Source organism: Streptomyces sp. NPDC050147 (assembly GCF_040660195.1).
Taxonomy (GTDB): domain Bacteria; phylum Actinomycetota; class Actinomycetes; order Streptomycetales; family Streptomycetaceae; genus Streptomyces.
The window spans coordinates 62,829-119,219 of the sequence record NZ_JBFALJ010000026.1 but is presented as its reverse complement, the minus strand read 5'-3'; the positions used below and the strand labels follow the sequence as shown (position 1 = coordinate 119,219).

At 69.2% G+C, this 56,391-nt stretch carries 47 protein-coding genes and 10 pseudogenes (1 of these 57 cut by a window edge); 23 read left to right on the top strand and 34 right to left on the bottom strand.

The genetic code is table 11. The features are described from left to right. From AB0I94_RS32700 to AB0I94_RS32675, 6 genes are all read right to left on the bottom strand, one after another. Window positions 1-814 carry the 5' portion of an AfsR/SARP family transcriptional regulator gene (locus tag AB0I94_RS32700; protein WP_363313327.1) on the bottom strand. It extends 20 nt beyond the left edge of the window, so the window shows 814 of its 834 coding nt (coding positions 1-814); its start codon is at window positions 812-814; the stop codon falls past the left edge of the window. A 285-nt stretch (window positions 815-1,099) separates the two neighbouring features. After that, window positions 1,100-1,741, bottom strand: coding sequence for a ScbR family autoregulator-binding transcription factor (locus tag AB0I94_RS32695; RefSeq protein WP_363313326.1), 642 nt, complete (start codon window positions 1,739-1,741; stop codon window positions 1,100-1,102). Between the two features lie 64 nt (window positions 1,742-1,805). After that, window positions 1,806-3,401, bottom strand: coding sequence for an acyl-CoA carboxylase subunit beta (locus AB0I94_RS32690; protein ID WP_363313369.1), 1,596 nt, complete (start codon window positions 3,399-3,401; stop codon window positions 1,806-1,808). A 124-nt stretch (window positions 3,402-3,525) separates the two neighbouring features. Continuing rightward, on the bottom strand, window positions 3,526-3,726 hold the full coding sequence (locus AB0I94_RS32685) for an acyl-CoA carboxylase subunit epsilon (RefSeq protein WP_363313325.1): 201 nt from the start codon (window positions 3,724-3,726) through the stop codon (window positions 3,526-3,528). 141 nt (window positions 3,727-3,867) lie between these two features. After that, a complete protein-coding gene (locus tag AB0I94_RS32680) occupies window positions 3,868-5,100 on the bottom strand; it encodes a cytochrome P450 (protein ID WP_363313324.1) in 1,233 nt (410 codons plus the stop codon). A 145-nt stretch (window positions 5,101-5,245) separates the two neighbouring features. Further along, window positions 5,246-5,929, bottom strand: coding sequence for a ScbR family autoregulator-binding transcription factor (locus tag AB0I94_RS32675; RefSeq protein ID WP_363313323.1), 684 nt, complete (start codon window positions 5,927-5,929; stop codon window positions 5,246-5,248). Window positions 5,930-6,329: 400 nt separating this feature from the next. Between AB0I94_RS32675 and AB0I94_RS32670 the strand changes: the two genes are divergently transcribed. After that, on the top strand, window positions 6,330-8,279 hold the full coding sequence (locus AB0I94_RS32670) for an acyl-CoA dehydrogenase (RefSeq protein WP_363313322.1): 1,950 nt from the start codon (window positions 6,330-6,332) through the stop codon (window positions 8,277-8,279). Window positions 8,280-8,294: 15 nt separating this feature from the next. Here the strand turns inward: AB0I94_RS32670 and AB0I94_RS32665 are convergent, their stop codons facing one another. The 3 genes from AB0I94_RS32665 to AB0I94_RS32655 form a co-directional block, all read right to left on the bottom strand. Further along, window positions 8,295-8,741, bottom strand: a complete 447-nt coding sequence (locus AB0I94_RS32665; RefSeq protein WP_363313321.1) for a hypothetical protein — start codon at window positions 8,739-8,741, stop codon at window positions 8,295-8,297. A gap of 1,182 nt (window positions 8,742-9,923) precedes the next feature. After that, entirely contained in the window at window positions 9,924-10,256 is a 333-nt protein-coding gene (locus tag AB0I94_RS32660) for a hypothetical protein (RefSeq protein WP_363313320.1), read from the bottom strand. Further along, entirely contained in the window at window positions 10,234-10,968 is a 735-nt protein-coding gene (locus AB0I94_RS32655; RefSeq protein WP_363313319.1) for a hypothetical protein, read from the bottom strand. The genes AB0I94_RS32660 and AB0I94_RS32655 overlap by 23 nt, the downstream gene beginning before the upstream one ends. Window positions 10,969-11,704: 736 nt before the next feature. Here AB0I94_RS32655 and AB0I94_RS32650 point away from each other — a divergent pair. The 3 genes from AB0I94_RS32650 (at window position 11,705) to AB0I94_RS32640 (ending at window position 16,721) form a co-directional block, all read left to right on the top strand. Further along, window positions 11,705-13,183, top strand: coding sequence for a bifunctional glycosyltransferase family 2/GtrA family protein (locus tag AB0I94_RS32650; protein WP_363313318.1), 1,479 nt, complete (start codon window positions 11,705-11,707; stop codon window positions 13,181-13,183). 20 nt (window positions 13,184-13,203) lie between these two features. Further along, entirely contained in the window at window positions 13,204-15,453 is a 2,250-nt protein-coding gene (locus tag AB0I94_RS32645) for a glycosyltransferase family 39 protein (RefSeq protein ID WP_363313368.1), read from the top strand. Between the two features lie 548 nt (window positions 15,454-16,001). Next, complete coding sequence (locus AB0I94_RS32640; RefSeq protein WP_363313367.1) at window positions 16,002-16,721, top strand: hypothetical protein; 720 nt, start codon at window positions 16,002-16,004, stop codon at window positions 16,719-16,721. 655 nt (window positions 16,722-17,376) lie between these two features. Here AB0I94_RS32640 and AB0I94_RS32635 read toward each other — a convergent pair. Next, a complete protein-coding gene (locus AB0I94_RS32635; RefSeq protein ID WP_363313316.1) occupies window positions 17,377-17,940 on the bottom strand; it encodes a TetR family transcriptional regulator in 564 nt (187 codons plus the stop codon). Window positions 17,941-18,092: 152 nt separating this feature from the next. Between AB0I94_RS32635 and AB0I94_RS32630 the strand changes: the two genes are divergently transcribed. Beyond that, window positions 18,093-19,721 (top strand): carboxylesterase family protein, encoded by a 1,629-nt coding sequence (locus tag AB0I94_RS32630; RefSeq protein ID WP_363313315.1) that lies wholly within the window; start codon window positions 18,093-18,095, stop codon window positions 19,719-19,721. A gap of 453 nt (window positions 19,722-20,174) precedes the next feature. Here the strand turns inward: AB0I94_RS32630 and AB0I94_RS32625 are convergent, their stop codons facing one another. Further along, entirely contained in the window at window positions 20,175-20,552 is a 378-nt protein-coding gene (locus AB0I94_RS32625) for a VOC family protein (protein WP_363313314.1), read from the bottom strand. A 150-nt stretch (window positions 20,553-20,702) separates the two neighbouring features. On the opposite strand from AB0I94_RS32625, the gene AB0I94_RS32620 reads away from it, so the two are divergent. After that, entirely contained in the window at window positions 20,703-20,858 is a 156-nt protein-coding gene (locus AB0I94_RS32620; protein WP_363313313.1) for a hypothetical protein, read from the top strand. A 510-nt stretch (window positions 20,859-21,368) separates the two neighbouring features. On the opposite strand, the gene AB0I94_RS32615 is transcribed toward AB0I94_RS32620, so the two are convergent. After that, complete coding sequence (locus AB0I94_RS32615; RefSeq protein WP_363313312.1) at window positions 21,369-22,049, bottom strand: dihydrofolate reductase family protein; 681 nt, start codon at window positions 22,047-22,049, stop codon at window positions 21,369-21,371. A gap of 80 nt (window positions 22,050-22,129) precedes the next feature. On the opposite strand from AB0I94_RS32615, the gene AB0I94_RS32610 reads away from it, so the two are divergent. After that, window positions 22,130-22,429, top strand: coding sequence for a PHP domain-containing protein (locus AB0I94_RS32610; RefSeq protein ID WP_363313311.1), 300 nt, complete (start codon window positions 22,130-22,132; stop codon window positions 22,427-22,429). 417 nt (window positions 22,430-22,846) lie between these two features. On the opposite strand, the pseudogene AB0I94_RS32605 reads toward AB0I94_RS32610, so the two are convergent. Then, window positions 22,847-22,988 (bottom strand): annotated as a pseudogene (locus tag AB0I94_RS32605) (GNAT family N-acetyltransferase); the annotation flags it as partial. A 93-nt stretch (window positions 22,989-23,081) separates the two neighbouring features. Here AB0I94_RS32605 and AB0I94_RS32600 point away from each other — a divergent pair. Next, window positions 23,082-23,365, top strand: a pseudogene (locus AB0I94_RS32600) (DUF1524 domain-containing protein); the annotation flags it as partial. Window positions 23,366-23,509: 144 nt separating this feature from the next. Here the strand turns inward: AB0I94_RS32600 and AB0I94_RS32595 are convergent. From AB0I94_RS32595 to AB0I94_RS32575, 5 genes are all read right to left on the bottom strand, one after another. Next, window positions 23,510-23,932, bottom strand: a complete 423-nt coding sequence (locus AB0I94_RS32595) for a hypothetical protein (RefSeq protein ID WP_363313310.1) — start codon at window positions 23,930-23,932, stop codon at window positions 23,510-23,512. Further along, the gene (locus AB0I94_RS32590) at window positions 23,910-24,947 is read right to left on the bottom strand and encodes a hypothetical protein (RefSeq protein ID WP_363313309.1); all 1,038 of its coding nucleotides are present in this window, start codon (window positions 24,945-24,947) and stop codon (window positions 23,910-23,912) included. The genes AB0I94_RS32595 and AB0I94_RS32590 overlap by 23 nt, the downstream gene beginning before the upstream one ends. Next, complete coding sequence (locus AB0I94_RS32585) at window positions 24,944-26,023, bottom strand: polyprenyl synthetase family protein (RefSeq protein WP_363313308.1); 1,080 nt, start codon at window positions 26,021-26,023, stop codon at window positions 24,944-24,946. Before AB0I94_RS32585 ends, AB0I94_RS32590 begins: the two co-directional genes overlap by 4 nt. A 292-nt stretch (window positions 26,024-26,315) precedes the next feature. After that, window positions 26,316-26,861, bottom strand: coding sequence for a hypothetical protein (locus tag AB0I94_RS32580; protein ID WP_363313307.1), 546 nt, complete (start codon window positions 26,859-26,861; stop codon window positions 26,316-26,318). 1,083 nt (window positions 26,862-27,944) lie between these two features. Then, window positions 27,945-28,211, bottom strand: a complete 267-nt coding sequence (locus tag AB0I94_RS32575) for a hypothetical protein (RefSeq protein ID WP_363313306.1) — start codon at window positions 28,209-28,211, stop codon at window positions 27,945-27,947. Between the two features lie 517 nt (window positions 28,212-28,728). Between AB0I94_RS32575 and AB0I94_RS32570 the strand changes: the two are divergent. Further along, window positions 28,729-28,851 (top strand): annotated as a pseudogene (locus AB0I94_RS32570) (IS3 family transposase); the annotation flags it as partial. Window positions 28,852-29,075: 224 nt separating this feature from the next. On the opposite strand, the gene AB0I94_RS32565 reads toward AB0I94_RS32570, so the two are convergent. The 4 genes and pseudogenes from AB0I94_RS32565 to AB0I94_RS32550 all read right to left on the bottom strand — a co-directional run bounded on the left by AB0I94_RS32565 (window position 29,076) and on the right by AB0I94_RS32550 (window position 31,145). Next, window positions 29,076-29,204, bottom strand: a complete 129-nt coding sequence (locus tag AB0I94_RS32565) for a hypothetical protein (RefSeq protein WP_363313376.1) — start codon at window positions 29,202-29,204, stop codon at window positions 29,076-29,078. A gap of 131 nt (window positions 29,205-29,335) precedes the next feature. After that, a pseudogene (locus AB0I94_RS32560) lies at window positions 29,336-30,105 on the bottom strand (transposase family protein). Beyond that, window positions 30,090-30,743 carry a maleylpyruvate isomerase N-terminal domain-containing protein gene (locus AB0I94_RS32555; RefSeq protein WP_363313305.1) on the bottom strand — a complete coding sequence of 218 codons (654 nt, stop codon included), beginning with the start codon at window positions 30,741-30,743 and terminating at the stop codon, window positions 30,090-30,092. The pseudogene AB0I94_RS32560 and the gene AB0I94_RS32555 overlap by 16 nt, the downstream one beginning before the upstream one ends. Window positions 30,744-30,794: 51 nt before the next feature. Next, window positions 30,795-31,145: a DoxX family protein gene (locus tag AB0I94_RS32550; protein ID WP_030788460.1), complete on the bottom strand. Its 351-nt coding sequence runs from the start codon at window positions 31,143-31,145 to the stop codon at window positions 30,795-30,797. Between the two features lie 150 nt (window positions 31,146-31,295). Between AB0I94_RS32550 and AB0I94_RS32545 the strand changes: the two are divergent. Then, window positions 31,296-32,399, top strand: a pseudogene (locus AB0I94_RS32545) (IS110 family transposase); the annotation flags it as partial. Between the two features lie 73 nt (window positions 32,400-32,472). On the opposite strand, the gene AB0I94_RS32540 reads toward AB0I94_RS32545, so the two are convergent. From AB0I94_RS32540 to AB0I94_RS32530, 3 genes are all read right to left on the bottom strand, one after another. Next, a complete protein-coding gene (locus tag AB0I94_RS32540) occupies window positions 32,473-32,667 on the bottom strand; it encodes a hypothetical protein (RefSeq protein WP_363313304.1) in 195 nt (64 codons plus the stop codon). Between the two features lie 137 nt (window positions 32,668-32,804). Beyond that, the gene (locus AB0I94_RS32535) at window positions 32,805-35,204 is read right to left on the bottom strand and encodes an FtsX-like permease family protein (protein ID WP_363313303.1); all 2,400 of its coding nucleotides are present in this window, start codon (window positions 35,202-35,204) and stop codon (window positions 32,805-32,807) included. Continuing rightward, a complete protein-coding gene (locus tag AB0I94_RS32530) occupies window positions 35,201-35,881 on the bottom strand; it encodes an ABC transporter ATP-binding protein (RefSeq protein ID WP_363313302.1) in 681 nt (226 codons plus the stop codon). The genes AB0I94_RS32535 and AB0I94_RS32530 overlap by 4 nt, the downstream gene beginning before the upstream one ends. A gap of 1,077 nt (window positions 35,882-36,958) precedes the next feature. Between AB0I94_RS32530 and AB0I94_RS32525 the strand changes: the two genes are divergently transcribed. Then, on the top strand, window positions 36,959-37,318 hold the full coding sequence (locus tag AB0I94_RS32525) for a hypothetical protein (protein ID WP_363313301.1): 360 nt from the start codon (window positions 36,959-36,961) through the stop codon (window positions 37,316-37,318). Continuing rightward, the gene (locus tag AB0I94_RS32520; protein WP_363313300.1) at window positions 37,315-39,264 is read left to right on the top strand and encodes an esterase-like activity of phytase family protein; all 1,950 of its coding nucleotides are present in this window, start codon (window positions 37,315-37,317) and stop codon (window positions 39,262-39,264) included. The genes AB0I94_RS32525 and AB0I94_RS32520 overlap by 4 nt, the downstream gene beginning before the upstream one ends. A 252-nt stretch (window positions 39,265-39,516) precedes the next feature. On the opposite strand, the gene AB0I94_RS32515 is transcribed toward AB0I94_RS32520, so the two are convergent. Next, complete coding sequence (locus tag AB0I94_RS32515; RefSeq protein ID WP_363313299.1) at window positions 39,517-40,239, bottom strand: hypothetical protein; 723 nt, start codon at window positions 40,237-40,239, stop codon at window positions 39,517-39,519. A gap of 159 nt (window positions 40,240-40,398) precedes the next feature. Between AB0I94_RS32515 and AB0I94_RS32510 the strand changes: the two genes are divergently transcribed. Both AB0I94_RS32510 and AB0I94_RS32505 read left to right on the top strand, forming a co-directional pair. Further along, complete coding sequence (locus AB0I94_RS32510) at window positions 40,399-40,782, top strand: transposase (RefSeq protein WP_363313298.1); 384 nt, start codon at window positions 40,399-40,401, stop codon at window positions 40,780-40,782. Window positions 40,783-40,893: 111 nt separating this feature from the next. Continuing rightward, window positions 40,894-41,082, top strand: coding sequence for a hypothetical protein (locus AB0I94_RS32505; protein WP_363313297.1), 189 nt, complete (start codon window positions 40,894-40,896; stop codon window positions 41,080-41,082). Between the two features lie 85 nt (window positions 41,083-41,167). On the opposite strand, the gene AB0I94_RS32500 is transcribed toward AB0I94_RS32505, so the two are convergent. After that, window positions 41,168-41,539, bottom strand: a complete 372-nt coding sequence (locus AB0I94_RS32500) for a hypothetical protein (protein WP_363313296.1) — start codon at window positions 41,537-41,539, stop codon at window positions 41,168-41,170. A gap of 89 nt (window positions 41,540-41,628) precedes the next feature. On the opposite strand from AB0I94_RS32500, the gene AB0I94_RS32495 reads away from it, so the two are divergent. Continuing rightward, a complete protein-coding gene (locus AB0I94_RS32495) occupies window positions 41,629-41,925 on the top strand; it encodes a helix-turn-helix domain-containing protein (RefSeq protein WP_363313295.1) in 297 nt (98 codons plus the stop codon). Here the strand turns inward: AB0I94_RS32495 and AB0I94_RS32490 are convergent. After that, a complete protein-coding gene (locus tag AB0I94_RS32490; RefSeq protein ID WP_363313375.1) occupies window positions 41,813-42,271 on the bottom strand; it encodes a hypothetical protein in 459 nt (152 codons plus the stop codon). The two genes, AB0I94_RS32495 and AB0I94_RS32490, sit on opposite strands and share 113 nt — an antisense overlap. 312 nt (window positions 42,272-42,583) lie before the next feature. On the opposite strand from AB0I94_RS32490, the pseudogene AB0I94_RS32485 reads away from it, so the two are divergent. Continuing rightward, a pseudogene (locus AB0I94_RS32485) lies at window positions 42,584-43,125 on the top strand (transposase); the annotation flags it as partial. 42 nt (window positions 43,126-43,167) lie between these two features. Here the strand turns inward: AB0I94_RS32485 and AB0I94_RS32480 are convergent. After that, window positions 43,168-43,367 (bottom strand): annotated as a pseudogene (locus tag AB0I94_RS32480) (hypothetical protein); the annotation flags it as partial. Between the two features lie 153 nt (window positions 43,368-43,520). Between AB0I94_RS32480 and AB0I94_RS32475 the strand changes: the two are divergent. From AB0I94_RS32475 to AB0I94_RS32465, 3 genes are all read left to right on the top strand, one after another. Further along, window positions 43,521-44,705: a pyridoxal-phosphate dependent enzyme gene (locus AB0I94_RS32475; RefSeq protein ID WP_363313294.1), complete on the top strand. Its 1,185-nt coding sequence runs from the start codon at window positions 43,521-43,523 to the stop codon at window positions 44,703-44,705. Further along, window positions 44,702-45,430, top strand: a complete 729-nt coding sequence (locus AB0I94_RS32470) for a PAS domain-containing protein (protein ID WP_363313293.1) — start codon at window positions 44,702-44,704, stop codon at window positions 45,428-45,430. The genes AB0I94_RS32475 and AB0I94_RS32470 overlap by 4 nt, the downstream gene beginning before the upstream one ends. Before the next feature lie 771 nt (window positions 45,431-46,201). After that, window positions 46,202-46,432 carry a hypothetical protein gene (locus AB0I94_RS32465; RefSeq protein ID WP_363313292.1) on the top strand — a complete coding sequence of 77 codons (231 nt, stop codon included), beginning with the start codon at window positions 46,202-46,204 and terminating at the stop codon, window positions 46,430-46,432. 103 nt (window positions 46,433-46,535) lie between these two features. Here AB0I94_RS32465 and AB0I94_RS32460 read toward each other — a convergent pair whose 3' ends face one another. Continuing rightward, window positions 46,536-48,077 (bottom strand): alpha/beta hydrolase, encoded by a 1,542-nt coding sequence (locus AB0I94_RS32460; RefSeq protein WP_363313291.1) that lies wholly within the window; start codon window positions 48,075-48,077, stop codon window positions 46,536-46,538. Between the two features lie 404 nt (window positions 48,078-48,481). On the opposite strand from AB0I94_RS32460, the gene AB0I94_RS32455 reads away from it, so the two are divergent. Together AB0I94_RS32455 and AB0I94_RS32450 are read left to right on the top strand one after the other, a co-directional pair. Further along, window positions 48,482-48,973: a GNAT family N-acetyltransferase gene (locus AB0I94_RS32455; RefSeq protein ID WP_363313290.1), complete on the top strand. Its 492-nt coding sequence runs from the start codon at window positions 48,482-48,484 to the stop codon at window positions 48,971-48,973. A gap of 16 nt (window positions 48,974-48,989) precedes the next feature. Then, the gene (locus AB0I94_RS32450) at window positions 48,990-49,277 is read left to right on the top strand and encodes a hypothetical protein (protein WP_363313289.1); all 288 of its coding nucleotides are present in this window, start codon (window positions 48,990-48,992) and stop codon (window positions 49,275-49,277) included. Window positions 49,278-49,283: 6 nt separating this feature from the next. Here AB0I94_RS32450 and AB0I94_RS32445 read toward each other — a convergent pair. The 4 genes and pseudogenes from AB0I94_RS32445 to AB0I94_RS32430 form a co-directional block, all read right to left on the bottom strand. Beyond that, a pseudogene (locus tag AB0I94_RS32445) lies at window positions 49,284-49,658 on the bottom strand (DUF6069 family protein); the annotation flags it as partial. A gap of 92 nt (window positions 49,659-49,750) precedes the next feature. Then, window positions 49,751-50,002, bottom strand: a complete 252-nt coding sequence (locus AB0I94_RS32440) for a hypothetical protein (protein ID WP_363313287.1) — start codon at window positions 50,000-50,002, stop codon at window positions 49,751-49,753. A 5-nt stretch (window positions 50,003-50,007) separates the two neighbouring features. Then, the gene (locus tag AB0I94_RS32435) at window positions 50,008-51,021 is read right to left on the bottom strand and encodes an RNA polymerase subunit sigma-70 (RefSeq protein ID WP_363313286.1); all 1,014 of its coding nucleotides are present in this window, start codon (window positions 51,019-51,021) and stop codon (window positions 50,008-50,010) included. Window positions 51,022-51,350: 329 nt separating this feature from the next. Next, a pseudogene (locus tag AB0I94_RS32430) lies at window positions 51,351-51,737 on the bottom strand (coagulation factor 5/8 type domain protein); the annotation flags it as partial. Between AB0I94_RS32430 and AB0I94_RS32425 the strand changes: the two are divergent. Both AB0I94_RS32425 and AB0I94_RS32420 read left to right on the top strand, forming a co-directional pair. Continuing rightward, window positions 51,723-52,275: pseudogene (locus AB0I94_RS32425) on the top strand (LysR substrate-binding domain-containing protein); the annotation flags it as partial. The pseudogenes AB0I94_RS32430 and AB0I94_RS32425 sit on opposite strands and share 15 nt — an antisense overlap. Window positions 52,276-52,915: 640 nt before the next feature. After that, entirely contained in the window at window positions 52,916-56,170 is a 3,255-nt protein-coding gene (locus AB0I94_RS32420; RefSeq protein WP_363313285.1) for an AAA family ATPase, read from the top strand. The last annotated feature ends 221 nt before the right edge of the window (window positions 56,171-56,391 follow it).

Here is a 56,391-nt window from a genome sequence, read left to right as displayed (position 1 = left end):
GCTCGCCGCCGGCCTTGTGCGGCTGCGCCGGGGCCTCGGGGCCGGTCATCAGGATCGAGCGCTGCACCCTGCGCAGGCGGGCCGAGGGCTCGATGCCCAGGTCCCGTACGAGCGTGCCGCGCAGGCGCTGGTAGACCTCGAGCGCCTCGCCGCGGCGCCCCGCCCCGTGCAGCGCCAGCATGAACTGGGCGTGCAGGTTCTCGTGTGTGCGGTAGCGGCTGACCAGGACGGTGAGTTCGCCGAGCAGCTCACGGTGGCGGCCCAGGCGCAGATCGGCCTCGATACGCTGGTCCAGGGCGCACAGCCGGCTCTCCTCGAGCCGCCTGGCCTCCATCTCCAGCTGCGTGCCGGTCTGGACGTCGGCGAAGGCGGATCCCGACCACAGGCCCAGCGCCTCGCGCAGCTGCCGTGCGGCGTCCTGGAAGTCCTCGCAGTCCATGGCCCGGTAGCCGGTGCCCGCGAGCCGTTCGAACTCCCGGACGTCACTGGTGGCGCCGCCCCGCAGCAGATACCCGCCGGGAAGGGTCACCAGCACGTCCTTGGCGCTGCGCCGCGGCTGCCCTTCGACCGGTTCGTCCTTCTTCAGGGCGACGGCGATGAGCTCACGCAGCTGCAGCACATAGGTCTGCAGCGTGGTGCGCGCACTGCGCGGCGGGGTGGCGGCCCACAGCTCCTCGATGAGCGCGCCGACGGGCACCACCTGATCGGCATGGAGCGCCAGGAGGGCCAGCACCTGCCGCGGTTTCGGTGCGGTCGGGGTGATGGACACCCCGTTCTCCCGCACGGCCAATGGACCCAGTACGTCGATCTCCACGCCGTCTCCCCCGTCCCTGTGCGGTTCTAGGCACCCCCGATTACAAAACAGGACGGACGGTTTGTCAATACTAAACCGTTCAGGCTGTTTTTATGGGAGGAGCACGGCGGTCGCCTGCGCCTTTTTATGCTGATATTCTGCTTCAATCAGCCCCAACAAGCGTGGCAAATACAGTAGTTGACGGTTCGAGCAAGGGGGCTTGTCCTCCCCGCGCGTCCCGGGCGGCGCGGGGAACGGCGCCCGTGCGGGCGCCGAAACGGCCTCAAAGCAGACCGGGCGGGCTGTTTAGGTGGGGGGCTGGGGCGGTGCGGTGCGGGGGGTGCCCGCGGGCTCGACCTGCTTCAGCAGCCCGGGCGCCGCGAGCCGGGGCAGCATCAGCTGCCAGAACGGCAGGAGCCTGCTGGTGGAGGTGCGGTGGCGGTCCCTGGCCCCGAGCATCTCAAAGCCCACCATGGCCGCGGCCACCACGGTCGCGGCATCGGCCGCGGGCACGCCTGCGGCCAGTTCCCCCTGATGCTCGGCTTCCTGCAGCACCTGCTCGATCCAGTGCTGCCACTGCCCGCGCAGATCGATGCTGCGGTCCCGGAGCGCGGCGCAGTTGCTCAGCTCGAAGCCGGCCCTGACCACCACGTCCTGGTCCAGCCTGCGCATGAGGTGGTACGTGGCGTCGACCAGCCGCTGCAGCGCGCCCGCGCGCGGGTCGCCGCCGCGGGCGAGCCGGCAAAGGACGGCGGCCGCCTCGTCCTCCACCGCACGGGCCAGCGTGCTCTTGCTCTCGAAGTGAAAGTGCAGGGCGCCGTTGCTCACCCCCGCCCGCTTGCTGATGGTGGTGAGCGAAGCCGCGATGAACCCCTCCCGGGCAAACGCCTCGGCGGCAGCCCGCACCAGCAACTCGCGCGTGCGTGCCGCACGCTCCTGTTTCACCATCGAGGATCTCCTGATCGCGGGGAAGCCGGCGCAGCGGCCGCCGGCTTCTCCCGTGGGCCTACGGTTATTGCGGTGGGTTGCCGTGCTTGCGCGAGGGCAGGTCGGCGTGCTTGTTGTGGAGCATCGCGAGGGACTTGATGAGGACTTCGCGGGTCTGCGCGGGATCGATGACGTCGTCGACCAGGCCCCGCTCGGCGGCGTAGTAGGGGTGCATGAGCTCGGCCCTGTACTCCTTGACCATGCGCGCACGCATCGCCTGGGGGTCCTGGGCGGCCGCGATCTGCCGGCGGAAGATGACGTTGGCGGCGCCCTCGGCGCCCATCACCGCGATCTCGTTGGTCGGCCAGGCGTAGGTGAGGTCCGCGCCGATGGACTGGCTGTCCATCACGATGTACGCACCTCCGTACGCCTTGCGCAGGATCAGCGAGATCCGCGGCACCGTCGCGTTGCAGTACGCGTAGAGCAGCTTGGCTCCGTGCCGGATGATCCCGCCGTGCTCCTGGTCCACCCCCGGCAGGAAGCCGGGCACATCCAGCAGGGTCACGATCGGAATATTGAACGCATCACACATCTGAACAAACCGAGCCGCCTTCTCCGAGGCCTCGATGTCCAGAACGCCGGCCAGCGACTGCGGCTGGTTGGCGACGATGCCCACCACCTTGCCGTCCAGACGGGCCAGCGCGCACAGGATGTTGCGCGCCCACCGCTCGTGAACCTCCAGGTAGTCGCCCTCGTCGACGAGCTCCTCGATCACCTTGTGCATGTCATAGGGACGGTTGCCGTCCGCCGGGACCAGGTCGAGCAGGGCCGGTGAGCGGCGGTCGGCCGCATCGCCGCTCACATAAGATGGCGGATTTTCGCGGTTGTTGGAGGGGAGCATCGAGATCAGGTACCTGACCTCGGCGATGCAGGTCTCCTCGTCGTCGTAGGCGAAGTGCGCGACCCCGGAGGTCTGGGCATGGACGTCCGCGCCCCCCAGACCGTTCTGGGAGATCTCCTCGCCGGTGACGGCCTTGACGACATCGGGTCCGGTGATGAACATCTGGGAGGTCTCGCGGACCATGAAGACGAAGTCGGTCAGGGCGGGGCTGTAGGCCGCTCCCCCGGCGCACGGGCCCAGCATCACCGAGATCTGCGGGATGACGCCCGAGGCCTTGGTGTTGCGCTGGAAGATGCCGCCGTAGCCGGCCAGCGCCGAGACGCCCTCCTGGATCCGGGCGCCCGCGCCGTCGTTCAGCGAGATCAGCGGGGCGCCGGCCGCGATGGCCATGTCCATGATCTTGTGGATCTTCGTGGCGTGCGCCTCGCCGAGCGCGCCGCCGAAGATGCGGAAGTCGTGGGCGTAGACGAAGACGGTGCGGCCCTCCACCGTGCCCCAGCCGGTGATCACGCCGTCGGTGTAGGGCCTCTTGGCCTCCAGGCCGAAGCCGGTGGCCCGGTGCCGGCGCAGCTGCTCGACCTCCTGGAAGGAGCCCGCGTCCAGCAGCAGACCGATCCGCTCGCGCGCGGTCAGCTTGCCCTTGGCGTGCTGGGCCGCGGTCGCACGCTCGCTCGGCCCCGCCTGGGCCTGCACCCGGACCGCGTGCAGCTCCGCCACCCGCCCGCGGATGTCGGTGGCCTCCGCCTCCGCCTCCGCCTCGGCCGGGGCGGGGGAAATCATCGTCTCCATGACAGATCCCTTCCTGGGGCCAGGCCGAGCAGGTCCGGTCCCGGGGTCCATACGGACAGTCTAACAAACCGTCCATGCGGTTTATAGGTGGGGGTGGCACCCGGCGGGTGCCGCATCACTGCCAGCTGCGCGGGGCGCTGTAGTCAGGCCTCTTCCACCAGCGCGAGCCATTGAGGGGGCGCCCGCGCCCCTGCCCCGGCCCGGCGTCCTCGCGGCACCGGGAGAGCAGCACGACGGTGAGTGCGGCCAGTTCCTCGTCACTGGCCTGCCCGCGCTCGAGGCGCAGCACGGCCTGACCACTGTCCGGATTGCCCATTTTTTGCCTCCTTTGCTGTGCGGTCACGGTCGGGCACCCCTCTCAAGGACGGCTCTCGGCTCGCTGGAAGGCGCACACAAGAAGAACTCCGTATCCCGGAGGGGATACGGAGTTCTCTGGATCAGCTGGGGCGCGGCCGGGTCAGCCCGGGGCTCCGTGCAGCTGCACGGGCAGGGATGCGTAGCCGTTCATCATGAACGTCTTCATGGGTTCGAGCTCTTCCTCGGGCACCCCCAGCGTCATGTCCGGGAACCTGTCGAAGAGCCCGGCCAGGGCGGTGGTCGTCTCCAGCCGGGCCAGCGGGACTCCCATGCAGTAGTGGGCGCCGTGCCCGAAGCCGATGGTGTCGCGGCGCCCGGTGCGCAGGACGTCGAACACCGCGGTGTCCGGCCCGTGGTAGTCGGGGTCGAGACCGGCGGCGAAGTTGACCAGGATCGGGTCCCCCTTCTTGATCAGGGCGCCGTCCAGCTCGATGTCCTGCACGGCGAACCGCATGGGCGAGAAGGCTCCCGGGCTGTGCATCCGCATCGTCTCGGCGATCACGTCGTCCCAGTCGGCGCGTCCCTGGCGTACGTGGGCCAGCTGCTCGGGGTGGCGCAGGAGCTGGCCGATCGCGTTGGTGATCAGGGTGCAGGTGGTGTCCTGCCCGCCGGCCAGCAGGAGATTCAAGGTGCCCAGCAGCTCCTGTTCGGACAGTCCCTCGCCCTTGTCTCTGACCTCGAGCAGTCCGGAGGTGAGGTCGTCCCCGGGCTCGATGCGCTTGAGCGCCACCAGTTCGCCCAGCAGCCCGAAGACCAGCCCCTGTGCGGCGGCCATCTCCTGGCCCGTCGCCGAGCTGTTGAAGACGGTGTGCATCGCACCGGCGAGGCTGTCCCTGAGGTGCGCGGGCACCCCGAACAGCTCGCTGATCACCCGCATGGGCAGCAGCGCGGCGAACGAGGCCCGCAGATCGGGCCGTGCCGTGCGCGGCAGAGCGGCCAGCTCGTCCAGAAGGTCCCCGGTGAGCCTTTCGACCCAGGGCTGCAGCTCCTTGGTGCGCCGCGCCGTGAAGGCCGCCGCGACCAGCCGGCGCAGCCTTGCGTGCTCATCGCCGTAGGAGAACAGCATGTTCTCGTTGGACACCCACGGGTAGAGCGGCCAGTCCTGCGTGATGCGCCCCTCGATGAAGGCCGGCCAGTGCTGCCGGGCGCTCTTGGAGACGCGCGGGTCCACCAGCAGCTGCTTGATGTCCGCCTGGCGGGTGATGGCCCAGGCGATGACCCCGCCGGGCAGCTCCACCTCAACTGCTCCCCCCTGTGCCCGCAGCATCGCCGCCTCACCGGCGTGATCCCGCCCCAGAACATCCAGGGTGTACGGGCATGCAGTTGCTTTCATCAATGCACTCCGTTCGTTTCGTTGGTCGTGACGTTCTGACGCTTCGACACACACGCACACCAGGAGGGCACAGCCCGCCCCCGGCGGACCACGACGGGAGAACCCGCTCAGACCGGCTCGGACCGGCTCGGACCGGCTCACAGACTCAGGCCGGCCCGGCCTGGGAGGCCAGCGCCTTCTCCTGGGCGTTCATCGCTTCCTCGTACACCTCTTGGCCCCGCTCCGGCCTGAAGTCCAGCTGTACGAGCACCCCCGGCACCGCGACGGACGTCATCAGGTACTGCTGGAGCTCTGACACCCGCGCCGGCATGTCCGCATGCCCGGTCATGATCTTCGACATGATCTGGACGCCGGTGAAGCAGCTGGCGAACAGCCGCGCGGCGGCGGCCACATCGATGTGCGGAAGCAGTTCCCCGCCCGCCTTGGCCTTGCCCAGTACAGCCTGGTTGACATCGAGCCAGGCCTGGATCGGCACCTGCCGGTTCAGGCCGTCGCGCACCCCCTGCTCGACGGTGAGGCGGACACTGCCCCGCACCAGGGAGTCCCCGCGGCTGAGCAGGTAGGCCATCACCAGGGCCGAGTCCAGCCCCTCCTGCAAGGTCAGCTCCCGCCGGGGGATCGGGGGCACCGAACCGACCTGGGCGCTCAGCACCGCCTGTGCGAGCTCGTCCTTGGACGTGAAGTGAAAGTAGAGCGCGCCCTTGGTCACGCCGGACCGCTTGAGGATCTCGGAGATGGTCGCGGCCTCGTACCCGACCTCGTCGAACACAGCGGATGCTGCCATGAGGATCGCCTGCCGTGTCCTGATGGCCCGCTCTTGCTGCGCCACAACATCCTCCTACCAGTCCAGCGCCGGCGGATCAACGGAACACGGAAAAAGAAACCGGCACGTACGTATCTTAGTGCGTTCCGCCTTTCTGGACTAGAGCATTCCGCTGCCATGTCGCACTCCGGCGGCACTCCGGCTGAACACGGCCGCCCTCCGCGGCCCACCGGGAGGGGCCGTGGAGGGAAGAATAAAACCTGGCGACCGGTTTTCCAATGGCTTCGGCAGAATCCGTTGGGACGGCCGAGTTCCGTTTGTCCGGGCGCATTGGTAACCGGAATTCCCATTTCCATCTTTGACACCACAATGAAGGTCAAGCGTCAGTAAAGAGTCTTGTAAAAAACCGGTAGGTCAGTATCTTATTGGCGACCTCGACCCATTCATTCGAAGCTGAGGCAGTGATATGACCTTGCTGACGATGCAGAAGATCGCGCTCCCCGCCGCAGACGGCACCCAGGACAGACCCGCGGTGGCCGATGCGCCCGCAGGCCCCGGCCTGCTGCACCTCATCCCCGAGCAGGCCTCGCCCCCCAACGGCGCGGGCCCCGCGACGGCGCCCGTGGTCACCGGGCTGATGCACCAGCTGTTCGACCCGGTCGACCGGGCCCGAATACACGGGCGGTGGCGCGACCTCATCGCCCGCGAGGAATTCCGTCACGCCCCGGGCCTGACCAGCGCCGAGCGCACCGAACTCTCCTACCGCCGCCTGCGCCTGGTGAACGACACGGTCGTCTGCGCCGAGCAGCTGGCACGCGACCCGCGCCAGCTGGCCAGTCTGCACGAGTGGACCGCGGCCTCGGACGGAGCGCTGTGCGCGCTGGCGAGCATCCACTACAACCTGTTCCTGGGCAGCCTGTACGACCACGACGAGCGCGAGGGTCTGTCCCCCTACACCTCCATGCAGCGCACAGGAACGTTTCTGTGCTCGGAGCTCGAGCACGGCAACGACGCCCCCGCCCTGCAGACCACCGCCGAGTTCGACCGCGCCACCGGGGGCTTCGTCCTGAACACCCCCGGCCCCGGCGCGCAGAAGTTCATGCCCAACACCAGCTCCACCGGCGGCCCCAAGAGCGCCGTGGTCGCCGCGCGGCTCCTGATCGACGGTGAGGACCACGGGGTCTTTCTGTTCCTGGCACAGCTGAGCAACGAGGCGGGAGCGCTGCCCGGGATACGCGTGCGCCGGCTTCCCGACCGGATCGGCAACCCGGTCGATCACTGCCTCACCTCCTTCGACCACGTCCGGCTGCCCCGCGAGGCCCTGCTGGAGGCCGACCACGGGCGGCTGAACGAGCAGGGGGTGCTCACCAGCAGCATGGGCAACCGCCGCAAACGGTTCCTGCAGTCGATCGCACGCGTCACCACGGGCAAGCTGTGCATGAGCGCCGCCAGCGTCGGCGCCTCCCGGGCGGCCCTGAGCATCGCCGTGCGCTACGCACACCACCGCCACATCAGCGGCCCCAAGAGTGGTGAGCGGGTGCCGCTGACCGCGCACCGCAGCCACTACGGCAGGCTGCTCAAGAGCCTGGCCACCGCCTACGCCATGACCTTCCTGCACCGCAGCGTGACCGACCGGTGGGCCGCGCACACGAGCGAGAACCGGGTGGAGACAGAGCGGCTGGTGGCCATCGCCAAGGCCTGGATCACCTGGCAGGGCCGCACCATCATGATCGAATGCCGTGAACGGTGCGGAGCCCAGGGGCTCTTCCCCCTCAACGGCCTGGCCGACCTGCAACTGGACGCCGAGGGTTCGGTCACCGCCGAGGGCGACAACCTCCCCCTGTGGATCAAGGCAGCCGCCGAGATGGTCTTCGGCCACCCCGCCCAGCGCCTGAACGCCCGCCCGGCGTCCCCGCAGGACCAGGACCTGACCGATCTTGTCTTCCTGCGCGACCTGCTCGCCGAAGTCGAGGCCCTGTGGCAGACCCGAGCGCGCACCGCACTGCGCCAGGGACGCCGGGGCGATCCGCTCGGCCGCTGGAACGCCGCCTCCTCCTCGGGCCTGGAAATGGTCTCGGCCCACGCCCGCCTGCAGGCCGCCGACGCGTTCATCGCCGCCGCCGGCCGCAGCGCCGAGCCCGCCGCCCGCACGCTGCTCCACGACCTGTGCCGGCTGTTCCTGCTCCAGGAGATCAGCCACCACACCGGAGACCTGCTGGCCGCCGGCCACCTGTCCAGCGCCCACATACAAACCTGGCCCTCGGCGATCGACACACTGACCCACGCCCTGGCCGAGCACCTGAGCCCCCTGGTCGAGGCCTTCGACCTGCCCCAGGAGTACCTGGCCGCCATCCCCATCGCCAACAGCTCCTACGCCATGAGGGTCAGCGACTTCCTGGAGACCTCACCCAACTGACACCCCCGGGCCGCCTCACCCCCGCCCGGTGCGCTGCAGGCCCCGGCGCGTCTCATGGGCCCAGGCCCCCAGCGGCAGAAGCAAAAACGGCTCCTCACCGGCCAGCAGCCCCTGAACGACCGACGCATGCCCGCTCGGCTTCACCACCAGGACGGCCCCGGCCCGATGGACATACAGCCCGGCCCGCCGGTCCACCGCCTCGATGTCCAGACGGGACTGCTCGATCGCCCCCGACTCCCACCGCCGCAGGCGCCGGGGCACATTGCGCGCGCAGCTGGTACCGGGCCAGCTGAACCTGCGCAGCGCATCGAACGTACGCAACGGCAAGGCATCACTGGCCCCCAGGACACAGGGATCAAGCACCCCCCTGTCACGCGCCGCATAGGCAGTCTTCGCGCTGACCCCGGCAAGCTGCGCGACTTTCAGCAGGCTGAAGGGCTTGGTCCGTATCACCTGACTCATCCCGCAGCACTCTCCCTCTCCTTGAGCCCGGGCCCGAGCCTACGGCTCAAGACCGGCTCCCAGGAGCCGAGAACACCGCAGTCCACCGCCGAAACAGTGCCTGCGCACTGCACTTCAAGCACACGTCGAGCACACATCGAGCACGCGTCGAGTGAGTGTCGAGTGAGTGTGCACAGCGCCACGAGCACCACGGCCAGCAGCCCCTGCCCCCTCAGGTGACGGGACAGGGGCCGCTGGCCGGTGACGGCAGCGGGGCCGCTTGTTGATGACGGCAGCGGGGGGCGCTGGCCGGTGACGGCAGCGGGGCCGCTGGACGGTGACGGCAGCGGGGGCGGGGCCGCGAAGGGCTGATCGCGGCAGGGCCTGGGCGCGCCCTGCGACAGGGCCGCCCAAGGCCGCGGGCCCCTGCGGGCATCCTCACGGATCCGGCCGTGCCCGACGGGTTTCTCGATTCCCGATTCCCGGTACTTGTTGGGTCCCTGCCCCCACCTTGGCGGCAGGCCGGTCGTGAGGCGACGGCGGGCAAGAAGCTGCCGGCCGCGGCCTTGGGAGAGGCCCACGCCCGGGCACCCGATATCCCCCCTCTGGCCGGCCGCGTACGGGCCAAAGAGCCCGCCCCCGCAGGCCAGGCCGGGCAGCACGCCACGTCCTTGCCGTGGCATGTGCCGGGCAGCGGGAAGGCACACGGCACGGGCACGAGCGATCCGCCCCAGTGGTGCCAGCGGGGGCCTTGAGGAAAATTGAGCAACTGCTGCTCAGGCACCGCGTGTTGGAGGCTCCGGCACGGCGCTTCTGTCCCGCGGCAACGGCTGGGGCATCACCCGATGGCGCCCGGTCTCCTGCGAGCCTCTACAAGGCCGCCTCTCTCCCATGGCACCCGGACATGTCCACTGGCGACAAGCGAGTGTTCCAACTCCTATCAAGAGACCTACAGGCTGTCCAAGTTCTTGGACTCGTGAGGTCACCACCAGGGCAAGCGTTAATCCTCCGGGTTTTGGCCACGTGTCACGCAAGGCCCCCGTGGCGGGCCTCAGGGCGCTGACCGCCGGGATAGTCGCCTGGCTCATCGCTGAGAGCCGGCCCAGGGACAAGTCAGCATAAGACGAGCACCCCGCGGACAGTGCCCGAACCTCAACAAGGTCCGGGCACTTCACAGTGAGGACGGCAGGGGCTCATGCCGCTTCAGGCAACGTTCAAGCGGCATGAGGGTGCGGGCCAAAGTTGCAGGTCGGCGCAGTCGTGCCGCTCGGCCGCACGCTGGGCGCATGCGGCCGACGCGGCTCGCGCGAAGGACGGATTACCGGACGTCGCGCTCTGCGGGCTGATCTGGAACAGGGCGCGGGGCCCGTCCCCCGGACAGCCGGCACTCGCCCAGAAGAACTCCTCGGTTTCCTCACCGCTGCCGGCCGGCTTCGCGTTCAGTCTGCTGTGCAGGCTGTCATTGCGCTCGCGCAGGGCGTAAGGGCCGAACGAGGCTTCCAGACGATAGCCGTCATCGGTGCCCTCGTCGTCCAACACGCACACCGCAAAGGGCGCGAACTGGTCTGCGGGAGTCTGGCGTGACTGTGCCGATCCGCTTGCCGCGCACCCAGCGCAGCCCAGCGCAAGCGCCATCGGCCTCCTGCGGAGTTGAGGAGTCTGACACTGGGCCGGCGACCTGCACGCGGGCGCCCGGCTTCCTCTCGCAGCCCCAGCGATCAGCGGCGTTGACGGCGGTCGCGGCGACCAGCTCGGCCACCCGGCAGCTCACGCTCTTGCCGGGCTCCTCCTCGGTGAGCTGCGCGGCGGCAGTGATCGCCCTGTCCTGGTTGGTGCACGGAAGAACGACCGCGGTGTTCACGCCGTCGGTGAAGCCCCGCCAGCCCCCGCCCATCGGTGTGGCAAGTGCCTCTGCGCGCAGCCGCGGGAGGTAGAACTTCAGGTCGATGGGGGCGCTGTCAGGGATGCGTGCGGCGGTGACGACGATGTCCATGCTTGCAACCCAGCAGAAGTCGTACCCCTGCCTGGGCGTGCCCTCTCCAACATCGTGGGGCAGTCCTGTGGCCGGGCCGGACGGGAGGCCCGTGAGGGCCACAGTCTCCTCGTACGGCAGCACGCCGCCGCAGTACGACTCGAGCCTGTCTTCGCAGCGCCAGCGTTTCCCGGTGCCGCTCAGGCGATACCAGCCGTAGCCGCCGAGCAGCGCCAGCACCACCGCCAGAGCGCCGACCCATGCCCAACGACGCATTCCCCGCACCCTCTCCCCCGTGACCGACCAGTCGCCGCACCCCACTCCCCGTCTGCCATGCACCCGTCCGCAGGAACCTTGACCGCAGCAGACACCCCAGCCGTTCCCGCGGGAAGCACCGTTCCGGAGCCCTCCCACACGCGGTACCCGAGCAGCAGTTACCCAATTTCCCTCAAGGCCCCTGCCAGCGCCCCCCGCGCACCCCGCCGCTGACCGGCAAGAGCGTCACAGGCAGCGAGGAAATCCCTTCGATCGCCGGTCTTTCCACCCTGCCGATCCCCTCCAGCGGTGCACGCGCACGGGGCTGGAATCCGACACCGGCCGTCGCACACTGCCCCATTGCGCGGGAGCCATGGTGAAAACCGGTCGGATGCGCGAGCCGCGGGCTGCTGCGGGCCCGCCGCGGGCCGCCCTCCGGCAGACAGCCAAGCAGCCAAGCAGCGACGGCAGGGGGGTGAGGCCCTCGCACCGCCTCCAGCTGACGGGGTGATGGCCGCCGGCCGCTCCACCGGGGGCGGCAGCGGCAGCCTCCTGCCCGGCTCCCGGCGCCTGCATCTCAGTGGAAGAGGGGGGCGGCGCCCCGCAACGGCCACCGCACTTCATGCCGGCACCTCGCGCGTGCACCGGCGGCGCCTCGTACGCGAGCGGCGCTGCGCACCTTGAGCCTTCCTCGATCGGGCTACGACCCGCGCCTCACACCCTGAGCCGCAAGCTCCGACCAGCAGGGAGGACTGGTGTGTCCAGCGAACAAGAGCACACGCCCGTAGTGGAGCGCCACCACGGCATGAGCCCCCACCCCCGGGCGAGCGACCAGATCAGCCAGATCAGCGCCACCCCTCGGGCCCTGGCCGGCCACCAGCAGCGGCCCGGCGGGGAGCACCTGCCCGTGCGGGAGCATCTGCCCGCCTGGGGCGGCGGCCTGCCGGTCCTTGACGTCGTCATTCCCGTCTACAACGAGGAGGCGGACCTGGAAAGCTGTGTGCGGCGGCTGCACGCCCACCTGGCCCGCACCTTCCCCTACGGGCCATCCGGGTTCCGCATCACCGTCGCCGACAACGCGAGCAGCGACCGCACACCCCAGATCGCCGCCCAACTCGCGGCCGAGCTGGACCAGGTACGGGTCCACCGCCTGGAGCAAAAGGGGCGCGGGCGGGCGCTGCGCGCCGTGTGGTCGGGCTCCGAAGCCCCGGTCCTGGCCTACATGGACGTGGATCTGTCCACGGACCTCAACGCGCTGCTTCCGCTGGTCGCGCCGCTCATCTCCGGGCACTCGGACCTGGCGATCGGCTCGCGGCTCTCACGCGGTGCACGGGTGGTGCGCGGCACCAAGCGGGAATTCATCTCACGGACCTACAACCTGATCCTGCGCGGCTCGCTGGCCGCCCGGTTCTCCGACGCGCAGTGCGGGTTCAAGGCGATCAGGCGCGATGTCGCAAAGCGGCTGCTGCCGATGGTCGAGGACACCGGATGGTTCTTCGACACCGAACTGCTCGTACTCGCCGAACGGGCCGGACTGCGCATCCACGAGGTGCCGGTGGACTGGGTCGATGACCCCCACTCCACCGTGCACATCCTGCGCACCGCCACCGACGACCTCAAGGGCGTGTGGCGGGTGGGGCGGGCCCTGGCGGCCGGCGCCCTGTCACTGGACCGGCTCGCACGGCCCTTCGGCGACGACCCGCGCGATCGCCAACTGCCCGGAGTACCCAGAGGGCTGGCGCGACAACTGCTCGGATTTTGTGTGGTGGGAGCACTGTCCACCTGCTTCTACCTGCTGCTGTACTCGCTCTCCCGGCTCGGGCTGGGCGCCCAGCTCGCCAACGCCGCCGCCCTGTTCGTCTCCGCACTGGCCAATACCGCCGCCAACCGGCGCTGGACCTTCCAGGTCCGCGGCCGCCAGCGGGCCGTGCGCCACCAGGCCCAGGGGCTCGTGGTGTTCGCCATCGGCCTCCTGCTGACCAGCGGTTCCCTCGCCGCGCTCAACACGGCCGTCCATGAACCCGGACACGGCAGCGAACTCACCGTGCTGATCGCCGCCAACCTCGCGGCCACCGTACTGCGCTTCCTGCTGCTGCGGATCTGGGTCTTCCCCGACCACCGCACCACCCACCAGGACCACACCCCCCACCACACCCACCCCCACAGCCACAGCCACGGCCACGTCCACGGCCACGTCCACGTAAAGCGCCGCCACGACTTGGGAGCAGCCCAGTGACCGCCACCGCACCTTCACCCGTGCCCGCGCCGGCATCCGCGCCCCCTTCCCCGCCCGCCGCCCCCGACGCCCGCTGGGTGCGCCCGGCGCTGATCGGGCTCCTTGCCGCCGTGGCACTGGCCTACCTGTGGAACCTGAGCGCCTCCCATTACGCCAACCCCTTCTACTCCGCGGCCGCGCAGGCGGGCAGCGAAAACTGGAAGGCCTTCCTCTTCGGCTCATCCGACGCCGCCAACGCCATCACCGTGGACAAACCGCCGGCCGCGCTGTGGCCGATGGCCCTGTCCGTACGCCTCTTCGGCCTGGGCACCCTGCAGATCCTGCTGCCCCAGGTACTGATGGCCGTGGCCACCGCCGCAGTGCTCTACGCCGCGGTACGCCGGCGGTTCACCGCACCGGCCGGCCTCATCGCCATCGCAGTGTTCGCCACCGCCCCCGTCGCCGCGCTGATGTTCCGCTTCAACAACCCCGACGCGCCACTGGCTTTGCTGATGACCCTCACCGTGTACTGCGTGCTGCGCGCGATGGAAGAGGCCCGCACCAAATGGCTCCTCCTGGCGGGCGCCGCCGTCGGCCTGGCCTTCCTCACCAAATCACTGCAGGCATTCCTGATCCTGCCGCCCCTGGCACTCCTGTACGCCGTATGCGCACCGACCCCCCTCCCACGCCGGCTGGGCCAACTGGTCCTGGCCGCACTCACGGTGCTCGTCTGCGGCGGCTGGTGGGTGGCGCTGGTAGAACTGTGGCCCGCCGCCACCCGCCCCTACATCGGAGGCTCCCACCACAACTCCTTTATGGAACTGACCTTCGGCTACAACGGCCTGGGCCGCCTGAACGGCGACGACGCCGGCAACGCCGGAGGAACCTGGAGCTCAGGCACCACCGGCATCAGCCGACTCCTCAGCACATCCAACGGCGGACAGATCACCTGGCTCCTGCCCGCCGCACTGATCCTGCTGACCGCCGCACTCCTGGCAACCCGCCGAGCCGCACGCACCGACACCACACGCGCCGCGTATGTGGCCTGGGGCAGCGCCCTGGTGACGACCGCAGCCACCTTCAGCTTCATGCAAGGCATGTTCCACGCCTACTACACCGTCGCCCTGGCCCCCTACATCGCCGCACTCATCGGCATGGGCACCACCACCCTGTGGCAACACCGCAACCAGAAATCCGCCACCACCACACTGGCCCTCACACTCGCCCTCACCGCAATCTGGTCACACACCCTGCTCACCCGCACCAGCGGATACCTGCCCTGGCTCCGCTGGACCATACTCGCCACCGGCCTGACAGCCGCACTCGCCCTACCCCTCGCAAAACAACTCACACAACGCAACAGACAAAGCACCGGACACCAGCCCGGACAACAACCGGGACAACGGACCGAACAACAGCTGGAGCAACAGAACGGACAACGGAACGGGCAACAGCCGGGGCAACCGACCGGGCAACGGCTGGGGCATCAACTGGCCCTGGGCGCCGCCGCCCTGGGACTCGCGGCCTCACTCGCAGGACCCCTCGCCTACACCGTGACAACCCTGCGCGACAGCCACACCGGATCAATCGTCGCCGCCGGCCCCCCCACACCCGACGCCACGAGCCCCGCAGACACAGGCGAACCAGACACCGCGAGCAGCCCCGCAGACACAGGCGAGGCAGGCGGCACGAGCGGACCGGGCGCCCAAAGCGGGCCCGCAGGCACGGGCGAGGCGGGCGACAGGAACGCACCGGGCAGCGCCGAAAGCGACCCCCTGGGCACAGGCGCCGCCATACCGGCCGGCGACCCCGACGATACCGGCGGCACACCACAGCCACCCGGCAAAGCGGACACCCCCCAGCCAGACAGCCAAACCCAAACCCAAGCCCCCAGCAGCGGCGACATCGACGCCCTCCTCAACGGCATCACCGTCAGCGACAACGTCAAAGCCACACTCCTGACCAACGCCGACGACTACACCTGGCCCGCCGCCACCATCGGCGCCCAAATCGCCGCCAGCTACCAACTCTCCACCCAACGCCCCATCATGGCGATCGGCGGCTTCGTCGGCACCGACCCCTCCCCCACCCTCACCCAATTCCAACAACACGTCACCGAAAACAAAATCCACTACCTCATCGCAGACAGCCAAGGAGCCGCACCCCACGGCACCAGCACCCACATATGGAAATGGGTCACCACCCACTTCCAAAAAACCACCATCGACGGCACCACCCTCTACGACCTCACACAACCCACCACAACCCGACACCGACACCAACAGCCATAAAACAGCACAAGCGATAACGCAGTACACGCACCGGCCACCAACCCCAGCCACACAACCCACCACACGCGAACCGAACCCCGGCCCGCCTGTCGCCCGTACCGACGGACCACCCACCACCCCCGACGGCGGGCGGACGGCAGACGGCCCGCGGCGGGCGCCCGCACCCGTCAGCTGGGCCGCGATCCGGGACGTGGTGCTCTTCGGAAAACCAGCCCGAGCCGCGAGCGTGCGGAGGGGCAGGCCCTCCCCGGCCTCCGCGAAGGCGCCCAGGACCCTAAAGGCAGGCCCGCTTCAGGATCGGTTCGCCGCGGGGCGGCCGTCCCGAGTGAGGGATGGCTTGCACGTAAAAGCCGGTCGGCATCTCAGTTTGTCCATGTCTCTGACCGTGCTGTTCTGGCTGATCAGCGTATGCACCGCGGTCGGCTCCGACCCCTATTGGACGCAGTTCATGCTGTGACGTATTGCGGGCAACGATGAAGGTCCCGCAATGATCGGCTGGTGCGCCCGGACTCAAGGGCGCGGAGCCAGGGCAGCATGATGTCCTCGTGATGAACAGTGCAGACCTGCATCCTGCCCGGATAGCGGGTTACGACGGTGGTCCCCTCACGTACCAGGTCGGGCTCTTGGACGAGCCGCTTTTCTGGCTGGGGCACCTCTACTCGTGTGTCCAGAGCGAGGAGGCCGAGGAACTGCTGCTCGGCGCGGACTATGACGCGGCCGGCGACTTCCAGCGGCAGCTCTGGGAGCGGGCAGAGTGGCCGGCATTCACGGTTCCGCTCGCTGCTGACCACCGTCTTCACGTGGTCTACCGGACTGTCGCGGACGACACCGGAACCGATTACCTCCTCCAACACCCCGGCTGGGGCCAGGCCGAGGTCCTCGCCCGGGATGACGGGCATTTCATGGGTCCGGGCCTGTCATGGCCTGAACTCGTGGCAGCTGCGGACAATATGCTGCCCGGCGGCAGCACCACCGATCCCCACTCCCGTCTGTTGCTCCTGCTGCCTGCGTTCGGCGACGATGCAGTACCCGACGACGCTGTTGGCCGCCTGGCGGGTGCGCTACGCGCCCGCACGAGCGTGGAAGACCCCGAGACCCTCGCCTCTGCTCTCCTGGACGATCAAGGGGTCCCCGGCCCCGCGCGCTGGACGGTAGCCGGGCACGGATTCTCCGTGAACGATGGCGAGTACTCCTTCCGCAACCCCACCAACCTCTTCGCCTTGTCAGCCGATCGCTTGGCTCAGGTGGCCACCGCGCTGGCACCTTGACCCAGGGGTCATGACGAGTTGTTCAAGCTCTGTGGCACTGCAGACGGTGACGGGTATGTCGGTGTTCGGCCGCATCTCCTGGAAGGGCGCGCTGGCTGTGTGGAAGGGTTCCATGATCACCACCACCGGCCCCCGTATGGGACGTTCTGCGGGGATGTGTCTGAAACTCGGATCGCTGCCGGTGATCAACTCTGCGGTTGTTTCCAACTGTTGGTAGGCGTGCTTGATCTGACGCAGGGCTGCGCGTGCGATCCAGAACGCCAAGACGCAGCTGCTGGGTAGGGCTTGTGGACTTCACCTCGACGAGCAGGACCAAGTCGTCGAAGACTACGAGCCAGTAGACGCTGCGTCGTTCGTCTCTGCAGACGACTTCGGGGTGCACCTCTGCGTCGGGAAGCTGTCTCAACTGGCGTCCTACGTACTGCTCGAAGAGGTCCCCGAGTCCCTGGGCGAAGTCATTTCCGAAGTGGGCCATGCCCATGTAGTGCAGACCGAGAGGACTTCCCTTAGGGATGATCGAGTGGGATGAGGGGCGAGGTAGCCTGCCTCGAAGCCGGATGGGAGGGGTCGGCCTCACAGCGGGCTGTATTCGAAGCGGCGTAGGTGGGGCTCTCGGCTTAGCCTCCGTTCCTCGTTATCGGCTTTGGATACCTCTTCAAGCCTTCTCGGGGAGATGAGCGGCCAGGGCCCGCAGGCCCTCCAGGACCTCGTCGGCGGTGGGGGCGTTCTCGGGGTCCGTGAGGTGCTGCATCATCAGGCCGCCAACCAGGGCGAGTTGGACCGAGCCGAGGGTGCGGATCGTCGCCTCTGAGAGATCGGACTCGGCAGTGCCGGTGACCTCCCGCGCCATGCCGCTGCGGCCTTGTTGCAGCCCGGCGGCCATCTGCTCGCGCAGGTCAGTATCGCGCTGCGCGCGCAAGACCGTCTCCAAGTTGGCCATCCAGAAGGTCTTGTTGGCGGAGAACGCCTCGATCAGCCTGCCCCACAGCGCGCCGAGGTCGGCGTCGCCGTCAGGTGCCGGGCGGGAGGTCTGGTCACCCGCGTCGAGTGACGCGAACAGGGCCTCGTTGAGCAGCGCCTCCTTCGAGCCGAAGTGGTAGCCGATGGCCGCCATGCTGACCCCCGCCGTGGAGGCGAGGTCGCGGACCGTCGTGCGCTCGTAGCCCTTCGCGAAGAGGCACTCCTTGGCGGCCTCCAGCAACTTTTCCCTGTTTCCCATGCGGGCGAGCGTAGCAACGATCTGCGCGTTTGCGTAAGGCGGTTGCGTGAGGCGAACGTCTGAAACATTCGCCTTGCGCAAACGTATTGCGCATCTGCCCAAATCCTGGCTAGCGTTCGGCGTCAAAGGCCACGCCGCCCCCAGGAGTCCGCATGAGCAGCACCAGGAAGTCCCGCGTCACCGCCCTTGCTTCGGCTGCCGTACTGGCGACGCTCGCCGCCACCGTGACCGCGACCGGCGTTGCCCAGGCGGGCTCCGGCAGCTCCGCCGCTCCCCTGCGGGTGGCGACCGCCGAGGGCCCCGTGCTGGGCAAGGTCGCCGGTGCGGCGCGTACCTTCCAGGGCATTCCGTACGCCGCCCCGCCCATCGGCGCGCGCCGATGGAAGGAGCCGCAGCCGGTGCGGCCCTGGGCGACGACGCTGGACGCCCGTGCCCCGGGGAGTGCCTGCGCGCAGCCGGACAGCCCGCCCGTCTCGATCCCCGGCGGCGGAAGCGAGGGCTGCCTCCACCTGAACGTCACGACTCCGGCCGCGCGGACGGCAGGGCGGCTGCCGGTCGTCGTCTGGATACACGGCGGCAGCTTCACGTACGGCGATGGAGCAAGCTACGGGGCCGCCAAGCTCGCCGCCGCGCGGCAGGGCGCGGTGGTCGTGACGGTCAACTACCGGCTCGGGGCGTTCGGCTTCCTGTCCGCACCCGGCCTGCGCGCACCTGCCAACCTCGGCCTCCTCGACCAGCAGGCCGCGCTGAAGTGGGTCAAGCGCAACGCCGCCACCTTCGGGGTCGACTCCCGGAACGTCACGCTCATGGGGCAGTCCGGCGGCGGATACAGCGTCTGCGCCCAGCTCGTGTCCCCCGGTGCCCGAGGACTCTTCCACAAGGCGATCGTGCAGAGCGCGGGCTGCGTCGGCCCGGACGGCTCGTTCACCCGCACCCAGGCCGCGGCCAAGGGGCGCGCCGTCGCCGAGGCCGCGGGCTGCATGGTCCCCCGTACGGTCGACTCCTGCCTGCGGCGCACCTCCACCGCCGACCTCGTCAAGGCGTCCGGCGCCGCGCCCGGCCCCGACGCTGTGTCCGAGCACAACGGGTACCGCCCGGTGGTGGACGGCAAGATCCTCCCCGAGGCCCCGGCGCAGGCCCTCGCCGCCGGGAGGTTCGCCCGGGTGCCGGTGCTGCACGGCTCCACCCACGACGAGATGAGCGGGCTGGCCGGGCTCGACGAAGCCATGACGGGCAAGCCGCTGACCGCCGAGGGGTACGCCGCCAAGGTCACCGAGATCTTCAAGGAGAAAGCACCGGCCGTCCTCGCCGAGTACCCGGCCTCGGCCCACCCCTCACCCGGCGCGGCGCTGTCGGCGGTGCTGACCGACTCGGAGTGGTCGACCTCAGCGCTCGACACGCAGCGGGCACTGGCCCGCCACACCTCGGTACACGCCTACGACTTCGCGGAGGCCAAATCCCCGTACTTCAAGAACGTGCCGAAGCCGAAGAGCTTCTCGCTCGGCACCGGCCACATGGTCGACCTGGCCTACCTCTTCGAGAACGACATCTACGAGTCGCTCGACGCCACGCAGGCCGCGCTGTCCGACAAGGTGACGGGCTACTGGAGCCGCTTCGCCGCCACTGGGCAACCGAACGGTCCCGGGCTGCCCACCTGGAAGCCCTTCACGCCCCGCGCCCCGCACGTGCAGTGGCTGGCGTCCAACCGCATCGGTGCCACCGACTTCGCGGCGGACCACCACCACGCCTTCTGGAAGGCGCTCGCCTCCTCGCGCGGCTAACCGCCAGCGGACCGGTTCCGTACGCGGGCGGCAGCCGCCGTCAGCAGCTCCGTAACCCGAGAGTCCGCCACGTCCTCCGCCGTGCGGAGCTTGATGTGGCGGGCCTTCTTGCCGTTGCCCTCCATCAGGGCCCCCGTCCAGTCCTGCCGGGCCGCGGGCCGCCCACCGCGAGCGCGCCCGCACCTTCGTGCCGTCCGCGCGCTGGTGATTATCTACATGCACCATGGGCTGCTCCCCCTCCGGTCCCAGTGCGCCTGGCTGCGCACGGGACCCATCAGGTAGGCAGCCACCACTGACTATCCGTCAGGGAGTCTCTGGAAAGGCGGGGTACCGGCGCTGGAGGCCCAGACGACTCAGCAAGGGTCGGGGATCGACGGATGAACAGGCTTGGGCCAGGGAAGCCGCCGCAGGCGGCTTCCCTGGCCGTGGTGGAACCTCAGCCCGGCCTCATACCTACTGGGCAACGTCGGTGCTGTACGGGGGATTGAATACGCAGAACTCGTTGCCCTCCGGGTCGGCAACGATGATCCAGCGAAAGCCGTGTTCGCTGAGTTCTTCAGAGAGCCTCGCAGCGCCGAGCCGTTCGAGGCGATTGACCTCGGACACCAGGTCTGCGGTGCCAAAGTCGAGGTCAAGGTGCATGCGGTTCTTGCCCTGCTTTGGTTCTGGGACGTGCTGCAGGAGAAGGGTTGGTGCAGGAGCGGGCCCGACCAGGCTCAGGTAGGGAGGTCCGTGGAAGCCGCGCCGGTAGTCCAGCGGGGCGAGCGCGGCGAGCCAAAAGTTCGCTTGCGCTTCGGTGTCGACACAGTCCAGCGTCACAACGATCTGCATCGCGGAACGGTAGGAGGCTTGGTCCGCCCTGGCGGCCTATTTTTCGGCAACACCCGAGGCGGTGCTGCCGCTCTTCAGGCCCAAGCATCCTCATAGCACCCGCACGTCCGTGACGGATAAATCCTCGTTCGGCGCCCATCAGGGGTCACCATGCACGGGATGCACCTCGCCCGGTGGCTGGAGCGCCGGCGCGAGCGCCTGGAGGCGGTCGGCGTCGTGCCGCTGCCCGGAAAGCAGACGGAACACGCCAAGTCCCCCAAGACGGCCGTGAGCGCCTTCGAGAAGGGCGCGGCGGCCCCGCCCTGAGCGCAGTACAAGCCAGCACGGGCTCTGTGACGGTCGCCAGGGGCCACGTCGAGGCGTTGCCGGACGGATCGCAGGTCAAGCTCGGGATGTTTCCAGCAACAAGAGCCGCCGGGCCAAGCTGCCCTCAGACAAGCTCGCCACGCTGGCCAGCCTCGGGCTGGAATGGCCGGCGTGACGGCACGATCGTTGTGGCGCCGCGGACTATTCGGACAGGGCACGGCCCTGAAGCCGCAGCCAACGCCGGTGCCTGAGGCCCGATGGGACCGCAGCCTTCCTTGACCTCTGTGGTGCTTAGCGCGCTGTGCCTCGAAGCCCTCGCACAACGCTGTGACGATCTCCAGGCCGTGCCCGCTGACCCGGCCCGGGTCAGCCGCACGAACCACCGGCAGGATGGGATCGGTGTCCCACACCGTGATCTCCAACACCGGCCCGGCCACTGGGGCGTCCGGTCGTGCCGGAGCTGAAGCGCCCATGAGTGAGGAACTCAGTGGAGCAGCGATGCGTCGGTCGTCATGGCAGCCCCGGATGGTCCGCGGCGGGCTGTCCTGCGGGGCGGTAGCGCAACCAGACCAGGCCGTCGTCGAAGGCTTGACTGTCGACGAGCTCCAGCACCTCGGCAGGGTAGGCCGCCGATCCGTACCAGAGGTTCCGGGCTCGTGAACCGGCGAGGTAAGGATGAATGAGCAGGCTCACCTCGTCCAGCAGTCCTGCCTCCAGCAGCGCGCCGGTAAGGGAACCACCGCTGTCCACACGCACGACCTCGGCACCCTCACGCCGCCCGAGTTCGCTGATCGCCTCGGCCAGATCGACCCGCTCGGCCCCCGTGACAAGCTCGGGCACGGTCGAGGATGCGGGCCGTGGCGGTGTGGACTGCGCATACAGGGCGATGACGTTCGACCAGTGCCCGACATCGCGCAGCGCCTGCCACTGCCGGATGCGTCCCTTGCCGTCCACAACGGCAAGGAGCGGCCCATCCGCGGCAGGTCCGGGACGCGCAGCCGCGGCCAGCGCCTGCTCCTGGGCGAGAATCGTGTCGGCCCCGGCCAGGGTGATGTCCTCCTGCCAGGTGGAAGCGAGTTCGTAGAAGCGGCCCACGCTCGACGGGAAGCCCGTGGTCGCGCCCTCCAGGGAGACGGCGGTATGTGCCACCACATAGGGACGACGTGAGCTGCGCGACGCATCTGCTGGCATGCCCTGAGGATAGAACTCAGCATCTGTCCCACTGGGACGGAGGACCAGGAGGGGGTGTATGCGACAGGAGGTGCAAGGCAGTGGGCAGTGGATTCGCGCATCTTCACGTCGCTTCCGGCTACTCGGCCCGCTACGGCGCGGCTCTCCGCCGCCTTCTGGTTCAGCGGGCGGCTGAGCGCGGCCTGGACTCGCTGGCGCTGACCGACCGTGACACCGTCGCCGGAACGGTCCGCCTCGCCAAGGCCTGTGCGGCCGCGAGGGACCACCCGATCTTCGGCGTGGACGTCGCGGTCGCGCCCGCAGACGAGTCCGTGCCAGGATCCGGGCGGCGTCGTACGCCGGCGCGGGGCGGCGCGCATGTCACGCCCGGTGGTGGCTGACGCTGGTGGCGCAGTCCGCGGCGGGGTGGGCGCACCTGTGCCGGATCGTGTCGGCCACGTCACCAGCGGCACCCGGTCGACCGGGTGCCGCTGGTGATGTGGCCAGTGCTCGAGGGAGCATCTGGGCGACGGCCAGGTGGTGCTGCTGGGACCGGCCTCCGAACCCGTTCAGGCGCTGATGACCGGGCGGGCGGACCTGGCGGAAGAATTGCTCGCGCCGTGGTGCAGGACCGCCAGAGCGGGATTACGGCTGGAGGCCGTCTACCTGGGCCACGCGGGGACGGGTGCGGGTTCCCTGCGGCTGGCCGGGCGGACCGATGCAGCTGGGCTCGCAGCTCGGTATCTCAGGCGTCCTGTCCGTTCGGGGGAAGCATGTTCGACACCCGAGGCTGATGAACAAGCTTCTGATGCGCCGCAGGAGAAGTCGTACCCGGCCCAGTCGGTAACCGGAACATACCCGATGCGCTGGTAGAGGGCGTTGGTGGCCCGGTTGACAGGGTCCGCGAAGCGCGAACAGCACGACATTCGTCGCTCCTGCGGCCAGCTCGGCTCGGCTCACTGGTCTACGAGGGCGCCGACGGGGAACCGCCCGGCTTCAGAGACAAATACTCCGGAATATCGCGCATGAGGAATGACGCCCCCCCGGCCACTCGGGGCCAAGGGCTGGACCGCTGCCGAGCGCCAGGAGTACGCCAACGATCTCGGCGACGACCGGGCACTGATCGCCGTCACCGCAAGATCCAATAGGAGCAAGGCCGACCAGGACCCCTCCACCTGGATGCCACCGGCCGAGGGCAACCGGTGCGAGTACGTCACCCAATGGGTCGCGATCAAGACCCGCTGGAAGCTCGCGATCGACCCCAGCGAAGAAGCCGCCCCGCCGAGAACGCCACCCGCTGCCCGAACGTGCCGATCAAGGTGCAGCTCGCGCGATAGCTGACCTCTGCCCGACCGCCTCCCCGTCGCACAGCCGGCGGGGAGGCCTGAGGTGCCACGTCACGGCAGGTGTGACTGAGCCCCGTAGTTGGCCCGCCCGGCCAGATACACGCTCAGTACTTGGTGGAGCGGGTCCACGGCGTCTCATACGGTCGGTCCATGGTGATCAGAATGGGCGACCCCCGCAGTCTCGGCGCCCCTTCCTCCGAGGCACGGTTGCACTTCGATACGGAACTGCAGGAACTCGGCGGTAGACCGCGGCGCCGCTTGCTCATGGTCGACGACGAGCCTGCGTTCGAGCTCAGCTTCTACTGCGGGACGTGCCCGCTCCTGTTTTGCCGAGTGGAAACCGCGCGAGAAAAGTTGTCCCTGGAGACCATGCAGGAACGGCTCACCGGCGCACTGGACGATCCGGACGACGGCGGTGTGATCGATGCGTTCGGTCGGTTGCTGCCACAGGGCGAGTACTTTTCGCTGCTCCTCAGCGTGGAACCCCGGATGATCATCCCAGGGAAGGAAGGTGACTACTTCAGTGGCGAACAGGTCACGACGTGGGGAGTCGATCAATTCTGGGGCCTCCCGGAGGGCCCCATGGAACGGGGGCCGTGTCCCAGTAGCGGCCGGTTTCGGCGTGCCACCGCACCATGCCTGCAAGCCACTCAGCGATGCCGGTGAGATAGCCCTCCAGGCACTCCCACTCGCTCTCGCCGACACCGTAGAGAGGCCGGGCGCGGCGAAGGTCGTCGCAGGCAGTGAAGAAGTCACGGATCGCGTCCTCGGTCATGGTCGTTGCGGTGGCCAGGGCTTGTTCCCACGTGCCGCCGCGGGCGAGGTACAGAACGATGACCAAGTTGGCGGAGTCGGCGTTGCTGTGTTCCTTGCGCAGGGACCACAGGTCGTTGGTCCAGCCGGTGACGTCGGCAGCCAGGAGCTGGATGGCGAGACTGAGGCGGCTGTCGGCGATGATCGGGGGCACTTCGTGGCCGAGTTCGAGTAGGTCGAGGCTCAGCTGGGTGCCGGAGTGTTCGCGGCGGCGCCGGATGTAAGCAGGAAGGTCGGCGGCCCTCTCCTTCGCGCGGGCGCTGTGGTCGTGGGCCTGCAGACCGCAGGCCAGGGCCGTGCGGTAGTGGCCGGTATTGCGGGTGCGCCAGTGCAGGGACTGGGACGGAGCGGTTCGGCTCCACAAATCGGCCATCGCGCAAGCCAGTGGATGTGTGGGCCGGGGGGCCTTCAGGTCGGTCGGCATCTGCGCGAGCAGGTCGTGTGCGAGGTCAAGCATGGTCTCGTCGCCGTCCTGTTGTGGCTGCTCGTCAATGACGTCGTCGATGAACCACATCAGTGCATTCCACCCGGCGACCAGTTCCAGGTCTGCAGCATGTGGATAGGTGTAGGCGGCGAAGCGGCCGAATTGGGCGCGGGCGAAGCGCCGCGCGGCGGGTTCATCGCTCAGCAGGTGCAGGTCGGTGGCCCAGCGGGCCAGCTGTTCCTCGATCCGGTCGGCGCCCGGATGGACCATGCTCGGAATAGGGAACTGCAGGTCGGGCAGCGGCAGGGTGCCGGGCAGCTCGGGCAGCGTGGTCATGAGGTCCTCACGGTGACGATGTCGGCCAGTTGAGACAGCGCGGTGGTCACGTGGGCTGGTAGAGCGCTGCGTGCCAGGGCCTGGCGGCTCTGGGTGCAGCGCACTTGGATCATCTTCTCGACTGACTCGCGGGCTCCGGTGACGTTCAGGACTTCGCGAACGCGGGCTGCTCCGTCCTCGTCCAGGTCAGCTGTGCCGATCAGGGTGCGCAGCACGTCTTGCTGGGCCCGGTCGGCTCGCGTCAGGGCGAGGGCAACCAGAGCGGTGGCTTTGCCATCGCGCAAGTCGTCCAGAACGGTTTTGCCGGTCACGGCCGGATCCCCGAAGACGCCCAGCAGGTCGTCACGGAGTTGGAAGGCTTCACCGAGCGGTACGGCAAAGGTGCTGAGAACCGCCAGCAGGTCCTTGTCGGCGCCTGCCAGTGCGGCGCCCAGGTGCAGGGGCCGCTCCACGGTGTACTTGCCGCTCTTGAGCCGCGCGATGCGCAGGGCGCCCTCGACATCGGGACTGGGACGGCCTGAGGCGGCCAGGTCGAGGTACTGGCCGAGCATGAGTTCCGTGCGCATGGTGTCCACCACCGCCTGGGCCGCGGCGAGCTGGGAGGTGGTGAGACCGGCTGTGTGGAGCAGCTCGTCGGACCAGGTCAAGGCCAGGTCTCCGAGGAGAATGGCCCCGTTGACGCCCAGCCGTGGCGCGTGAGGGTGCCCGGCATGATGGGCTGCCAGTGCTTCATGGGCAGCGGGTCGCCCTCGGCGGGTGGCGCTGGCGTCCATGACATCGTCGTGGATGAGCGCGAAGGTGTGGAACATCTCTAGTGATGCGGCCGCCTTGTGGAGTGGCGCGATGTCGCCGCCGTGCCTGGCGGCGGCGTACCAGCCTGCCACGCACAGCACGGGGCGCAGGCGCTTGCCACCAGCGAACAGTAACCCCCTCAAGGCTTCAGTGATCTCGGCTGGCAGCTGGTGCGTAGCAGTTGGTGTGGCCTTGCGCTCGACGAAGGCGGCGAGAATCGACTCGACGTCAGTGCGAACGGCCGCCAAGTCGACCGGTGCAGCGAGTAGCGGCTGGGCAGCCACAGGAACGTCTCCCTCCGGCGACACCCGGAGTCATCGCCTGAATCGGAAGGCCAGGGCGGACCGCGGATCGGAACCGGCGGCAGCCGGGCCAGTGTTGAATGCGTGCGCATGCGTGAAGGCGCGTATGCTCCAGGCCTGTCTGGTTCTTTCACTGGTTGCCACGGGATGGAACGGAACACCCCTGGTCAGGGGGCGCACGGGTCGACGTGAAGCATCCAGATTCGCCTGCATATGCCAATAGCGGGCTTCTGCGCCCTGTGCGCCCGGCGTGGCGGCCCTGGTCCGTGCCTCGCTACAGTGCCGCCCGCATCCGTCTCCTCTCGTCAGGCGCCTCGGTCGCGGCCGCGATTTCGGCGATGCGTTGAAGTGCGTCCTGGTAGGCGTCCGCGTTGCCCGGCATCTTCTGCCAGGTGCGGATGGTGACGGTCGCGGATTGGAGGGCGCCGGGGGTGATGCCGAGGTAGCGGGCAGCCGCGGCGCGGGATCCGCCACGGGTCATCTGGACGAGGCGGATCGCGGCGTCGCGGCGCAGTTGTCTAGCGGGCCCGTTCAATTCGTCCAGTGGCCAGGCCCAGGCGTCCGGAAGATGTTGCGGGATGCTCTTCGGGTCGAGCAGGCCCTGGCGGCTCGGAGGCTGTGGGAAGAGCGCGGGTGGCCCGACACTTCCGTGACGCAGCTGGGTGCTCTCGTCGATGGCGGTGTTCATGCCGGATGAGCAGTGTGGGGCGAGGCGCTTCAGCCGACGATATCCGGCACGGCTGGAAGGAAGCCGGGACAGCACGCGGGCGAGGACTGTCTGGCCGCCCGGGTCGTCGAGGACCCGGACGACGAGGGCCATCAGGGCGGCTGCCCGCAACGGATTGCCAGGCGGGTGGTCGACGGAGCGAGCCAGCCAGCCGTCCCCTTGGGGTCCGGCACGTTCCGCAGGCGCTCGGCTCAGGGTCTCGGGTGAGCGGCGACCGCGTCCAAGTGTTCGGTGCTGGTGAGGGCTTCCGCCATGGCCGGCCAGGTGGGAACTGGTCGTCCCGCAGGTGGCGGCCGGTCTCCAGGGCGGTGGCCGCGTCGCCGAGGGCCCAGTGGACACCGACGGCGTACAGGGTGACGGCGGCCGGCGTGATCGCGAACAGCCGTCCCTCGGGCACGGTGTCTGGAAGCTGGCGGGCCGCGCAGGCGGCCTCTCCAATCGTGGACAGGGCCTGGGTGCGGTCGCCCGCGCGGGCGGCGGTGTAGCTGGTGGTGCACAGCAGCTGGGCGTAGGCGACGGCCTGCGGCACGGACCTCAGGCCGGTGGCCGCGATCCGCGTGAGGGCCTCCCGAACAAGGCGGCTGGCGTCGCCGGAGCGGTCCTGGTGGCGCAGCACGATGCTGGTCCCGCGGTCGGCGGCGGCCATGACGAGGGCGGAGCCGGATGGCGGGGACAAGTCAGCGTGCGGGCCAGCCAGTCGGGACGAAGTCGGCCTTCGTGAAGCCGGGATGGTCCTGGGCTCGGGGGTCGGCACGGACAGGCCCAGTCAGGGTGATTCCATGAACACGGGCGGCCTGGTCGATGGACTCGGGCGAGATATATCCGGCGTCGACGAAGTCCTCCAGATCCGTGGACTGCTGCCGGGCCAGACTCCGGTGGATGGCCTCGAGCGCATCGATGTCCTGCTCGGGAGCGGGCGAGCGTCAGGCTGGTGCGACCCGAGTTGGTGGTGGAGATCAGCGTCGACATCGCCCGTGACACCTCCCCGCTGGCGCCACCCCGCCCATCCCGACCTATCCCACGGCTGAATTCGCCTCATTGACGCAACGCACGGGACCGGCTACCTCAAAGGGAGTTCGTTGACAGCTCGTCAGCCTGAGCGTCCATTACCCGAACCCACATCACAGCCGGCAGGAAACGCACGCAGGCGGCCCTGCCGCGAGGACCCGACGTACGTCACCCGGTGGGTTTGATGCGAAGGACGGCGGCCGCATCGAGGATGTCGACGACCTTCAGGCTCATGGCGTCGTTGACGGTCGCGGCAGGTCCCTCGCCGCAGCTGAACCCGACACCGCCTCCGCCCTCCGACGACACACCGCCGCCACCGGAACAGCCCGAGATGCTGTAGCCCGACCCTGTCAGCCGGGCGACCATGTCGACCCTGCCGTCGGCGATCGCCGTCACCTTGATCGGCCCCAGGCCGTACGTTTCCGGCACTGTCACGGTGTCTCCCACGGCGACCTTGATTTCGCACGTCCCGTCAGCACACGGCCCCGTTGGCGAGGGCGACGGCGTGGCCGTCTCTGTGGGCTCGGACGCCGACCTGGATCCGGACCTGCTGGGCTTGCCCTCGGCGGGGGATCCGTCCGAAGAATCCGAGGAACACGACGTGAGAACGGCGAACACGCAAGCGACAACAACGGGGAGGGCGGCAGCAGTTGACGTTCTTCTACGCAGCATGATTGCCATTGAACCCCCGCCACCCGCCGCCCGGGCACGTTGTCTCAAGACGTCCCCAGGACGTTCACCACCGCGCCGTGAGCACGCCGCGCCCCCACACTGTCCGGCGACCAGACTCTGCCCTGCAACCATCCCGGGGCTGCGTCCACGAGACGCGTCAGCACGCGACCTGGGCGACTGCCCGCCTCCATGTCCAGCAGTCGGGCCGGTAAGTTGTCCGAGCTCATTCGTAACGTGCCGCGTCCGGTCGAAGAAATCAGGGGAGAGGACAGCAGCGGTCACCCAGCAGGAACTGCGGATCGCGATCGTGCTCTGAGTCGAAAGGACCTACCACCGACGCAGACTACAAGCCTCGCTCGGCCGGTTGACCCCGGTCGAATTCGAAGCCGTCATGACCACACCGCCCCTCCTGGCTACGTGGCCGAACCTGTCCCCAAGCATGCACCAGGCCCAGCCGTCCCAGTCATCTGCGGCCACTGTCCTGACACTCAGATCAGCGGAGGGCGCCCCAGGGACTGCTGTCCCCACAGCCGCGTTTGAGGGCCATACACCCCAGCGCAGCCCCTGCCCCTCATCTGTCGGCGCACTACGCCGCGTCCCATTCGTGCGGCCGGCCGCCGCGCCACTTCACCCCCGGGGATCGTCCAACGCCGCGTCCGGGCCGGGCACGCCGGCGCCCTCGAGGAACACCACCAGGTCATGGTCCCAGTGGGCCAGTCCCAGGACCTTGTCGCCGCCGTTGCAGCGCGTACTCACCTGCCGGCCGCCCAACGCAGACGACCGCTGCACAACGATCGGAGCACGGTCCGTGACACCAGCCTGCCCCTGCACAAGGCCAGACTAGGCCGCGTTTGGGCAGGTCAGGGTGTGTGAGCGCAGTCTTCTGGTCATGATGTGAGCGCGAGGTTGTGCATGTGGGCGACGGCTTGGACGGCGTGGTGGAGGCCGTCGCCGTGTTGCCGGCAATCGCGGAGGATCTTGTAGTTCTTCATGTGGCCGATCACATGCTCCACCCGCGCGCGGACCGTGCGGTGCGCGGCGTTGTCTGCTTCCTCGCCCGGCAGCAGCTCGCGTCGGGGGCGTTTGCGGTGTGGCACGACCATGCCGCAGTTGAGGTAGGCGCCATCGCCCAGAACAGTCACGTCCTGGCAGTGCTCGGCCAGGCCGGAAGCCCGCCAGGCGTGGGCATCCGCGGTGGTGCCCGGCACCGGCCGGGCCGCTGCGATCACGAGGCGGGTGTCGGCGTCCACGATGACCTGCACGTTCGCGGAGAACCGGTAGTTGCGGCTGGAGGAACCGAGGTGCCGGTCACGGACCGGGACCAGGGTGCCGTCCACGATCCACAACCGGTCCGCGGCATCTGCCGGACGCCCCAAGGCTCGAGCGCCAGCAGCGGTCCAAGACGTTGAATGACCCGACACACGGTGGACGAGGACACTCCGAACAGGGGCCCCAGCTGCCGCATCGTCAGATTCGTCCGGTAGTACACCGCGACCAGCAGCACCCGCTCCGCCAGCGGCAGGCTCCACGGCCGACCCTGCATCGTGCCGTTGCCACCGCGCTCCCGCACCGCCTTCAGCAGCCGCGCAAACTGCATCACCCGCAGCCCGGTGAACGTCTCCACCCACACCCGTTCAGCACTCAACACCCCAGCCATACACGGGAGATGCCCAGTTCCCAACCTTGTGCAACACCCTTTAGGCGTTCACGTGCACCTCGCGTCCCAGCCAGGCCGCCAGCCGGCCGTACGCATCCGATTCTTGGGAGGCGGGGCATACCGACTCGAAGGGGACGGAGGCGCCGCGCCGTTCTGGCGGCAGGGCCTCGTGGGCGAATGCCAGTGAGAACTCGGCTAGCTCCGGGGCGAGTTCGTGCGCACTTCCGAGGGCCTGGCGCAAGTCCCATGTGTGTGCGGCGATTTCCATGACACCCGCGCTCAGCGCGCCGCGCACAGGCAGGGTCGCCGAAGCCGAGATCCACCATGCGGTCCAGCGCGCGATCGTCCATGGCCCACCCGGCCACGATGAGCCGCTCCTCGGCGTCCGCGTACGCCGCTGCCCAGCCGTCGCCCGGGACCTCGGCGACGTTTCCGGGTTCAGCTGCTCTGTAGGTGCCTTGCATGATGTGCGGATAGGCAAGCGTATTGCCCAGGACGTGGGCGATCAGAGCGCGGATGTCGAACTCGTGGCAAGGGGTGGGTGTGTCGAGCTGCCCGGGTTCGACGGTGGCGACGAGTGCGGCGAACTGGCCGGCCGCACGGTACAGCGGTGGCCGGGGGTCTTTGGGGGTGTTCATCGGGGCTGGCTTCCTTCCGTCAGCGATGTGAGGTGAGCGGATCAAGACAGCTCAGCCGTGGTACGACAGGTTCAGGGCCAGGGCGGCCACCGCCAGGGAGAAGAACATGGCCCAGCCGCCGAAGTGGTAGTCGCGAGCTCGCAAGTGGGCACCGAACGCGACGAGGAAGTACAACACGAGGCCGCCCGCGGCGAGCGCGCCCAGCACCGGCACGGCGAACCCTGCCAGCAACCCCAGCGCGCCCAGCGCCAGCAGCACGCCGAACGGGCGCATCGTCGAGTGAGGCAGCCCCATCTTGTCCGCCTGACTTCTGGGGTAGTCGTGACCGACGAGGTTCGCGACGGCGGCGAATCCGTTGGTGACCGAGGCGAGAAGAGTGACTGCGAGATAGGCGGCGAACACGAGGTTTCCTGTTCCTTGTAAAGGACAACTGGCTGTTCACGGAGTTGACGGGCCGGCTCTCCGAAAAGTGACATGCCATCGCGTGATCTAGGTCATGGCACGGCGCCCGAGTGCGACACCTCCGGACCGACATCGGCCAGAAGCGCGTGCGCCGACCACGGATGCCACCGCGTCTACACCGACTCGAAGATCATTGCGGGACAAGCCTTAGGCGACAAGGTGACCTGGGGCATTGACCTAGCCGATGGCGGAGCCGCCCTCGCTATAGCGATCCTCATCAACCACGACCAGCCGGTCCTCTACCTCTCCGGCCGAGCCATCCACCGCGCCTGCGAGGGCTACCGCGGCGAAGGCAAGACCGACGCCAAAGACGCCGCCGTCATCGCCGATCAGGCCCGCATCCGCCGCGACCTGCACCTCTTACGCACCGGCGACACGGCCGTAACCGACCTCAAGATCCTCACAGGCCGTCGCATGGACCTCGTCGCCGACCGCACCCGCACCGTCAACCGCCTGCGGGCCCAGCTCACCGGCATCTTTCCCTGCCTGGAGCGTGCGCTCGATGTCACCAATGTCGGACCGCTCGTCCTGCTGACCGGCTACCAAACGCCGGCTGCGCTCCGCCGGATTGGCCGCAAAAGGCTGGCGACGTGGCTGCGCAACCGCAAGGTCCTTCGCACTGACCAGCTGGCCGAGACTGCCTTCGAGGCTGCTGAGCGCCAGCACACCAGCCTGCCAGGCGAAAAGCTGGCCGACCGCATGGTGCATACGCTGGCGGCGGAGGTGATGGGCCTCAACCAGCAGATCGCCGAGATTGACAGGTTTATCGAGGCCCGGTTCCGCGAGCACCACGACTTCGAAGTCATCACGAGCATGCCTGGCCTGGGCGTCATCCTCGGTGCCGAGTTCCTGGCCGCGACCGGCGGTGACATGAGTGCTTTCGGCACCCCCGACCGGCTCGCCGGCTTTGGCGGTGTCGCCCCAGCACCGCGAGATTCCGGGAAGATCAGCGGCAACTTACGGCGCCCGCAGCGATACAACCGCAGACTCCAACGCGTCTTCTACATCTCCGCCTTGTTCAGCATCAGAAGGTGTGAGGAGTCCCGCCGGTTCTACGACCGCAAACGCGCCGAGGGCAAACGCCATACCCAGGCCGTCCTCGCTCTCGCTCGCCGCCGACTCAACGTTCTCTGGGCTCTCCTGCGCGACGGTCGGTGCTACGAGCTCACGCCACCGACAGCCTTCACTGCTTGACAGAACACAACAGGAATCCACAACCAGGCCACCCGGCGGCGGGTACCCGCGATGGGTACCCGCCGCCGGGTGGCTACCCGGAGCCGGTGCGGAAGCGGGAGAACCAACCGGTCTCGGTCCTCGGCTCGGACACGGCCTGGTCCAGTTCCTGATGCTCCTGCGCGCCTTGGTCGGCCTGGCGCTCGGCAGTGAGAGCCTGCTCGGCGGTGAGAGCCTGCTGCTCGCAGGCGTCACACAGGTGCGGGTGAGCATCCCGTGGGGCGCCCACCCGGCCATCTCGCTCGCCTCCCACCGTTCGTCGGTGAACCTCGTGCCGCAGCCGGCACACAGGGGACGGCGAGCTTTCCGCTCGACCTGCTGCTGCTCGGCGCGCGAGCGAGCGTCCGGGCATTCCTCTCATTCGTTTTATTCGTCGCGCAGGCCGTCGGGACGCATCATGCGCCACATCGGCGGCAGGCTCAGCAGCGTGACCAGGAGGACCACTCCGCCACCGATCCCGGCCATCCCCGCAATGCCGCCCCAGGCCACCGTGAGCGGCAGGCCCGCCATCTTCAGCAGCATCGAGCCGAGCCCCAGGCCGCCGACGACGGCCAGGGCCAGGCCAAGCAGCACCGGCAGCGCGGTCTGCCACAGCACCGACAGACCGAGCGTCGAGCGCCGGGTGCCGAGGGCTACGAGCACCGCGAGCAGCTTCCTCCGCTCACGGAGCTGGTCCAGCATGGTCACGAGCATGCTCGCGCCGATCAGCAGCAGCGTGACGGTCGCACCGATGAACAGGCCGCGCTTGATGTTCGTGAACTCCGGTGCCTGTTCGCTCTCCACGTTCTCTTCGACCTGGAGCAAGGGGTCGATCCGCGCGGCGGTGTTGCGGACTCGCTCGGCCGCGTCGCGGTCGGAGGCATCCAGCTTCACCAGCAATTCCGTGCCGGAGTCCGCCAGGTCGTGGGTCCTGATCGCCTCGGGCGTGGCGAAGACGCCGGTCGTGAAGGACCCCGCCGGGTCCGGCACCACCTGTGTGGCACGGGCGGTGGCAGGGACGGTCCACAGCTTGGGCGCGGCCTTCGGAGAACCCTCCTCCGAGGCGGCCAGGTCGACCTGTTCGCCCGGGTCGGGGGTGTACACGCCGCCCTTCAGGGGGTCCTCGCCCGACTCGTCGGCGACGGTGTAGACACTGCCGGGCCGACAGCCTCGGGCCTCGACGATCTGCCGCAGGCTCGCGCACTCACCGACGATCACGAAGGCTCCGGGTGCGTCGCTGCCGGGCTCGGCGGCATGGCCGCGTGTGTAGGCCAGGGCGGATGTCACGCCGGGCGTGGCACGCAGGGCGGCCATGTCCTCGCGCTGCCGGTTCTCACCCTCGTACGCCCCGGTGATCCGCAGCTCGCCGCGGACCGGGCTGCGGCCGGTGTCGTGCGTGTACCGGCTCTCCAAGCCCGAGAACAGCATGTGCACGGCGATCGCCCCGGCCACCGCGAGGGTGATACCGCTGACCATGCGCGCGGCCGTGCCGCTGTCCGACTGCAGGCGTCGGCCGGCGAGTTGCAGCGACAGCGGGCCGCCCCGCAGCCGTCCGACGACGGCCTCCATCACCGAGGGCAGCAGCGCAGTCACCCCCGCGAGGAGCAGGACCGCGCCCGCCGCGATCTTCGGTTCGTTGACCCGGGTCTCCGGATCAAGGCCGTCGATCATCGGGAAGAGCAGCGTCACCCCGGCGGCCGGCAGCAGCAGCCGCCACCACAGCCGCCGCTTGACCGTACCGGCGTGCCGTACGACGCCGAGCGGTTCGACGGCGACGGTGCGCAGCGCGAACAACGTGACGGCGACGGCGAGAACCGGCACGCCGGCCACGATCAGCGCGGCGAGCACCGGGTCCGGGGCCACGTCGGAGGCGAAGACGCTGATCCGCCACAGCTCGACCGTGCCGACGAGCCGCCGCCCGCCCACGAAGAGCCCGAGGCCCACGGCGAGTCCCGTCAGCGCGCCCACCAGGGCCTCACCGGCCGCGATGCGCCGGATCGTCGCGGTGTCCGAGCCGACGAGGCGCAGCGCGGCCAGCCGCCGGTCGCGGCGCTCGCCCCCGAAGCGGACGGCCCCGGCGATGAGCACCGCCACCGGCATCAGCAGCACCACGATGGCGATGACGACCAGCAGCATGAGGAACGAGTCGAGGCCCTCGGCGGGGCTCGGGCCGCCGAAGTGGTCGGTCCGCGTCGGGTTGTCGCCTCTCGGGGTCAGGTCGTCCGCCCCCGCGTAGTAGGCCAGTTCGTGTGGGCCGAGCAGTCCCGCCTCGCCGATGGTGCCGGTGACGCGATGGTCCAGACGCTTCTTGAGCAGGGCGCCCTCGGCGGAGTCGAGCAGTTTCTTCAGCTCGGGAGAGACGACCATCTCGCCAGGGGCGGGCAGTTCGTCCAGGCCCGGCGGGAGGACCGGCCTGTCGCCGTCCGGCCGGACGAGCCGCCCGTAGATGTCCTGGCCCCGGTAGGTGGTGTTCGCCCCGCCGGTGACGACCGTCTCCTCGGTCGGTCGCATCGGCGCGCCGTACACGAAGTCGTCGCGGGCCGCGCCGCGGTCTTCCCGGGCGCTCAGCACGGCCGGAACGGCGGAGGCGAGGAGCAGCAGGGCCACGCCCAGGCCGACGCCGACGGCGGTCAGCAGCGTGCGCGTCCAGGCCGGGCGTCCGCCGCTCACCGCGAACCAGGCGCCGAACGCGAGGTCGCGTGCCCAGGCCGCCGGGCTGGTGCGGGCCTCGCCCCGGGCCGCGCGCCGGCGCTTCAAGCGGTCGCGGGTGCTGTGGCCGCCCCTCACGCGGTGCGCTCCATGTCCCGGGACCTGCCGTCGCGTACGACGATCTCGCGGTCGGAGTGGGCGGCGACCCGCGCCTCGTGGGTGACCAGGACGACGGCCGCGCCCGTGTCATGGGCGGCTTCGGTGAGCAGCCCGAGGACGAGTTCGCCGGTGAGGGAGTCCAGGGCGCCGGTCGGTTCGTCGGCGAACAGGACGCGGGGCTCCGCGACGAGGGCGCGGGCGAGGGCGACCCGCTGACCCTGGCCGCCGGATATCTCCCCGGGACGCCTGCGGGAGAGGTGGTTGATCTCCATACGCTCCAGCCATGCGAGGGCTCGGCGCATGGCGTCCTTGCGGGGGGTGCCGTTCAGCCACAGCGGCAGCGCCACGTTCTGCAGACACGTCAGTTCGGGCACCAGCTGCCCGAATTGGAAGACGAACCCGAACTCGCTCCGACGCAGCCTGCTGCGTCCGGCGTCCGACAGCGTCGACATGGCCCGGCCCTTGTACGTGACCCGGCCGGCGTCGGGCAGGACGATGCCGGCGAGGCAGTGCAGGAGGGTCGACTTTCCGGAGCCCGACGGACCCATGACGGCGACGATCTCGCCCGGCCGGATGCTGAAGTCGGCGCCATCCAGGGCGTTGGTCGAGCCGTAGGCCTTGCGCAAGCGGGTGGCGGCCAGGATGGGGGCGCTCATGGACGGATCTCCGTGGCGAGTGGGCCGAGACGGGCGACGGTGAACTCTCCCGCCCTCAGAAGTGCGGTGCGGGTGCGACTGCTTGACATGCGGCGCACTCTACATGGCATGTATACCCGGCATGTATAGCTGCCCGGGCTCTCCGCTGGGGCGGGGGGCTTCGTGGGGGGCGGGGCGAGACTTGGGGACAGGGCTTGAGGTGGAGGTCCAGCACTGGCCTGGGGGCCCGGCCCGAGCCGAGGGCTCCGCCCGCCCGGGAGGCGCAGCCTGTTCTGGCGTTCGCCTGCGGACCAGTGCCAACGTGATGGACCGCCCACCCGATCGTGCGTGGGAGGAAGCAATTCGACGCCCCCCTTCCCTCTGCTCCACGCCCACCGTTGGGGGGGGCGCCGCGCTGTCTGCGCACGGCCGGGTGGCCGTCTCTGCCTTCCAGGATCCCAACCAGATCATGGTGGAGGTGGCGGCTGATGGCACGATGGTGTGTGACTGAACGTGATCGTCGGCTACTTCCACCGTGGAGTGGAAGTTGAGGGCCGGTGGGTGGAGTCGTTGCTGTCTGCGGGATTCTCCCGCGGTGATGAGCCGGTCGGGCAGGTCGCGCAGCTGGACTACGCCGAGCGGGCCGTGCTGGCACTTGCCGCGGTGACCGGGGTGGAGCTGGTGGAAGCCGATTTTGACGGGCCGTGGCTTGCTGGTCTGACCGGTTATGCCCGGTGGCCTTTGCTACCAGGGTTGGCGTCAACTGCCTTTGTTGCTCGTCGAGTTGATTGGCGTGCCGCCTTGTGTCGTCTGCTGATGCCCCGCATGCTCCGCAGAGTTACTGAAGGCTGGGGATCTCCCGGGGGAACAGGGCCACCGGACCCGGCCGAGCATCAAGGGGGACTTCGACGCATGCCGTTGCCCCGGAGCGCGAGGCAGCAGCGGGGCAGCAGCGGGGCACTGTACGCCAACCGGTGCAGCGGCACTGGGTCGCCCGAATTGACCAATCGGACGAAGGAATGTCCTCAGAATCCCGCACGGATCGGAGCGTTCGCGTGATCACATCGGAGCGTCATGCTGTCTGCCTGCGGGGATGCCATGGAAGTCCGGATCACTATGGATGGCGCTCGCGCCGACGTCGAGCAGCGCTCCTTGTACAAATGGCTTCGTGAGGACCGGGAGTTGCGAGCGGTCGCCGGAATCACATTGGTGGGCTCCGAACCCGAGGAGCCGGGAGCGGGCGCCATGGGCACCACGCTCGACGTCGTTTCGCTGGTGATCAACAGCGCGCTTCAGCTCAGCAGTGTGGCTGTGGCGATCGCTGCTTGGAAGGAGGCGCACAGACCGCGCTCGCGCATGGTCATCGAGCGCGACGGCGTGAAGATCACCGTCTCCGACGGCTGCCTCGATGAGGCCCAGGCCCTGCTTCGTGCCCTGGAACGAGGAGTAGACCGATGAGCGAGCTACAGGAGGCGAAGCAGGGCAGTAAGGGATCGCGGCTGGACCCCGCGCTCTCGGCCTGCGTGCTCATCGGCGTCGACGCGTATACCGACCTTGACCCGCTGCGAGCCGTACGGAACAACCTCAGCCGGCTCAAGGAGACACTGACCGACCCCGGCATCTGGGGGGTCCCCGAGGATCGCTGTCAGGCCGTGCCCAATCCGGTGACGCAGCGGGAACTGATCGCCGCGATCCGCAAAGGCGCAGCAGCCGCCCAGGACACACTGATCGTCTACTACGCGGGACATGGGTTTATCGACCCTACCGACGGCGGTCTGTATCTGACGCTGCCGGGGACCGAGCCCGGGGAGATCGACGGGGCGGTGCCGTATGAGTGGGTCCACCGCGCTATCCGTGACAACGGCGGCGCCAAGCGCCGTGTGGTGATTCTGGACTGCTGCTACAGCGGTCAGGCACTGGAGGGCATGTCGGCCGCGGAGAGCCTTCAGGTCGCAGCGAGAATGGAAGACGTCGAAGGCTCGTACGTGGTGTCGTCCTCGGCTCGGAACCGGCTGGCCTTGTCACCGCGCGGGGAGGACTTCACGGCCTTCACCAGCGAGCTGGTGAAGGTCCTCTCCTGTGGCGTGCCAGACGGCCCGCAGATGCTGACTTTGGATGCGATCTTCCGTGAGGTCCGTGCTTGTCTGAGGGACAAGAAGCGGCCGCTGCCGGAATGGAAAGGCCAGAACAGCGTCGGTTCACTGCCCTTCGTCAAAAATCTGCAGTGGCGCCAGAATGCCGCCCGCTCAACGCCGCCATCGGGCGCGGCCGCTGATGATTCCCCCCGTAAGCAGAGATGGCGTGGGCTGGCCGTGATGGCGGCCGTGACCACGATCACGGCCGCCATCACGGCCGGGGTGTTGTGGTGGCCGAGGGAAGCAGGCGGGTCTTGTTCGAAGGACGCGTCCCTGCTGAGCATCTCCGACAACCTGGACAACGCTGATGACCAGAAGTACAACAAGTCGCCAGTGGCGGGGCTGTCAGCCATCGCCCTGACCAAACCGACCCATGCCTGGATGCTCGCGGACAACAATCCGGGCCGTATGTTCGAAGTGTCACTCGGCGGCACGACGCACCTCAATCCCCGCGTCGAAGACATGCTGACGCTGAGACATGCAGATGGCACCCCTTACGGCGCATTCGACGCTGAGGGCCTGGTCGTTGAGAAAGGCGGCGAAACCGTGCTGGTCAGCACGGAGAAGGACTCGACCATCCGCCGGTTCGGTCTCCGGGACGGCAAGGAGCGGGAGAAACCCCTGTCCGTCCCAGAAAACTGGAAAAGCTATCAGGCCGGAGGGCGAGCCGAGGCAAACCGCAATCTCGAGTCTCTGGCCGCCACACGGGACAGCCAGTATCTCTTCACCGGACTGGAGGGGCCTCTGGCGGGCGACAGCGACAACGCAGGACGCGACCTGCTCCGCATTCAGCGCTACAAGGGGGCACCTGGGGAGAGCTACACGCGTGACGGCCAATACGCCTACTCGGCCGAGGCGGGCGCCAACCTCGTGGAACTCGTGGCGGTGGGCAGGGATCGACTGCTCACCTTGGAACGCGGATATATGAAAGGCCTGGGCAACACCATCCGCGTCTTCGACGTCTCACTGGCTGACGCTCCGGACGTCACAGACGTTGAGTTCCTCTCCTCCGATTCTGTACTCAACGACACCTTCATCGAGAAGAAGACACCGGTATTCGACCTGGCTGAATGCCCCGCCGGAAACCAGGTTTCGGCAGGGCAAACGCAAGCGAACCCACTGCTCGAGAATGTGGAAGGGATGGCGTTGGGCGAGCGACTGACCAAGGGCAAGGACCGGGGCAGACACCTTCTGTATCTGATCAGCGACAACAACCAAAGCGAGAGCCAGGTGACCAGGATGTATGCCCTGAGCGTGCGGTTGACGTAAGAGACCTACGGGACGTCTGACGTTCCCCTGCCGGGAGGTTCCAGGGACGGTGCCATCAGCTCCGCCACGGCGACAGGGGCCATATGAGAGCTTCAAGCCCGCTGACCGCTGCCCGAACCAGCGGTTGAACACTGCCGTTGGAACCGCCGAACGAGCGGCCCAGGGGCTCGTATGACGGCCGCAGGACGCCCGCTGCCCGGCCTATTCCGCAGGCCCTGTTAGCCGGGGTTACCAATAGTCTGCCCGTCCAGGTCAGTGGTCTCCGTGTCGAGGATGACCGCCACATCCGGCTCCAAGAGCTCGCTCACGGCACGGGCCACCTCCCCTACGCCGGGCACAAGGTGATCTCACTGGCGTACGTCGCGGCCACCGGGTCGGCGAACAGCTACCGCCCGACCTCATCCTCGGTCGGCCCGCCGTCGACGCGCTCCCAATCCAGCTCCCAACTGCCGGTCGGCCAACCCCTGCGGGACTCCCAGCCCACGCCCGGGATCTCCCGCACGGCGCGCACGTCGCCGAGGCGGTAAGCGCGACGGTGACGGTGCGGTGCCGACCGGCCTCGCGCTCGTAGGTGTCCGCGGGCTGTACCCACCCGGCCGCCTCCACGTACCGCCAGTCGACCGGGCGCCGGATCTCCAGAACGTCGGCGGCGGCCTGCGCGGTGATGTACTGCTCGCCGTCCGCCTCGGCGGCCAGCGCCTCCAGGTCGGCGATCAAGTAGCGGCCGCCCTTGCCCAGGGTGATGCGCCCCTCCTCGCCCATCCGCACGATGTCCCGCCAGTGCCAGCCGGTCCGCGCGGTCGCCGCGTCCCTGGGGACGCTCGCCTCCTCCCACGCGATCCGCTCGGCGACCACGCCGCGCACCAGGTCCTCGTCGAGGGCGAACGCGGCGGCCGTCGCGTACATCGGCCTCCGCTTGAAGTAGTCGACGACCACCAAGTGCTCCTGGACGACGAGCTCGTCGATGTCGGCCATCGTCACCTCGCTGCCCGGTCACCTCGTGCGGGCAGCGAGGTGACCGGGCAGCTGCCAGGCTTGACTCGTCGGTACGGTCGGCCGGCCGAGCGCCTGCGGTCGAGGCTGGCCGCGGTCGGGCTCGCGCTCGCCGGTCGGGCCGGTGCCCGCCTGGCGAGCATGATCGGTTTTTCCGTGAGCCGCAGCACGGTGCTGCGACTGGTCGAAGCGTTGCCCGACCCCGAAGTTCCATTGCCTGGGGTGGTCGGTGTCGATGAGTACGCGACCCGTAAGGGGGGTCACTACGGGACTGTCCTGGTCGACGTCGAAAGCCGGCGTCCAGTCGATCTGCTGCCTGACCGGGAGGCGTCCAGCCTGGCCGCTTGGCTCGTGAAACGGCCCGGGGTGGAGGTGGTCTGCCGCGATCGGGCACCGTTCTTCGCCGAAGGGGCCACGGCAGGGGCGCCACAAGCGGTGCAGGTCGCGGACCGGTGGCACCGGTGGCACCTGTGGCACAGCCTGAGCGAGGCTGCGGAACGGTGCGTCGCAGACCACCGCGGATGACTGAAGGCCCTGACGCCAGATCCGGCCCAACCGGCCCCAGAGCCGGAGAAGTTCGAAGACCCCTCCGGATCGCCCTGGCCGAGGGGACACCGCTTCGCTGACCGCATCCGTGTGAACCACGCGACCGTCCACGAATTGCTGGCAGCCGGGCTCAGCCGGAGGGCGATCGGCCGCCAACTCCGGATGACTTCCCGCACCGTCAAGCTCTTCGCCGACGCATCCACCCCGGAGGACCTGTTCCAAGGGCAGTGGCAGGGCCGGCCATCCAAACTCGACGCGTTCAAGCCCTACCTTGGATGACCGCTGAAACCAAGGCTGACGGAAAGTGAGCCAGAACCCCAGTTTTCACGGCGCCACCGAGCCTGTTCGGGTCGACTGGGTCGGCTCATGCGAGGGCTGAGAGTGCGGTTGCGTCGAACTGCACGTACTCGATGGTCGCGCCTCCGGGGTGCTGCACGGTCAGGTTTCGGCCGGTGGGCACCTCGTTGGGACCGTCGAGGATTTCTCCGCCGTGTTGCTCGGTGATGCTCAGGATCTGGTCGATGGACTCGACGATCGCGGTGGCGTGGGTGCCGCGGTAAGGGGCTAGGGCTTCCTCTGAACCTGCCAGAAGCAGATAGCCGCCAATGCTCGCGAGGTTCAGACCGCGGTAGGCGAACCGCAGTCGTGGCTGCTCTCCGGTGAGCTCGACGAAGGTCGGCAATGCCACCTCCAGGTCGTCGACGTACACGCGGGCAAGGGTGGCAAGCACCGTCACGGCCATCTCCTAAAACATTTCGATTTTCCCGAAACATCGAAGCGATCTGCATACTACGGGTATCACACGGGTGAAGACGAGGAGAGCGAGTGCAACAGCCCGACCACGCAGACTTGGACCTGGCCGTGGTGCTCCATGCCCTGGGCGATCCGGTTCGGTTGGCACTGGTCCGCCAAATGGCCGAGGAAGGTGAGAGCGCGTGCAGCCCGGACGGCGTGCACGTGCCCAGATCGACACTGTCCAATCACTGGCGCATCCTGCGCGAAGCCGGGATCACCCAGACACGTCGGATCGGAAAGGCACGCCTGATGACTCTGCGTCGCACTGATCTCGACGCCTGCTTCCCGGGACTCCTGGCCGTCGTGCTGGCCGACGGCGGGCGATGAGTGCGGCATCGTCCCCGGGGCGGATCGCCGCAGTCCGATCGAGTCGGCCGGCCCCGGCCAGGCCCGCCAGTTCGTCGGCCCGTGCGGCTACCCGCTGCTGCTCTCGGCGGCGCTGCGGCTCGACTTCCTCGCGGCGCCCGTCTTCGGCGAGCTCCTCCTGGACGACCGTGTCGGCGTCCGGGTCGTACGGGCCGCCGGTCGCGGCGAGCAGCTGCATGATGCGCCGCCACTCCGCGAGCTCCGCTTCACGGCGGCCGCCGTCGTCGGCCGCAGATCCGTTGCGGCGGTCCAGGTGCACGTCGAGTCCGGCTTCCCCGAGCGCCTCCACCGCCTCGCTGGGCGTCATGCCCTGAGCGCGGCGCCTCACCGAGGACCGGCCGACCTTCGCATAGGCGACCGGCGTGGGAGGGGTCTGGCGCGGACTCGGTGACACGGCTCGGACGCCACTGTCGGACGTGTTCATCAGGATCCCGCTTCCAACTCGGAAGCGGAGATCGTCACTCGTCCCTGAATGCAATCCGGCGAGCTGGTCACCAGGCGACACTGAGCACCTCATTTGGCGCATGAGCAGCCGAGTTGGCGGGACTGAGCACTCTGGCCGGCGGACGTCAGATGAGAGCGGAGGCCCCGCCGTCGGTGTCGGCGCCCCCGGTTGATGCTGCTGTCTCGCGTCCAGGCGGCCGAGGACGCTGAGGGCCGGATCGACTGGGACATCTCGGTGGACTCCACCGCGGTGCGGGCGCACCAGCATGCTGCCGGCGCGAGGAAGGCCCCGTCGGCCCCGCCCCTTCAAAAGGGGGCGGGGCGGGGTACGAACCAGGGCGATCCGGCGTTGCGGAAATTGGTCGTCCGGCTGACGGAGGTGGTCCGATCGGCGAATGCCTGGGACGTTCCCGCGGCGGCTTCACCACCAAAATCCACCTCGCCGCCGACGGACGATGCAGACCCCTCACCTTCGTCCTGACACCCGAACACTACGGTGACGGCCCTCAGCTCGAGCGGGTGCTGAGCCAGATTTCCGTGCCCCGCAACGGAGTTGGTCGGCCACGCAGCCGACCCGGTCACGTACTGGCCGACAAGGCCTACACGTCCTGGAAGAACCGCCGTTACCTGCGGCGACGCGGAATCCGGCACACCATTCCCAAACGTCTCGACCAGCAAAGACACCGGCTCAGCCGAGGTTCCCGCGGCGGTCGGCCCACCGGATTCGACATCACCGGCGGCGCGCTGATCCGCGGTAGGCAGACCGGCACGGTTGGCGTGGAAGTACAGATGGTGGGCGATGACGGCGCGCAAGCCACGCGTCAACTTCCCTTGCGCAGCAAGGTGGGCGAGCCTGGCCCGGCCCGCTCCAAGGCGGCAACCCACTCCCTGTGACCGTCGAGCGGCCCGCCCTTGCAGCACAAGCTGCGGGCCGCGGTCGACATCTATGTCCGCATCGCCGCAAGCAATGACGCACCCGAGAGTGGTTAGACTTCACGTCGATTTCTGGATAAGCCGTCTAAGCTGGATGGAAGGAAGGGTGCCTGCTGGGACGGGTCGTGTGCCCCAGCGACGCGACAGCACCTCGGAGCGAGTAGAAGCCGGAACCGCCCATGAACGCCGCACAGCAGTCAGCCGTCACCCGCCCTGCCCTGTACGACCGGTCCGGAAAGCGCTACTCCTTGGACGATCCCCGCTGGCGGGGCGTGGATGGCAGTCCCTTGGCCGTCAATGCACTGCCGGGCCTGCGTCCCGAGCAGATCGACACCGCTGAACGGTCCCTGTGGCGTTACCACGCGGCCCTGCCCGTCTCGGCCGTCCGCCGGGTGAGCCTGGGCGAAGGGTGTACGCCGATGGTTCCGGTCGACTGGGCCGGCCGACGCGTCCACTTCAAGCTGGAGTGGTTCAACCCGACCTCCAGCTTCAAGGACCGAGGCGTATCGGTGATGATGTCCCATCTCGCGGCCCACGGCGCCGAGCGCGTACTGGAGGACAGTTCGGGCAACGGCGGTTCCGCGGTGGCCGCCTACGCCGCCGCGGCCGGAATCCACGCCAAGATCATCGTTCCCGCCGCCACCTCGGCGGCCAAGATCCTCCAGGCCCGCGCCTACGGAGCCGAGGTCGAGCTCGTGGGCGGGACCCGCGACGAAGTCTCCGACGAGGCGATCCGTCAGTCGGAGCAGATCCCCTACGCCAGCCACAACTGGCACCCCATGTTCATCCAGGGCACCAAGACCATCGCCTACGAGATGTGGGAGTCCCTCGGCTTCACCGCGCCGGACAACGTAGTCCTCGTGGCCGGGGCCGGTAGCAACATCATCGGGTGCGACCTTGCGTTCAGTGAACTGCTCGTCGCCGGCCAGATCGACAAGCGCCCGCGCCTGTTCGTCGGACAGCCCGAGCACTGGGCGACCATCGCCGACACGTTCCACGGCATCGACCCGGCTGGCCGCGGCGAGCGGGTGCCGACGATCGCCGAGGGCGCGTCCATCGCCCACCCGGTCCGGTTGCCCGAGGCGGTAGAGGCCCTCCGCCGCTCCGACGGCGCCGCCTACGCCGTCCCCGAGGCGGAGATTCACGCCGCGGTCCGCGCCCTGAGCGCGCGCGGCCTGTACGCCGAACCGACCAGCAGCGTCGCCGCGGCGGCCCTCGATCACTTCATCGCAACCGGGGAGATCGCTCCGGACGAGACGACCGTGGTCGTGCTCACCGGTGCGGGACTGAAGTCCGCCGAAAAGATAGCCGCAGTGTTCGCCGGACACGCAGACGATGCCCAGGAATCGAGCGGCACGCGATGACCCACTCCACCGGTCGGCCAGATGGCGAACGCGCCAACCAGCCCGACGTACCAGAAGACGAGCGCTTCGTACCGGAAGACGAGCACCTCGTACCGGAAGACGAGCACCTCGTGCGTGAGGCCGAGCGCATTGCTGTCGCCCTCGGCCGCATGTTTCCGGGTCTGTGCGAGGTCGTCCTGCACGATCTGCGCCGCCCCGACAACGCCATCCGCACCATCGAGAACAACCTGTCCGGACGGCAGGTCGGCGACTCCGCCACGGAACTGGGCCTGCGCCGCATCGCGGACCCCGACTATCCCAGCGTTATTCAGAACTACAGCAACCAGTTCCCCGACGGGCGCCCGGCCAAGAGCACCTCGATCGGCATCAAGAACGCCGAGGGACGGTACGTCGCGGCCCTGTGCCTGAACCTGGACGTCAGCACGCTGTCCCCGCTGGCCTTGACCCTCGCCAACCTCGTCGCCCCCGACACCGAACACCAAGGCGAGACCCTGGAGACGCTGCGCGACCGCACCGGACGCGAACTCCGCTCGGCTATCGACTCCTTCGCGGCGCAGCGCTCCAGCACACCGCGCGGCCTAAACCGTGACCAAAAACGCGAGCTGGTACGCCGACTACACAGCGAGGGCTTCTTCGAGACCCGCAGCTCCGCACAACTCATCGCCGACCAACTCGGCGTCTCCCGGGCGACCGTCTACAACTACACGAAGCAACCAGACCGATGAACGCCCTTGCAACCGGCCGCGACATGCCCCCTGGCCCAAGAGGCGCATCCATGAAGAACTGCTTGACCCACCGGACGACCGCCACCGGCAGCATCCGTCTGGCCAACAGCACTGTCATGATCGCCCGCCCTTCGCCACTATTCACACGTCGCGGTCCCTCACTTCCCGGTGAAAGCCCGTGTCTCCACCCCCAGTTGACTCACGGACAAGCCGATCGGCCCGTTGCAGAAGCAAGTGTCCCCGACCTTGCTGCGCACGCTCTGGTCAGTGGAGCCGCGCTGCCCCGCATACGTCGTCTTGCCTCCGACTGCCAGCGAGTGGCTGTGCTGTGATCCGACCACTGCTCCCCCGTCCGGGCCCCCTTTGATGTCGACGCGGCAGCCGTTCAAGGCCCTCCTGGTCATACGACCAGTTCGTGGAGGAGCTGTTCTTCGCGCTGATCTACTGGGCATCGTTGATCGTGTAGGTGGGGGTCCATCAACGAGCGGCGGAAGCTGGCGCTGGTCGCGTTCGACTGGTGTGCCGTGTGCGGTCTGCCCTTCGCCGACGCGCTGCGCTGGCAGACGGTGTTCCAGGAGGGACCGTTGCCGAACGGCGTCATCAGCGGGGAGGCTCCGGTCCAGGAGATGTGCGCACTGTATGCCGCACAGGTGTGCCCGGGAAGCCACGAGATCAGCTCACGGAAGTGCTCAGCGCGTGAAGTGAGATCCGTGTCGTAAGCCACCGATGGGTGTCCGGCAACGGCAGCGCATGTCGTGTACGGAGCGGGCGATGGCGCCCAACGTCCGCGGCCTGGTGCCCCGCCCCCTACGGATCACGGTGGAGACCACCGCGCTGGACGACACCACGGTCACGACCAGGCCACAGGCAATGGCCTGCACACGCGCCCACCGGGGCGGCGACGGGCTCCCCCGGTACCGCCGGATGGTCACCTGCGGCGGAAAACGCCCGGCGGCGAGTGTGAGCGTCGCAGGGACGGGCAGGCGTCGGGTGCACGGGTGACAACCTGACGGGCGCCGCCGATGATCAGTGGGCGGCGCCACCTGTGAGCTGAGTGGCCGCGCCTTCGTGGGACAGGGAGCGGCCGCTCACACGGTTCACCCGGCTACCGGGCGTCGCATATCTGGTCGCGCCGGGGCAGCTTGCCCGTGGCCAGGTAGTCGTTCACCTGCCCGTCCACGCAGGCGTTGCCGTAATCACCGTAGACACCGTGCTGGTTGGCCCCGGGCACGGTGATCAGCCGGGAGCGCGACCACTGCTTCCGCGCCTGCCGCGCCCCGGAGTAGGTGGTCCGGGTGTCACCCGTGGCGTTGACCAGCAGCGCGGGCACGTCGTTGTCGACGACGGTCGGCGCCTCGGCGGGGCGGTCCCAGAACTCGCACGCCGTGATGTTGTGCGTCAGGGGGCTCGCGAAGGGAGCCGTGGCCCGGTCGGCCTGAATGTCGCGCCAGTAGCTCTCGGTCCCGCGCCGGGTCGCGACATCCCCGCAGAGGATGGCCGCCTGCGCACTGCCCTGGTGCGACCCGGCCTTGGTCGTCGTGGACGCCAGCACCCCCGTCAGCCAGGGCTTCGGCGTCACGCGCTCACGGTCGGCCGCCCGCGCGAGGGTGCGGGTCGCGGTGGCCAGCTCGGCCCGGGCCGCGTCGAGATCGCTCCCGAGGCCCCCGAAGAAGACGATCGGCAAGAAGTGTTCGTCGACGCGGAACGTCCCGACCCGCAGGGGCTTCTCAGCCGCGGCCTCCTCGATCCGGTCCACGGTGGCCAGCACGGCCTTCGGAGTACGGCCGAGGCCGTACGTCTTGTGGCGCGCCGAGGTCCAGGCCGCCCAGTCGCGCAGGGCCCGTTCATTGGCCGCGGTGGAGTCCTCCAGGAGCGTCTGGCTGTACCTGGCGGGGTCGATGACTCCGTCGAGCACCATGCGGTCGGTGCGGCCGGGGAAGAGCTCGGTGAAGACCTGGCCGAGGTAACTGCCGTAGGAGAAACCGAAGTACGAGATCCGCTTCTCGCCCAGCGCGGCCCTGACGACATCCATGTCACGGGCGGTGTTACGGGTGGTGATGTACGGCAGTACGTCACCGTTGGTGCGCCGGCACCGCTCGGCGAGGTCGCGCCCACGGGTGACCGACCGCTCGAACCCCGCCCGGTCCCTGCCTGCGGAGAAGACCATCGAGCCGACGTCCCAGCCGCAGTCCAGTGGCGTGGAACGGCCGACGAACCGCGGATCCATGCCGATCAGGTCGAACTTCCCGGCGGTCTTCCCCATGAACCCGGCCATGCCGGGCGGCATTTCGAGGCTCGGCCCGCCGGGGCCGCCGTTGTTCAGCAGCATCGTGCCGACGCGGTGCGCGGGATCGGTGGCGCGCAGGCGGGAGATGGCGACGGTGATGGTCCGGCCGCCCGGGTCGGAGTAGTCGAGCGGCACGGTGATGTCGGCACACCGGGCGCCCGCGGCGTCGAGCTTCTTTCCTGCGGTGTCATCGGGGCCGAGGGAGCAGTCCTGCCAGTCGACCGCCTGATCGTAGTACCGGCCGAGAGGCTCGGCCGTGGACGAGGCCGTGGACGAGGCCGCGGCGGGCAGCGTCCCCGCCCCGACGGCCAGCATCGCCGCGGCGGCGACGGCGACCTGTGAACACACGTTGATTCTCATGCACCGCACGCTAGGCGCGGCGCCACCTCCGGCTCACTGCGGTCCGCCCCCGAATCGTGCCTGGGGCCAACCCCACCCCGCGGAACTACCTCGCCAGCTCCGCGCGGATGGTCTGCCCGTCGCACCGGGCGTGACGCTCACGGCCGTGGCCAGATTCCGCCACCCCGAACTGGCGCGACACCTCAACCTCGAACCAAGCAACCTCGCCAGGGCAAAACGCTCTATGAACTCGCGGGGGTCACGGCCCAGTTCACGTATGGCTGCCGTCACCTGACATGTAGCACTGCGTAACACCGTGGTGAGTGCTGAGGATTGATCACGGTGCGGCAGCCTGATCGGTCAGTGGTGGTTTTCAACGTTTACTCAGTTGCAGTGAACCTCATGCGACTCCAACACTCGATGCCATGAATGATTTCGTGATCCGCGCGGCGATGACTGCTGACGCATCATTCCTGCAGGACATGCTCGTTGAGGCGGCGAACACGCCCAGTCACCCGGGGCGGAGCCGAGCGGACACGTTGGCCGCCCCGGAGGTTGCGCGCTACGTCGACGGGTGGCCGCGTGCTACCGACCTCGGTGTGGTGGCCGTCGAGACCGACGAGCGCGCCGTCGGTGCGGCATGGCTGAGGTTCTTCACCGAGGCTGAGCCGGCCTACGGCTTCGTCCATGCCGACATCCCCGAGCTGGCAATCGGCGTTGTCGCTGATTGGAGGGGGCGCGGTGTGGGTCGTGCGCTGCTGCGGGCGCTGGCCGACACCGCCCGGCAGCACGGCTTGGGGTACATCAGCCTCAGCGTGGAACGCGCTAATCCTGCTGCCGCGCTCTACTACGCGGAGGGCTACCGGGTGGTCGAGAGCCGCGACCATGCCGACACCATGCTGCTCGATCTGCAATAGGCCCGGTGCAGACGACATGCGCAACACAGACTCCGAGGTCAACCCCCGAAGGACTTTCGGAGACGAGGACCGGCGTGGCCTGACCGCACTGTTCTGGTCGAACGTCAACCCGTACGGCACCTTCCGCCTGGACATGGACAAGCGCCTCGACCTGGCATCCACGGTGCCCCGCCCCCGCACCTCGTCGGTGCCCTCGGCCCCGTCGGCCACCCTCGCCGACCGCGCCCGCCTGCGGGCGGCCAGGAACCTGGCCGGGATGGAGGAAGACCGGGCCGAGGGCACCGACGATGGAGATGCCCGTTAGGGATCGTCAGCCCGCTCGGGTGCCCAGATGCCGCGTCAGGGTCGGGGTCATCACAACTGCGGGGACGAGGTGTAGCCCGAGGAGGGCGGTGGTGGTGGCCGTGGTCGCCCCGGAAAGAAGGGGCGGGACCAGCGAGATGGCGGTCAGCGACATGGCTGTCCACACGAATCGCTCGGCGGGGCGAGCGCTCAGGCGCAGCAGGGCGGCAGCAATGGCGATGCCCACGGCCGAGCAGAAGCCGGTTACGACGGCGATGCCGGACAGCGGGATGGTCTCGCCACCATGGACCTCGAAGTCGGCGCCGGCGGCCCGGGCGAGTGCGGCGGCGAGGGTGGTGGCCGCCGTCGCTGCGAGCGTGGCGATGAGGCCGGTGCCGGCGAGGCGGCGGAGTCGGTGGGAGTGGCTGGTGCGGTCGGTGCCCGGGTCGGTGACGGCGGTGGTTTCCTTTCATGCTGTTCATGTCGTTCCTTTCGTCATTCGGTAAGGGCCTGGCTTCTGGGCGGAGTGATGATGCGCACCCTGGCCGTGCGAGGGTCGGGGTTGTGCAGGGCGCGGACGCCGGTGCCGCGGAGCCAGAACGCGGCGTCGTGGCCGAGGACCGGCCCCGGCTCGCCGTCGCGTAGCTCCAACTGCACCCGGCCCTGGGTGACGATGCAGAACGCGTTGTGCCATTCCTCCGCGATCACGGCGATGCGTGCGCCGGCGCGCAGCGCGAGCGTTTGCACCGGGTTTACTCAGTGCCGTCGGCCGGCAGGCGCTCCGGCAGTGCGAGCCGCGGGAACTGGTCGTCGTGGAACGTGGTGATCTCGGTGATCGTCCCGCCGGTGACGCGCAGGACGTCGATCGTCAGCGGCAGGTAAGCGCCCTCGGACTGCTGCCAGAGGTAGAAGGCCAGGGCGGGCTGCCGGTTCACGGAGGTGGGAACGGCGCGCAGGCCGGTCATGCCCTCGAAGCCGCTCTCGATCCAGTAGTTCACCACTGCGTCGCGGCCGACGTACAGGCCGGGCGTGGGCGGCATCGAGAAGCGGACGTCGTCCTGCAGCATCGAGGCGAGCGCCTTGACGTCCGTGGCAACGCTGGCATCGGTGTAGCGGCGCACCAGCTCACGCGTGGTGGCGTCCTCCTGGCCGCCGGTCCAGTCCTGCCGCTCGGCGGGCAGGTGCTGCCGCATTCCGGTCCGGGCGCGCTGCAGCGCGCTGTTCACGGAGTTGACGGAGTCGCCGAGGAGCTCCGCGACGTTCTTCGCCGGCCAGCCGAGCACGTCCCGCAGGATCAGCACGGCCCGCGGGCGCGGCGCGAGGTGCTGGACCGCGACCAGATAGGCCAGCTCGATCGTCTCCCGCGCAACGGCGACGGTCTCCGGCTCGTCCGCTTCACCCGCGGGCAGCTCGTCGAGCAGCCGGTCCGGGTAGGGCTGCAGCCACAGCACCTCGCCGCCGGTCGCGGGCTCGGGGCGGCGCTTGGCGAGCAGGTCCAGGCAGGCGTTGGTGGCGATCCGGTACAGCCACGCCCGGAACGTCGACCGCCCTTCGAAGGTCTCCCGCCGCCGCCAGGCACGCATGAACGTCTCCTGCACGGTGTCCTCGGCGTCCTCGAACGACCCGAGCATCCGGTAGCAGTGCACGTGCAGCTCCCGCCGGTGCCGCTCGGCCAGCCCCGAAAACTCCGACTCGTCGGCCTCGCCCAGACCGCGCGCACCCAGCCCGCTCATACCCAGCTCCCCCAGCATGGTGTCCGCACACATCACGTCATCCTTCCGTCTCACCCTGTCCGGTCATACATGTGACGGATGCGGTCACGAAAACTCATCACCAGGGTCCGTCGGCACGCACTGAGCAGCCGGCATGCCCCGCCATCCAGGCCGACGACGTCTGCCCGCTACCCGACACGGAAACCGGGCCTTCCGCTTTCGGCGCGCACCACCACGTAGACGCCGGCCGTCGGCGGTACGTCGCTCTCCGGCAAGGTCGCGAACCGAACCAATCCTTTGAATCCGCGTTCCGCGAGCGCGGTGCGTGTGAGCTGCGTTTCGGCATCCATGCCGAGAATCGTGCACCGCGGCTTCGACATGCTGAGCATGTTGTTCTTGTACGTGGTGTCGGTGGCGTAGTTGACACAGCCGCCGGAGCCGGGACCGCCGCCGGGCTGCAGCCAGAAGCCGTTGAGGACGCGGATGCCGTGTGCGGCGGCGCTGTCGAGCAGCGCCTTGGTGCCGCCGTCGGTGCCCCAGGTGCGGACCGTGTTGACGCCCATGGACTTCACGTCGGGCATGTATTTCGGGGCGTCCGCGATGGCCGGCCCCCAGGTCAGGCCCTTGACGGTGTAGGGCTGGCCGCCGACGGTCAACTGCCAGTCGCCCTGGGAGCCGGCGACCTTGACCGCGCCGCCGGGTGACGGAGTGCCACCCTTCTCGCCGTACACCTGGAACTCCCACAGGAGGTGGTGACGAAAGCCAGCGCGTCCCGCGAACTGCTGGCGAAACGCTCGACGCGTACGCCGCCGAACCCGGCGCAGTCCCTGTCGATGTCATCCTGTGCGGCCCGGCCGAGCAGGAACGACTCCTGCGCGAAGGCCGGGCCGACGTGGCGCTGCTGCACCGGCCGTTCGACTCGACGGCCGGGTTCCACACCGAAGAGCTCAGCACGGAGGGCCAGTGGTGGTCCTGCCGGCCGGACATCCGCTCACGGTCCGGGCCCATGTACTCATGGCCGACATCACCCGGCTCCCGGGCCTGCCTCTGCCACCCTGGCCCGACCCTGACGGCACCTGTCCGCCCGGCCCCGGCCCGCAGGTCCGCGACCAGGCACAGTTGCTGCAGCTCGTCGCGCTCGGCCGGGCCTGCGCGGTCTCACCGGAGTCGTGCCGAGTCCAACTACACGATGACCTCGCTGCCGCGCCCGCGCTGGACGCGCCGAAAGTCACCACCGTCATCGCCTGGCCACCGCACAGCCGGTCCAGAGCCGTCGCCGACCTTGTCCGGACCGCGACACGTCTCTAATCGTTCCAACATGCCTGGCCAGGTTCCGCCTATCGTGTCCCGGCTCAGCTTTCGCCATCGCCCCGACGTGAGTGCCCGTTACGGTCGGCGCTCGGTCTCCCCCGCTGCCACCCCGATCGGGGACCTACTTTGAGAAAGTTGCGAAACCCGTCGGCGCGCGCCCCCCTGTCACGCCCCACGCGCCCGTTGCGCATGCTCATCCGTTGCGGGAATCGGGCACAGCGGGCCTGGGTGCCGGAGGCGCATTGGCCCTGAAGGGGGGCGCGCGGCACACTCATTCGCAACTTTCCCAAAGTAGGTGCCGCCGAGCGGCGAAGCCGGGGCGGCTGGCCGAGCCCTCACCGTGGCTCGCGCCCACGATGGGCCGGTTCGCACCCGGCAGCGAAGGGGGATGACCCATCCAGGGAATCCCACAGCCCCCGCCCCAGGCCGTCCGGGTCAAGGGCGGCTCGTCGAGTACGCGCCCCGGCTCGGCTCCGATGCCGACCGGGACTGTGCGCGCCTCGCGATGGTCGTCGGCTCCGCTGCTCTTCACCCCTTTGGTCGAGTTGATCCGGTTTTCGAACACGCCCTACGCTTTTCGGTGAGCCGACGGCTGTCGCCGGATGGGGACGTTGCGAGGGCTGGGGCGGGGGCGGTCGTGAGCGTGGGGCCGGGGGTGGGTGGTGCCGGGCAGGGGCTGCTCGGGCGGGGGGAGTTTCTGCGGGCGGTGCGCGCCGAGTTGGAGCGGGCCGACGGGGGGCAGGGCGGGCTGCTGTTGGTCGCCGGTGAGGCGGGCATCGGCAAGACGGCTCTCATCGGGTGCGCGGTGCACGAGGCGCGGCGTGCGGGCATGGCCGTGCTGCGCGGGTCGTGCTGGGGCGCCGATGGCACTCCGGGGTACTGGCCCTGGACGCAGGTCATACGCGGTCTGCGCAGGTCCCTGCGGGCAGAGGCGTGGGAGGCCGCGTCGGAGGCTGCCGGTGTGGTGTGGCGGGTGCTGTTGGACGGCGGGGTCGGCGGGGCGGAGGAGTCGGGCCGGTTCGAGCTGTTCGACGCGGTCACGACCATGCTGGTCACCGCCTCGCAGCACCAGCCCGTCCTGGTGGTGCTGGAAGACGTGCACTGGGCCGACCCCGCGTCGGTCGCCCTCCTGGAGTTCGCGGCCCAGCACGTCTCGCTGGAACGGGTGTTGATCGTGGCGACCTGCCGGCTCGTCGAGGTCGAGCGGCCGGACCACTCCCTGCGCGACCGCCTCCGGTCGTTGACGGCCCGGGCGACGACCCTCACGCTCACGGGCCTTGGCTCCGATGACGTCGCCGAACTGATGCACCGTACGGCGGGCAGCGCACCGGACGGCGAGCTCGTCGCCGACGTGCTGCACAGGACGGGCGGCAACCCCTTCTTCGTACAGGAGACAGCGCGCCTGTGGGCCGGTGGTCACGAGGTCAGTGGGATGTCACCGGGGCTGCACGCCTCCCTCCGGCAGCGGTTGGACCTGCTGGACGGTGCCGTCGCCGACTGTCTGGGGGCCGCGTCCGTGCTCGGGCGGCGGTTCCGCACCGACACGCTGGCCGGCGTCATGGGTGCCCCGCCCGAGGACGTACGCCGGTGGTTGGATCAGGCCGCGAGCGCGCGGCTCGTGGCGTACGAATCCTCCTGGGAGGCCTCCCGGTACGTGGTCTTCGAACATGATCTCGTGCGCGAGACCCTGTACGGCGGTCTGGACACCCGGCTCGTACGCCGACTGCACGCGGCCGCCGTACGCGCGCTGCGGAGCACCGCGGACGCGCAGGACGTGACCCTTCCGGTGGAGCTGGCCCGCCACGCCCATCTCGCCTTCGAGGAGCTGGACCGCGACGAGGCCGTGGAGCTGCTGTTGTCCGCCGCGCGGCATGCGGAGAACCGCGTGGCACACGAGGAAGCCGCCGGGCACTACGAGCGCGCCCTCGACCGCCTCGGCGACGCGACCCCGGCACGGCGGGTGCTGCTCGGCCTCCACTTCGGGACGGCGCTCCAGATGCTCGGTGAGCATGAGCGTTCCTGGCGCGTGTACGCCGACGCCGCCGCCCTGGCGCGGGATCTGGGTGACCCGCTGCTGACGGGGCGGACCGCACTGACCCTGTACGGCTCCGACGGCCGTGGTGACACCGCGCTGCTGAAGCCACGCGCCCTGCGGTGGGCCCACGAACAGCAGGGCGTCTCTTCCGAGGATCCGACGGCAGGGAACGACGGCGAACTGACCCTGTCGCAGTCCTCCCTGGCCCGGCACGTGGCGACCGGCGTGATCGCCGGGGCCCGCGCGGCGGGCGACGACGACACGTTGCACATCGGGCTCTGGGCACGGTTGCAGTCGGAGTGGGGGCCGCAGACGGCGGGCGCCCGGCGGGCCCTCGCGGAAGAGCTCGTCGCGGTGTCCCGGCGCCGGGGCGACCGGTGGACGGAGCACGTGGCGATGTCCATGCGCTGGGTTGCCGCACTCGAGTCGGGCGACCCGCGCTTCATGGCGGACTTCCACGCCATGGTGGCCCTGGGCGCCGCCGACGGCTCGGCCCGCCTGCGGCTGCACTCCGTGATCGACCACAGCATCGTCCACGCCCTGACGGGCAGGTTCGCCGAGGCGACCGAGCTCCTCGAAGCCTCGGAGTCGATGAGCACCCCGGGCGCCAACTACTACCACTACTTCGTCTCCCACCACCGCTGGAGCCTCCTCGTACTGCGCGGCAGGTTCACCGAGGCGACGCAGCTGCTTGACACGCTGCGGGCCCAGCAGCATCCGTACGTCGACCTCGTCGAGGCCCTCGCCGAGCTGGAAGCCGGCGCAGGCCGGGGCGTGCCCGTCCCCCGCCCCGGCGCGGGCGCCGGCGGTGACACGGTGCTCCATCGCAGCGTCACCCCGCTGTGGCTGCGCTACCAGGCGCAGGCGGCCGCCACCTCGGGCGACCCGGCGTGGTGCGACAACGCCCACGCCGCGCTCGTCCCGTACACCGGCCAGTGGCTGGTCTCCCTCTTCGGTTGGGACATCAGCGGCCCGGCCGCGCTCTGGCTGGGCATTCTCGACGTCGCGCGGCAGCGCTGGGACTCGGCCGTACGCCATCTCACCGAGGCCTGCCGGTCGGCCGACCGCTTGCACGCCCTGCCCTGGTCGCTGCGGTCCCGCCTCGAACTGGCGGTCGCGGTCGCGGCGCAGGGCGCCCACGACGAGCGGTACGTGGCCGGGCTGCTCGGCGAGGCCGAGTCACAGGCGCACGAGCTCGGCATGACGCATCTGCTCGCCCGCGTCGAGCACGTGGGCGTCAAACACGGGGGCGGCGGTCATGTGGACGCCTGTCATGCGGAGGCCGGTCACCCCGACCCGGACGACACTCCCGCCGCGTACGAGTTCCGCCGCAACGGCGAGGTGTGGCGGCTGACGTACGAGGGCCGCACCGTCCACATGCCCGACGCGAAGGGCCTGCGCGACCTGCACTGCCTGCTGAGCCTGCCCGGCCAGGACATCGCGGCCGTCCGGCTGCTGAACCCGGGCGACGACACCGTGGCCACCGTGCACGCCATGGGGGCCGACGAGGTCTTGGACGATGAGGCCCGCACCCGCTACCGACGTCATCTGGAGCAGCTCGAGGAGGAGATCGATCGGGCGGTCGAGCAGGGGGACGAGCGACGTGCGGCCGCCTACGACCGGGAGCGCGCCGACCTGCTGGAGGAGCTCCGCCGCTACGCGGGCCTCGGAGGCCGCCCGCGCCGCCTGGGTGACTCGCGCGAACGCGCCCGGAAGAACGTCACCGCCCGCATCCGGGACACCTTGCGCAAACTGGACCAGCGGCACCCCGCGCTGGCGGCCCACCTGCGCCGCACCCTCTCCACAGGGACTATGTGCCGCTACACCCCTGACCGGGACCTCCGCTGGAAGCTGTGACCGGCAGCCGACAACCGACGTTCGACAGCCGTCGCGGACACCACTGGTGTGTGGTGTCCGCGACGGCCTCGTGCACGAAGGCAGGATCACAGCTGTTGCCAGTCGAGCCAGGTGCTGCCGGGCTGGTGCTGCCAACGGTGATGCACGCCACCGGGGTTGTTGGCGAAGATCTCCAGCCGGCCGTCCCGATTGCGCAGAGCCTGGATGAAATAGCCCCCACC

Coding starts and splice junctions, on each gene's coding strand:
- AB0I94_RS32590 (WP_363313309.1), bottom strand. CDS start 24,947: ATGACCACGCTGCCCGAGCTGCCCGGCACCCTGCCGCTGCCCGACCTG.
- AB0I94_RS32525 (WP_363313301.1), top strand. CDS start 36,959: ATGGAAGTCCGGATCACTATGGATGGCGCTCGCGCCGACGTCGAGCAG.
- AB0I94_RS32695 (WP_363313326.1), bottom strand. CDS start 1,741: ATGGTGAAACAGGAGCGTGCGGCACGCACGCGCGAGTTGCTGGTGCGG.
- AB0I94_RS32490 (WP_363313375.1), bottom strand. CDS start 42,271: ATGACGCCCAGCGAGGCGGTGGAGGCGCTCGGGGAAGCCGGACTCGAC.
- AB0I94_RS32450 (WP_363313289.1), top strand. CDS start 48,990: ATGCGCAACACAGACTCCGAGGTCAACCCCCGAAGGACTTTCGGAGAC.
- AB0I94_RS32455 (WP_363313290.1), top strand. CDS start 48,482: ATGAATGATTTCGTGATCCGCGCGGCGATGACTGCTGACGCATCATTC.
- AB0I94_RS32580 (WP_363313307.1), bottom strand. CDS start 26,861: ATGGCCCTCGTCGTCCGGGTCCTCGACGACCCGGGCGGCCAGACAGTC.
- AB0I94_RS32520 (WP_363313300.1), top strand. CDS start 37,315: ATGAGCGAGCTACAGGAGGCGAAGCAGGGCAGTAAGGGATCGCGGCTG.
- AB0I94_RS32640 (WP_363313367.1), top strand. CDS start 16,002: ATGAACAGTGCAGACCTGCATCCTGCCCGGATAGCGGGTTACGACGGT.
- AB0I94_RS32615 (WP_363313312.1), bottom strand. CDS start 22,049: ATGCCAGCAGATGCGTCGCGCAGCTCACGTCGTCCCTATGTGGTGGCA.
- AB0I94_RS32665 (WP_363313321.1), bottom strand. CDS start 8,741: ATGAGTCAGGTGATACGGACCAAGCCCTTCAGCCTGCTGAAAGTCGCG.
- AB0I94_RS32510 (WP_363313298.1), top strand. CDS start 40,399: ATGATCGGTTTTTCCGTGAGCCGCAGCACGGTGCTGCGACTGGTCGAA.
- AB0I94_RS32555 (WP_363313305.1), bottom strand. CDS start 30,743: ATGAACACCCCCAAAGACCCCCGGCCACCGCTGTACCGTGCGGCCGGC.
- AB0I94_RS32670 (WP_363313322.1), top strand. CDS start 6,330: ATGACCTTGCTGACGATGCAGAAGATCGCGCTCCCCGCCGCAGACGGC.
- AB0I94_RS32655 (WP_363313319.1), bottom strand. CDS start 10,968: ATGCGTCGTTGGGCATGGGTCGGCGCTCTGGCGGTGGTGCTGGCGCTG.
- AB0I94_RS32625 (WP_363313314.1), bottom strand. CDS start 20,552: ATGCAGATCGTTGTGACGCTGGACTGTGTCGACACCGAAGCGCAAGCG.
- AB0I94_RS32465 (WP_363313292.1), top strand. CDS start 46,202: ATGGCGCCCAACGTCCGCGGCCTGGTGCCCCGCCCCCTACGGATCACG.
- AB0I94_RS32680 (WP_363313324.1), bottom strand. CDS start 5,100: ATGAAAGCAACTGCATGCCCGTACACCCTGGATGTTCTGGGGCGGGAT.
- AB0I94_RS32635 (WP_363313316.1), bottom strand. CDS start 17,940: ATGGGAAACAGGGAAAAGTTGCTGGAGGCCGCCAAGGAGTGCCTCTTC.
- AB0I94_RS32435 (WP_363313286.1), bottom strand. CDS start 51,021: ATGTGTGCGGACACCATGCTGGGGGAGCTGGGTATGAGCGGGCTGGGT.
- AB0I94_RS32460 (WP_363313291.1), bottom strand. CDS start 48,077: ATGAGAATCAACGTGTGTTCACAGGTCGCCGTCGCCGCCGCGGCGATG.
- AB0I94_RS32470 (WP_363313293.1), top strand. CDS start 44,702: ATGACCCACTCCACCGGTCGGCCAGATGGCGAACGCGCCAACCAGCCC.
- AB0I94_RS32515 (WP_363313299.1), bottom strand. CDS start 40,239: ATGGCCGACATCGACGAGCTCGTCGTCCAGGAGCACTTGGTGGTCGTC.
- AB0I94_RS32630 (WP_363313315.1), top strand. CDS start 18,093: ATGAGCAGCACCAGGAAGTCCCGCGTCACCGCCCTTGCTTCGGCTGCC.
- AB0I94_RS32690 (WP_363313369.1), bottom strand. CDS start 3,401: ATGATTTCCCCCGCCCCGGCCGAGGCGGAGGCGGAGGCGGAGGCCACC.
- AB0I94_RS32475 (WP_363313294.1), top strand. CDS start 43,521: ATGAACGCCGCACAGCAGTCAGCCGTCACCCGCCCTGCCCTGTACGAC.
- AB0I94_RS32685 (WP_363313325.1), bottom strand. CDS start 3,726: ATGGGCAATCCGGACAGTGGTCAGGCCGTGCTGCGCCTCGAGCGCGGG.
- AB0I94_RS32620 (WP_363313313.1), top strand. CDS start 20,703: ATGCACGGGATGCACCTCGCCCGGTGGCTGGAGCGCCGGCGCGAGCGC.
- AB0I94_RS32530 (WP_363313302.1), bottom strand. CDS start 35,881: ATGAGCGCCCCCATCCTGGCCGCCACCCGCTTGCGCAAGGCCTACGGC.